Origin of the sequence: Neolewinella agarilytica (genome assembly GCF_900110645.1) — a bacterium.
Classification (GTDB): Bacteria; Bacteroidota; Bacteroidia; order Chitinophagales; family Saprospiraceae; genus Neolewinella; species Neolewinella agarilytica.
This window is the reverse complement of record NZ_FOFB01000035.1, coordinates 1-54560: the sequence shown is the minus strand read 5'-3', so window position 1 is coordinate 54560 and position 54560 is coordinate 1. Positions and strand designations below refer to the sequence as shown.

Below are 54560 nucleotides of genomic sequence, written 5' to 3'. Positions count from 1 at the left end.
CCACTGCTTGGTCATATTCTGTATAGTTTGGCGACTTACAAAATACGACTGACAGCCTTTATATCGAAGAAATCATAATTTTAGACACGCTCTAATTTTAATGCTGCTGTAGGAGATCAGTGGGAATTAGCTCATCCTAATACTAGCGAGGTTATTGTATTAGAAGTGTTGGATGTGTTTGATAAGAGAATAAATGATGTCAATTTGGTCGGGCAACTGTTATCTTATAGTTATTCTGATTCCGGAAGAAGATTTATCGATACGGTGCTAAATTATGTAGGCAATACTTTTGGCTACATTGATCCGTTTGAGTTTATACTTAGTAGCCCTGATTCGAATGAAGGTGGTGATTTACGATGCTTTGATCATCCCAATATCGGGGTAGCCAGCTTTAATGTGGAAAGGGATTTTGCATTTGATTTTGTTTGCGAAGAATTAACTTCGACAAGTACAATAGGAACAGATACAAGGATAGGAAGGCTTGAAATTAAAAGCCTAACCTTAAACGGCTTGTTAGAGTTAGAGTGTTCAACTTGTCAGCAAGAAAAATTTGTCGTTTACGATGTTTTTGGCAGAATAATCAAGAATGGATTTCTGATGAGAGGTTATAACCAAATTTGGCTTGGAGAGAAACCAAGTGGATTCTTTTTACTTCACGTTAATGGTAGGAAGCCTGTTAAGATCGTTTCTTTAAAATAGTTGTCTAGTTTTAGTAAATATTGTTGAGTTAGCGGTGTGTCAAATGTAAGGGTGGTTTTTTTATGGAAATGGCCGTAAAACAGAGTGGAGGACTTGTCAATGACTAAATTTTCAAATAATGCTCATCTGCCCGTTTATGCTACCCAATCCCAAAACTCTGCACCCGCGTCCGCGCCCTGAACCCATTCCCCCATCAACCGTTACTTGTCTAAAACCCGCTCATGCGATTGCTGATTTGTTTTTCTGTCTTAGCTACATTGCTCATTCTGCCGGCTTCCTGCGGTAAAACGGATAACCAGCAGGGGCACAATCTTTATGACCAGCATTGTGCGAGCTGCCATTTTGAAGAGGGGGTAGGGCTACGCCAGCTGATGCCTCCATTGGCGGGTTCTGATTACTTACGGGATAAGCCCCGTGAGGTGGTGCGCGGCATCCGGTACGGAATGAAAGGAGAGATCGTGGTCAACGGTATCACCTACGACGAAGTCATGCCAGGGAACGTGGATTTGTCTGAATTTCAGATTGTCAACATTGTCAATTATATCAATCAGGCCTGGGGGAATGACTATGGCCGCATCACCGTTGAGGAAACCCGAGCCTGGCTGAAGGAATAGCGGCTAACCGACGTTGAAGGGTTTCCTGGCTCCCGAAGCGTTAATGATTATGGTAACACCGCTGGAGAGGACGGATAAATTCGTACTTTGGCACCGTCAATCTTCAGCTTCCTGAAACCTAAACTGCGGTGGCAAATATGAATAACGGACTGCTTACTCTTGCTCTTTGCTTCTTTACCGGAATCTCCAGCCTTCTGGCTGGAGGGCTGAACCCCGAATCAGGGGTAGTGTCCGTCGATCCGCCTACGATCATGATGGGACAGGTGGAAATCCTTAATCCGGATACCATCTACCTCTGTCTTGGAGATACGGTGGAGTTGATGCAAACCAATAATCTCAACGACGCCGGGCTCATCTGGAGCCCCGGAGAAGGATTTATCGACGCCCTTACCGACCCGTCTCCCCGGGTCGTTCCGGTAAACTCCCGTTACTACGTAGTAAGTGTGGGGGCGGCTGACAGCCTCGCCAGCGATAGTGTCTACATCGACGTTGACCGATTCGTAGTGCCGGAGTTAATCAACGATACCCTCATCTGTCAGGGCTACCCACTGCAGTTGATCACCAACGCGATTGATGATACCGGGAATACGGTTTACGACTGGAGCCCCGGTGATTTTCTCGATGATTCAACGGATGTGAACGCTATTTTTGTCTCTGAAGTGGGGCAAGACACTGTCTTTACGCTGGTTTCTACTTCAGAAAACGGTGTCTGCTCGGATACGCAAATGGTCCGCGTAGACCTGATTCGCAGCTCATTGGACATCCTGGCCGAAGACACCATCTTCCGCTGTCTGGGAGACGAACCTCTCGTCATCGAAGCTTCCGTAGATCCCTTTGTGGACAACGATGTTACCTGGTCTCCGCTGACGGGAGCCCTGTCCAATAACCAGGGGCCAAGCTACACGGTAGATCATGACGACAACCTGACCTACTACGTGGAAGGCGTAGTTGGTGGCTGTTTTCAGATTGATTCTGTCTACGTTCGTATTGACTCTCTGCCCGATGATATGAGCCTAACGCTCGATCCGGTTAAAGATCCTTTCTGCCAGGGAGACACCTTTACCCTCCGGTCTCCTACCTATGACGTTGGGGACTACCCCCTCATTACCCATGAGTGGATTGTGGCGCCGGGTATTGCCAGCCCGCAGGATCTGTACAATGCCGTGTTCTTTGCTTCAGACTCAGCTCTTGTGCAGCGTGTCAATGAAAGTGGTGGCTGTGGAGACACGAGCTTTATCCAGATTAACGTCATCCAGCCTCCGATCCTCGTTTTTGACCCGGCAGACCCCGTTGTTTGCCCCGGAGAGCCTTTGCAAATAACCGCTTCTTTTGCTCCGGGCGGACCAACCGGCACGCTGGAATGGGAAGACCCCATGGGGACGCTGAGCTGTGATGACTGCCTGGACCCCATCGCTACGGTAAGCCAAACGACTACCTATATGATTACGGTAACGGCGGATGGTTCAGATTGTACCTCGCCGGCAGAGTATTCCATTCAGGTAGGCACCGACCTGACCCCAGATCTGACCCAGGACCGACTCCTCTGCCTCGGCGAGTCTCGCCGACTGATCGTAGGGGGGACGGTGTTAGGCTATACCTACCGGATTACCGGCGGAGGAATCGATACCAATGACCCGAATGTAGAAGTTACCCCGACGGAAACAACTACCTACACAGTAGAAACGACCGGAGACTGTGGCGTTGTCTCAGAAGACATTACTCTTGAGATCATCAACGATTATACCCTGACGGCTGACGGCCCGGGTACGGTGTGTGGAGATGAGGACATTAGCCTGACGGCTAACCTGAGTAATAACCGGAACGGGCAGTATGTCTGGACCTTACCCGGAGGAACGGAAACCCGCTCTGGCGCTCAAATCACAGTACCTGCCGTTTCGGGAACCTACTCGGTGGTGTTTACGGACGACTTTGGCTGTGGCAGCGCTACTGCATCGACGGACGTAGCGGTGTTGGCCGATGAGCTCAACCCTGAGTTTATCTTTACTGATGTGGACGGAAACCCGATCACGGAGACTTTTCCCGGAAACCGGGTAGTTATGACGGCCCAAAATGTAGATCCGGCGCTCAATCCCGATTATTCCTGGAGCGGTAACGTACTACCACCTACGGGGACGGGGGAAAGCCTGGAAGTTCAGGTGCCTGGGATCAGTGACAATCCTCCTACTTCGGTAGCTTACACGTTGACCGTTTCCATTGATGCTGGTTGCGAAGCAGAAGTATTCAGAACCTTAGCTGTTGGTGAGTCCCGGGTGGTTATTCCGGAGGTGATTACGCCTAACGGTGATGGCACGAACGATAATTTTCGCCTTTTCTATGGTGGAGAAATTACGGATTACACCATGACGATTTTCAACCGCTGGGGACAGAAGGTATTTAGTTCCACTGACGTTGATGAAGGTTGGGATGGTACTAAAAACGGCTCTCCGCAGAATGCTGATGCGTACCTCTACATCACGAAGTTCCGTATTAACGGCGCTGAAGAAACACTCGAAGGGCAGTTCTCTTTGGTGCGGTAGCTAAGTAGGCAATCGAAAGTTTGCCGCTCTGTATTTAAACAAAGAAGCCCGTTCCGGAAATCTCCGGAACGGGCTTTTGTATTTACGTTACCCCAAAAGGTAATCAGCATTGATGATGCTTAGTAAATCGTCTCCAGGGCAACCCGGTCGTAGAAACCGAATTCACCGTCTTCACCAGAGCCAAAACAAGCCAGCATTACGGAGTTGGCATCGTAGCCGGTTGGTGTGCCGGGAATGTGAACAGCTCCGGTTGATCCGGCGGACTCGCCAGACTGACCACAGGACTGGCGGCTAAACCAGTCAGTGTGACGCAGACCCATAGAGTGACCAATCTCGTGCGTCATTACGTGCTCATTGGTGTTAGTGTCATAGTTCTGCATTCCAGCGTAAATCTGAACCCATTTGTAAGGACTGCCACCGGAAGGGAACCCGGCACTGCCGCCGGCTCCACTGTTGTTGAAGTTCCGGTAAACGACAATGTCAGCGTTTGTTGCAGCCCGGAAACTCAGGGTGAAGGTCTTATTTGTGTTCAGTGCATTATAGTTGTTGATGGCCCACTGCAGAGCAGTTCTCATTTTGCTGGTCAAGGCATAGTTGCCACCGGTGTAACCGATAACGGAGATGTTGTTGTCGCTTACCAGATTGTTGGTGCGGTATTGCTTTTCCATAGCCGCGTCGAAGCCCTGGAAGGTGGTCAGTTCGTCCTTAGTCAGTTCAATGTCGCCACCAACGAGGTAGCGGGTTTCCGTCGTGCCGTCAGGACGAGTGATTTGCACTCGCTCGGCGTCAAAGTAGTCTTCGGAGGTGGCTTCGGCGTGCTCTTCTAAAGCGCCGGCAAAGTCAACCTCGGGAAGGCCGGTGTGACCGTCTTCGTCATGGTCATGGATGAAGGCAAAGTCAGTGGTTGGTGCTTCCTCTACAGAGATAGCTTGCTGGTCCTCAGTACAGCTGGTGAATACGAAGAGGCCGCAAATGGCGGCGAGAAATAAAGATGGTTTCATTAGTACATGATAAATGGTGAATATAATAGACTGGCTTATTGGCATAGTAATCCCGTCAGAGCGGTCGTGTCGTCGTCGACGGATGGAAATCCACGGCACGGAAAATACTCGTCAGGTCTCACCACGACAGGTGAGCCAGATTTAGCAGCGATGTTGTTTGTTCGAATGTTGGTTTACCAACTGAATACCTAATTAAGGAGCAGTTGGCAGAAAAAGCGTGTTCAAAAAAACGGTCGTATTGGAATGTAGCTTGTGGACCGTATATAAAATTGTCGGCTGCAAGTTACAATCATAGTTCAAAAATGCAAATATTTTGTCGAAAAAATATTTAGCAAGGAAAATAAACGGATTTAGCTTGTTAGAACACTTAAGCGCTTGCTTGTGCAGCTTTATGCCAAATATTATTTTTACCCCTTTGTCGTGGAGCTGTTTAGCCATCGGATTTAAGGTCCCCGGAATTCACCGGGGTTTGGGATCTCTCAGTCCTGATTTAGAGAATCATTCCACGCTTTACCCACTTCCGGTTTAGTACTTCGGTAAGCTCTGCAGGGGCGCGGCCGCAGGTGCAGAGCATTCTTTGTAAGAGCAATGAAGAAGAAGCTTAGATGCTGAGAGAAGGCCAAAGTCTCTGCTCTGGATAGGAATCTTTGCATCCTGCGTTTGCGCACCCTGCTCCGCTGGCCTCCTCAGATTTTTTTCGCTGCGGGCGATCATCTGCCCCTTTTAACTCGTTCCAGTATAAAATCCCACTCCTTATGCCCATTCTGTCACTTCTCATCGGATACTTTTTTCCCAGATTTATGATTGTTGTCCTCTACCTCTTTACGGGATGGTGGAAGACTGCCTTTGATGGTATTTTATGGCCGATTCTGGGCTTTTTCTTTATGCCGCTAACGGTACTCTGGTATGGCATTTCTGAGCATTACTTTCCGGGGTCTGTTCAGACCGTTGGCTTAGTTATTGCGGTACTGCTTGACCTGGGGCTGATCGGTAATGGTGCCAGAAGAAAAAAATGATCCATCCTGGATGGTACGATAAGCTCTTACTGGTTCCCCTTGGGTATTCAACGGGGTCTTTTCGGGGTAAAACCTATGGACTAAGCCACCGCTCCTTTAACGGAGGCCGTAGCCATAAGCTCTTCGCCGAAGAGCTGGGCGGAGCTGATTTCATTAGTTTGAATCTATACAAAACCCGGGCCGGGCTGCAGTTGAAGCCTTGCGAAATGCCCGAAGAAAAAGTGATTGATTTTCTGGAGGCGCTAGAGCTAACCGGGCGCTAAGCCATCTATTTCCGATCTTCGCCTTACGATGCGTTTGCTGCAAATCCTCTTGCTACTCTGCTTACTGCTACCCTTGCTCTTTTTTGGCCGGGTAGGGGAGAAGCTGTCCAACCACCGGCCGGTGGCCGGGCCGGAGTGGTCATGGGCTGACTGGTGGTCGGGGGACTTCCAGGCCGGCGCTGCGCGCCGGCTCAACGAACAGTTCGGTGCCCGCAACACCCTCGTTCGCTGGAATAACCAAAAGGAGTACAGCATCTTCAACCACCCAACGGCTCGTGATGTGGTGATTGGCAAAAACGATTACCTCTTTGAAGATACCTACCTGGAAGCCGCTACGGGAGGCAATTATCAGGGCGTAAGGCATTTTGATGAGTTGGGCGGAAGACTTAACCGCGTGCGCGACTCCCTGGCTGAGATGAACGTCGACCTGCTGGTAGTGATGGCCGCCGGCAAAGGGACTTACTTTCCGGAGTACCACCCGGAACCCTACGCCAGCCGCCCGCCCGCCCGCACGAATGAAGAAGAACTCCTCCGGGTTCTCCGGGAGCAGAATATTGACTTCCTCGACCTGAACAACTGGTTTCGCCGCCTGAAATCCACCACGCCCTATCCTTTGTTCCCCAAGCTGGGTATTCACTGGAGTAAGTACGGGCAGTATCTGGTCATGGACTCCCTGATCAATTACCTGGAGGCCAGCCGCCAGATCGATATGCCGGACCTGGTGCTGGATTCGCTGGAAATCAGCGCAGAGCAACGGGGTAGCGAAGCGGATATCTACCGGGGAATGAACCTGCCCGGCGAGCCAGTCGGCTACCCTTTGGCGTACCCCCACTGGCGAGTGGAGCATCCGGAAAAAACACAGCCCAAAGTGCTGGTCATCGGGGATAGCTTCTACTGGAACATGTACCTCCACCAGGGCTTTAGCGACAAGTTCTTCCACGGAGGGGACTTCTGGTATTACTTCAACCGGGTTATGCGGGGTGGGCAGGATGCCGGCCCCGCTTCGGAACTCGACCTGAGATATGAGCTGGCGAAGTACGACCTGGTGATCTTGTGGGAAACGGAGTCTCATTATCACCGACTGTCAAACGGCTTCCTGAAAGCGGCCTTGAAGGCCTTCGCTACGCCCGCGGATCCGGCGGTAGCGCAAAGAGAGTTGCTTGAAATCGTGGAAGAGATCCGGGCCAAACCGGAATGGCTGGCTTACATGAAGGAAAAGGCAACAGCAAGGAATCAACCGCTGGATACGGTAATCTGGCGGGAAGCCCGGTATGTGTTGGATCGGCGGGAATAGATACTCAGAACCGGAAATAGATAAAGGGGTTGAAGCCCTGTCCGGTAATCACCGCACAGGCAAAGGCGTAGGTGAACAGACTAATCACCAGGTAGGGGAGGGCGGTGCGCCAATCCGTGAATGCCTTTGGGTATAAGAGGCCTTCTATTTTTCTGCCTGCAGCCGTCAGCACGGCCCCGCTGGCGATCAGGCTAACGCCAAGGGTCCACCAAAACTTGGCGCTGGTGGCCGGCAGGCCCGTCCAGGCTCCCCCAAACATCGCGGAGAGATAATCCGTCGCTTCACTGAAGGTTTCCATCCGAAAAAAGACCCAGCCGATAATAACGATGAAGCAGGTTAGCACGGCTGCTGGGAAACGGCCCATCCGCTCGGTCCATTTAGCGAGGAAGAGTCGGTCCAGGATGAGGAAAGTGCCGTGGAAAGCTCCCCAGATGACAAAGTTCCAGGATGCTCCGTGCCAGAGGCCGGAGAGTAGAAACACAACCCAAAGGTTGAAATAAAGCCGCGCTTTACTGCTCACCCGGTTACCGCCCAGCGGGATGTAGAGATAGTCTCTCATCCAACGGCCGAGGGTAATGTGCCAGCGCCGCCAGAAGTCGGTGATGTTGGTCGCGACGTAAGGGCTGTTGAAATTTTCGGGGAACCGAAAGCCCATCATTCGACCCAGGCCAATGGCCATATCGGAATAGCCGGCAAAGTCAAAGTATATCTGCCCGGCATAGGCGATGGCACCGAGCCAGGCGGTGGCCATGTCGGGGGAGGCGTCCAGGCCGAAAATCCGGTCGGCTTCCGCGCCAAGTACGTTGGCGATGAAGACCTTTTTGGCCAGTCCGAGGGTAAAGCGAACAAAACCGATGAGTTGATCTTCGGGCAGGGTGACCCGTTCCCGTAGTTGAGCCGCCACTTCCTGAAAGCGGACGATCGGGCCGGCAATCATCTGCGGGAAGGAGAGAATGTATACGAGGTAATCGCTTACCTTTTCGAGGGGCTCCATCTCGCGGCGGTAGACATCGATGGAGTACGTCAGGGTCTGAAAAGTGTAAAAGCTGATGCCGATGGGTAGGGCGACGGAGGTCCAGGCGATGGCGTTGATTCCAGCTGCCGTAAGGGCAGCGTTGACATTATCCACAAAGAAGTTGGCGTACTTAAAGTAGGCCAGTAATCCGATATTCATACCCAGGGAAAGGAGTAACCAACTTTTCCGCTTTTGGGGCGCGGACGCAAGGTGCAAGGAACGGACGAGGTAAAAGTCGATGATCGTCGAGGCCACTAAGACGAAAACGAAGACGGGGGCTCCCCAGGCGTAAAACAAGGTTGAAAAAGCAAGGAGTACGGCATTCTTCGCCCTGGCGGGTACCAGTGTGTATACCAGTAGGAAAACGGGTAGAAAGTAAAGCAGGAAGAGGATGGAGGAGAAAACCACGGGGTGAAAATAGGGCTTTGAATCCGGTCATCACGCGCTCCTGCGCGTGAACGGGCTAAGCATGCTCCCGCCATGCGTGCTGATAGTTCGGTTAGCCTCGTCGCGCCGGAGCGAGATGAGTCCGTACACGCGCTGGAGCGCGTGGAAGCCAGGTAAATCTTCTTTGCTCATTAACTCACCCCTGCACCCGCGTTCGCGCCCCAAAACCATCCCATCGCCGGTTTATATCAGCCAGACAGGACATAGTGTCATTTCGCCCTTAACATATCTTAATTTCCTTTAAATTATTGGTAAGCATCCTCGGGCAAATCAGGTCGTATTTTAGTGTAAACAAAGGAGATAACAGGTCTCGCCCCTGCTTCCTTTATCGTGACACACCTTAAATGTATTGATTATGAAAACGCATAGCCCCATTCAAATTTTTGCTTTCCTGGCCATCTTGTTACTGATGATGCCTTCTTGTAAGTCTGTGGACAACCTGATAGAATCCGGTAACTACGAAGAAACCATCGCCCTGGCGCAGCGCCGCCTGACCGGTAAGCAGAAAAAGAACCCTAAGTACGTGGCCGCACTGGAAGATGCTTTCAATCGCCTGACGGCAGAAGACATGGCTAAAGCCCGCCGTATGAGCGAAAGTGGAAACACTGACTGGGCGCGGGTGCATAGTCTTTACAGCACGATGCAGCGCCGTCAGGATGCCCTGCGGCCCCTGCTGCCGCTGGTGGATAAGAACGGGTACCAGGCTGAATTCCGTTTCGTTCGTCTTGAGGGACTAATGACGGAGGCCGCTGAAAAGGCTGCTAACCAGTACTACAGCGAAGCGAGTGAGCTCCTGGCTGCCGGCCGGGCCGGCGACAAAGCCGCTGCCCGCCAGGCTTACAGTACCTTCAATCAAATCAATCGTTTCCGTAGCAACTACCGCAATGCTAACGTATTGGCGCTCGAAGCCGAAGAACTCGGCCGGGTGTACATCGCCGTTAGCATGGCTAATGAATCGGGTGGCTACCTCCCCCGTGGTTTTGAGCAGGAGCTTCTCCGCGTACGTACTTCCGACATGAATGATCGTTGGAGAACGTATGACTTCAACGCCGTAGCGGGAAGAGACTATGACTATAACGCCCGCATCGTTATCCGTAACATCCAGGTGAGCCCCGAGCGCATTTCTGAGCGTTCTTACATCGACGAGCAGGAAATCAATGATGGAACGGAGTACGTACTTGACGCTAACGGCAATGTCGCCAAGGATTCCCTGGGGAACGACATCACCCGTGTACGCCGGATTACCGTTCGTGCTGATATCACGGAAGTCTTGCAGACCAAGTCCGCCATCGTTAGTGGTAGCCTCGTGCTCTACGATAACGTGAACCGCCGCATTGTTGATGAAGAGGAACTGACGGCGGAAGCGATCTTTGAAAACTACGCCAGTACCTTCCGGGGAGACCGCCGGGCGCTTAGCAGCAGTACGCGTCGCCGGATTGGCAACCGCCCGGTACAGTTCCCTTCCAACGAGGCACTGATCCTGGACGCTGCCGAAGTGCTTAAACCACAATTACAGGACCGGTTAGCGAATAGCTATCGGACCATTTGAAACTGATTTTTGAAAGTCATCTTTTATTTGAAACCCGGTCGGCATTATGTCGGCCGGGTTTTTTCTTTTGGTCAGACCGATGGCTTGCTCTTCGAGGAAACAATCGTCTCCACAACGTTAGCTACCAGTTTGCCGGTCATGCCATCCTGATCAAAAACAGGGTTGAATTCTGCAATGTCAATGCTGGCCACTTTCCCGGTTGCCAGGGCCGCCGTCAGTGTCGGAAAGAAAAAAGGAGGAAGGTATCCTATAGGAGATGGGGCACTCACTCCGGGCGCAACGGCAGATGAAAAGCCGTCCATGTCGATGGTGATATAGATATGGTCAAATCTTTCCGTAAAGGTGATTATGCGTTCAATGACGGCTTTACGAAAATCGGTGTTGATGCAGCAATGCAAATTCAACACATAGTCTACCCGGTAAGACTCAGCGGTGTTAAAAAGTGAGGGAGGGTTGGCCGATCGTTGAATGCCAACGGCCAGATAGCCTACCCCTTCGTTTTCTTTCAGAATCTGGTTGAAGGGAGTGCCCGAAGTAGGACCGTCAAGAGGCTCTCGTAAGTCAAAATGAGCATCAAAGTTGATGATGCCAATGCGGCCTTTGGTTGCGGAACGGATACCATTAAAGTGCCCGTAAGCAATGTCATGGCCGCCACCAATGACGATCGGGAATATGCCCGCTTTAATCAATTCTGAAATAGAAAAAGAGAGCGTTTTTTGCGTGGATTCAAGATCGCCGGACGGGCAAATCACATTACCCGCATCCGCTATCCGTTTCCCTCCGAGATGGTTAGCGAGTTTCCCCATTTGTTTGCGGGCCGCCTCCGGACCTTTAGCAGTGCCAGGTCTGCCCTGGTTTCTTCTCACTCCTTCTTCACAGGCATAGCCAAGGAGCGCGATATCCGGTAAGTCGGTTTTTTGAAATGGCTGACGGATATCCAGCATTTCTATGCACTGATACCAATATTCATTCCCCAGGCTGGGGTCGGTTTTTCTTCCTGTCCAGAGATCAGGTATGGGCGGAGAATAATTACTTTTCTGCATACTATGGGTAAAGTTAACACCAAGCGCCGTAACGATTATTGCTCGATCACCTGTTGGATTAACGGTGAGCCAAACCGGTACCCAAAGGAAGAAACGGACACATTTCGTTTAGTCAAGATAAGGTTTGTCCTCTTTCCTACGGTAATGGAGCCTGTTTCGGAGGATAAGCCCATGGCATAGGCTCCATTCAGGGTGGCTGCATTGATGGCTTCTTCCGGGGTGAGTTTCATTTTGTTACAGGCCAGGGCAACCACCAGATTCATGTTTCCTGAAGGCGCAGAGCCCGGGTTGAAATCCGTAGCCAGTGCAAGGGGCAGGCCTGCATCAATTAGCGTTCGCCCGGGGGTGTAAGGAATGCCCAGAAAAAAAGAACAGCCCGGCAGGGCGACGGGCATGGTCTTACTCCCGGCTAATGCCCTTACGTCCACAGGGTCAAGTTCTTCCAGATGATCCACCGATAGGGCCCCATGACGAACGGCAGCGGCAACGCCGCCAAAAGCATTAAACTGGTTTACATGGATTTTGGCCGGCAGGCCATACCTGGCGCCCGCCTCCATCAGCAGTTCTGTATCCTGAATGTCGAAGTAACCTTTTTCACAGAAGACATCGATGTAATCTGCCAATCCGTCGCCAGCGACGCGCGGCAGCATCTCGTCAATGACCAGCTGGAGGTAGGCTGCCTTATCGTCCTTGTATCTGGTGGGCAGAGCATGAGCCGCCAGAAAAGTGGCCCGAATCGGAATCGGCGCTTCTTCCTTTAGCCGGCGGATAACCCGCAGCATCTTAAGTTCTCCCTCCAGGGTAAGTCCATAGCCAGACTTGATCTCCAGCGCACCGGTGCCGAGGCTGATTACTTCCTGCAGCCGGAGCTTGCTCTGTTGGTAGATCTCTTCTTCCGGCGTCTCATTCAGTAGTTGAGCGGAGTTAACGATGCCTCCGCCTCGTGCAGCGACCTGCTCATAGGTTAGCCCGTTCAGCCGGTCCATCCATTCGGATTCCCGGTTGCCGGCGTAGACGAGGTGAGAGTGGCTGTCGCACCAGGCGGGCATCAGTATCCGGTCCGTACAATCCAGGGTCTCCTCGTGATGGCCTTGCGGACATTCACTCATCGGGCCGAAGGCTTTGATCCGGCCGTTTTGAGTTAGTAGCCAGGCATCTTTTAGTTCGGGGAGTACCCGCATGTCGGTACCCGCAACCCATTGCTGGCTGGCGGGGCGAATTTGAAGGAGATGGGCATTTTGGTAGAGCATGGGGGAGTTTTTCCCCGGACTACGCGGACTGCTACGCAGCCCCGCTTCGTCCGGGGTTAAGGATGTTTGACCCCTTCGGGGTCAGTGGAGGAGTGCTTCATCTACAATATTAGCCAAGGTTACCACCAGGCCCGGTGTCCGCTCCATTTCCCGTTCGATGGCGAAGCGGGCTTCGGGGTTGCGGGCCCAGGCACGGCGGGCAATGCCGTTATTGACGTCGAAGAAGAGCATGTTTTTGAGTCGCCGTTCGGCGTCAGCGGAGCCGTCGAGCAATAGGCCAAAGCCGCCGTTGATGACTTCGCCCCAGCCGACGCCGCCGCCATTGTGGATGCTGACCCAGCTGGCTCCGCGGAAGCTATCGCCGATGACGTTGTGGATGGCCATGTCGGCGGTAAATTTACTGCCGTCGTAGATGTTGCTCGTTTCCCGGTAGGGGCTGTCGGTACCGCTTACGTCGTGATGATCGCGACCCAGAATGACGGGGCCGAGGCGGCCTTCAGCGATGGCCTGGTTAAAGGCCAGGGCGATGGCGGCCCGGCCTTCGGCGTCTGCGTAAAGGATGCGGGCCTGGCTGCCAACGACGAGCTGATGACGGCCGGCGTCCCGAATCCAGGTGATGTTGTCTTCCAGTTGCTGGCGAATTTCTTTGGGCGCAGTACGCAGGATGCCTTGCAGGGTTTCCAGCGCAAGGGAATCCGTGAGGGCCAGGTCCTCCGCTTTCCCCGATGCACAAACCCAACGGAACGGTCCAAAGCCGAAATCAAAGCACATGGGCCCAAGGATATCCTGCACGTAAGAAGGGTAGCGGAAAGTGTTTTCTTTCCCTTCGGCCATTACGTGCGCTCCTGCACGGGACGCTTCCAGCAGAAAGGCATTGCCATAATCGAAGAAATAAGTGCCCCGGCCGGTGTGGGCGTTGACCGCCCTGGCATGCAGCCGAAGGGAGGTTTGAACTGCCACCTTGAATGCTTTCGGATCAGAAGACATCAGGCGGTTAGCTTCCTCGAAGCTCATGCCGGCGGGGTAATACCCGCCAGACCAGGGGTTGTGCAGAGAAGTCTGATCAGAGCCGACGTGGATGAAGATGTCTTCGGCGTAGAAGCGTTCCCATACGTCAACAACGTTGCCGAGGTAAGCGATGGACACTGCTTCTTTAGCTTCCATTGCATCCTGCGTGCGCGCCACCAGATCGTCTAAGTTGTCGACCAGCACGTCCACCCAACCCTGCTCATGACGCTTACGGGCTGCTGCCGGGTTAACTTCCGCGCAGACCGTAATGCAACCTGCGATGTTGCCCGCTTTGGGCTGAGCACCACTCATGCCTCCAAGACCGGCCGTCAGGAAAATCTTGCCCGCAGGTGTCTCCCCCTCCGGCAATATCTTGCGGAAAGCATTCATGACCGTAATGGTAGTGCCGTGCACAATCCCCTGCGGACCGATGTACATATACGAGCCGGCGGTCATCTGTCCGTACTGCGTTACCCCCAGTGCATTATACTTTTCCCAGTCGTCGGGCTTCGAGTAATTCGGGATCATCATGCCGTTGGTGATGACTACTCTCGGCGCATCCGGCGAACTTGGGAAGAGCCCCATAGGGTGCCCGGAGTACATATGCAGCGATTGCTCGTCGGTCATCATCGCCAGGTATTTCATGGTCAGCAGATACTGCGCCCAATTCTGAAATACGGCCCCGTTACCCCCGTAGGTAATCAACTCCTCCGGATGTTGTGCTACGGCCGGGTCGAGGTTATTCTGGATCATCAGCATGATGCCGCGAGCCGTCATGGATTCTCCCGGATATTCGTCAATCGGACGGGCATGAATGGGATAATCAGGCTTGAAGCGGTGCATGTAGATACGGCCATAATTTCGTAGCTCGGCGGCGAACTCGGCGGCAAGTTCCGCGTGCCATTCGGCCGGAAAATACCGTAGCGCATTCTTTAACGCCAGCCGCTTTTCCTCATCGCTCAGCATGTCTTTGCGGCGGGGTGCCCGGTTGGCGTTTGCCGGGATGCTGCGGGCGGGCGGGAGGGTGGGGGGGATGCCTTGGGTGATGAGGGCCTGGAAGGTCATGATTAAATCTTTCGGATTAGGATTGCCGTGTGATTGTTTTACCGGCTAAAGCCGGTGCTGTGGCACGAAGCTCTGCGAGCTATGTCGTAAAAAAGGTGCGGTTGGAAACCATCTCCACCATCCCCCAAATATCATCCTTCAGCAATCGGTCGTCATCCAGATGATCGACCTGCTGCCGGATGAGGGCATGGTTTTTTTCCAGAATGTCGGAGAACTTATGCGGCCGTCGGAAGTCCATCGCCTGGGCAGCGTACATTAACTCAATGGCGAGAATCTTCTCCAGGTTTCCGAGGATCTGGTTGAAGCGTCGGCCAGAGATACTACCCATGGACACGTGGTCTTCCTGCCCGAGGGACGTCGGGATGCTGTCGGCAGAAGCGGGGAAGCAGAGCGATTTATTTTCCGTCACCAGGGCAGCGGTAGTGTATTGCGGGATCATAAAACCAGAGTTGAGCCCACCGCTTTTGGTCAGTAAGCGGGGAAGACCATACTTTCCCTCCAGCAAGAGATAGCAACGACGATCAGAGATATTGCCCAGTTCGGCGGTGGCCAGTGAGCAATAGTCGAGGGCCATAGCCAGCGGTTGCCCGTGGAAATTGCCGCCGGAAATAGCCTCCTCGTCGCTTAAGATAACGGGGTTGTCAGTAACGGCATTGAGCTCTACCTCAGTTAATTGTGTAAGGTGAAGGAAGGCATTACGCGAAGCGCCGTGCACCTGAGGCATGCAGCGCAGAGAATAAGGGTCCTGCACCCGGCTACAGGCCGCGTGAGAGGCCATATTTTCTGACCCCGCCAGAAAATGACGGATGCGTCTGGCTACTTCCAAACTGCCGGCATAGGGGCGAAGCTCGTGTAGCTCCGCGCGAAAGGGCGCGGCGGAGCCCTGATAACCTTCCAGGCTCATGGCACCAGCCAAATCTGCCAGGTTGAGGAGGTAAGCCATTTGATCCAGCCCAAGAACGGCATGTGCCAGGATGAACTGGGTGCCATTAATCAGGGCGAGGCCCTCTTTGGCTTGAAGCTCCAGGGGCTCGAGGCCGTGCTCTTGCAACAGCTCTTTGGCCGGGCGGTGAGTGTTACCCTGCCAGAACGAACCCTCCCCAATGAGCGGAAGGAAGAGGTGGGAAAGCGGAGCAAGGTCGCCTGAAGCGCCAACGGAGCCCTGCTCAGGAACTACCGGGAGTAAGTCCTGGTCCAGAAAGAAGAGCAAACGCTCAATGACCTCCACCCGGATACCAGAGTGCCCTCTGGCCAGGGCGTGAATCTTGCAGATCATCATTAGCCTGGACAGCTTAGGATCAATGGCCTTCCCCACGCCAACGGCATGGGTAATCAGCAGGTTTTTCTGCAGTAAGCTGGTCTCCTCCGGCGAAATCTGCGTATCGCAAAGTGGCCCGAAACCAGTATTGATACCGTAAACAGCCCGGTCACCCGCCGCCATTTTTTCAACACTGCGGCGAGAACGGTTGACCTGCCTGTGGGCTGCTTCAGAGAGCACGCCGGTCTCCTCGCCACGTAGCAAGGCCATGGCGGTAGGTACGGTTAGCTGATCAAGACCGAATTGAAACATAGCCAGAAGTATTCCTTGTCAAGGTAAAGCCCAAAGATGCTCTTTCAACTAATGCTCTGCAAGACTATCTTTAGGCTTTATTGATGCTTAATAATTATCAATGGAGTTGCGCCATTTACGCTATTTCGCCACGGTTGCCGAGGAGTTGCATTTTCGCAAAGCGGCGGAGAGACTGTTCATCGCCCAACCAGGTCTTAGCCGACAGATCCGACAGTTGGAGCAGGAGCTCGGGCTGGAGCTGTTTGTTCGCCATAATCGTAAGGTGGAGCTAACGGCCGCCGGCCGTTATTTCCAGCAGCGGGTAAACGAAATATTACGTGACCTGGAAGGAGCCATCACCAACGTTAAACTCATCGCTGATGGTTTGCGTGGCGAGCTGCGGGTTGGTTACATTGGCTCTGCGATGCAGCGAGCTATTCCGGATTTGATGCTGTCCGTCAATCGGGACTACCCCGATATCCGCTTCGTGCTGCGGGAAATGGACAACCCACAGCAGCTGGAGGCTTTGCTTCAGGGAGAGATTGACCTGGGCTTTGTGCGGATGGAACGAGTGCCGCCACCGCTGGCGACAAAGACGCTATTGGAAGACACCTTCTCTCTGGTGCTGCCGGAGCAGCACCCGGTAACGAGTGAGAACTTTAAGGACCTGAAGCAACTAAAAGAAGAGCCGTTTATCCTCTTCGAACCTTCCTACAGCGAGAGTTATTATCAGAACGTAATGCGTTTGTTCGACGCGGCGGGCTTTTCACCGAAGCTGTCTCACAGTACCGTCAATGCCAGTTCGATTTATCGATTAGTCTCGGCAGGCTTTGGCCTGTCCATCGTTCCCACCGTACTGAGTGAAGGCTATGATATGCGGGTGAAGTTCATTGAGCTGACGGCATCAGCGGAACGGACCAGCCTGCGGATGGTATGGAATGAAGAACGGAAAAATCCATTGCTGGAAAAGATTGGGGTTGGGTAGGCCTGACCACCACGCGCAGGAGCGCGTGCTGGCCGGCAAAACACTGCACCTGCGTCCGCGCCACCTTTTTTTGGGCGCTGCCGCAGGTGCAATGGAAGAAGCTTTAAAAGCAGTGGCACTACCTCCGCAGCACAACCTTATGTGTTTCGGTTGCCAGCCCGTCCAGCACCGTCAGCAGGTAAAGGCCTTCAGGTAGGTTAGTGGCATTGATGGTCAGGTTAACCGCTCCCTGACTAAGCGTACTTTCCTGCAGCAAACGCCCGTCGGAAGAAAAGAGCCGGAATTGCAGGTCGTCCGAATAGGCCTGCTCCAGCCGAACGTTGAGCAAGCCTTCGCTGGGGTTGGGGAAGAGGGTGATCTCTGCTCCCAGGAGTGGGATGAACCTCGTGCTAACGATTCCATTCACGTTCTCCGCGTTAAAGGTCGGCGTCATGTCCAGGAAGCCTCCCGTCCCGTTCGCAAAGCGACCGTGGGAAATGTCAGCTGACTGATCAAGGTAGGTTACCGAGTCAATGAGCGCCGTGTCGGCATCTGCCAGGATGACCGTCTCCCCTCCGGCGGAGAGTTTGAAGTCGGCGTGCAGGCCCTCCTGGTCAAGGTCCTCATCCGCCCAGATAATCAGGTAACCGTTAGCCTCGATCGAGCTACCGTCAGGGAAGGCCCATTTGGTGGGGTTTTCTATGTCATCAGACAGGAAGAACCCGTCCAGCGTAATACTTGAATTGGAGTTGTTGTAGAGCTCAATCCAGTCGTCGAAGTCACCATCCTGATCTGAAGCGGTGGCATCATTGGAGGCCATGAACTCATTGACGACCAGCTCTCCGGCCAGTGGGCTGGTGCTGAAGGTCGGGTCAACGGGGTCAGTGGTGCCTTCGGTGTTTTCCGCGTTGAAAGTAGGCGTCATGTCCTGGAAGCTACCCGTGCCGTTGGGGAAGCGACCGTGAGAAATGTCGGTCGACTGGTCAACGTAGGTCACGGTGTCAATGAGCGAGGTGTCAGCATCGAACAAAAGAACCATCTCTCCGCCGGCAGAGAGTTTAAAGTCAGCGTGTAGACCGTCCTGTTCGAGGTCTTCGTCGGCCCAGATGATGAGGTAGCCATTACCGTCAATGGAGCTGCCGGCAGGGAAGGCCCATTTGGTGGGTTCTTCGATGTCATCGGAAAGAAAGAATCCATCAAGGGAAATACTCGAGCTGCTATTGTTGTAAAGTTCGATCCAGTCATCTGCGTCGCCATCCTGATCGACCGCCGTGGTATCGTTGGAGGCCATGAACTCATTGACGACCAGGTCTCCGGCCAGCGGGCTGGTACTGAAGGTTGGGTCATCAGGGTTGGTGGTGCCATCCGTGTTCTCCGCATTGAAGGTAGTGGTCGTCATTTCGCGAAAACTTCCCGTTCCGTTGGGGAAACGACCGTAGGAGACGTCGGTGGTTTGTTCGGGGTAAGTCAGGGAGTCAACGATGGCGCCATTTGCGTCGATGAGCACAACTTCTTCGCCTCCGGAGGAGAGCTTAAAGTCAGCGTGCAGGCCGTCCTGTTCCAGGTCTTCATCGGCCCAGATGATGAGGTAGTCATTAGCGGCAATGGTACTGCCGTCAGGGAAAGCCCATTTAGTGAGGTTGCCAGCATCGTCTGAAAGATGAAAGCCGTCGAGAGAAATGCTGGCGCCGGTATTATTATAGAGTTCGATCCAGTCGTCAAAATCGCCGTCCTGATCCGCCTGGGTCAGGTCGTTGGAGGCCATGAACTCGTTGATGACCAGGTCTCCGATCAGGCTGCTGGTGTTGCTGGCCACGATTTCGTAGAATTCGTGCTCCGCCCGCTGGGGAGAGAATTTTCCGATGCCATCGTTTTCTGCGTAGAGGTAATATTCCGTTTGTATGCTGGCCGGAACGAAGCTGACCCCGAATACACCGTCGCCCGCAGCCCCATCGCCGTGGGCACCGTCGTCAAACATCTCAATGGTCTCAAAGGGAGCACCGCTGACGCTCCGCAGGTTCAGGTAAGCACGCAGGGCATCCGTAATGGTTGCCGTAATGGTCAGCGCTTCACCAACAGCGGGAGAGCTGCCGGACAGTGCAAGGTTGCTGATCGCAGGCTCCGCTTGGGTGAAGTCGCTCAGGCCCAGGAGATAATCAGACCGTGCGTCCATAAGGTTGGTAATGCCCGGTGTGCTGCTGCGGCGTTCAACGATGTCATTGGTCAGGTTACTCACAAAGTTGTTGTAGGTGAAGAACTTGTTGTTATCCGCCTGAACGGCTGCGTCTATTGTCGTTCGCAACATAAGGGCCATGTCTTCGTATGCGCCGTTTGCAAAATTTTCCTCCAGCATCGTTTTAACGTGCGCCAGGTACTTACGCTTGTACTGTGGTACGGAGAGTAACTTGCTGATAAGCGGGAAAGAAGCATCGTTTTCGTGCAGCAGATGGCTCAACTGTGCTTTTTGGGCGGTACTGTTTAAGCGAATACCGCCGCCAGCGTCGCTGAATACGCCCAGGGATTCGTTGAGGTCCCAGACGGTAGGGAGGAAGCGGCCGTTGTCGTCGCGGTAGAGGTAATAGTTTTGGGCATAGGTGCCGATATAACTGTCCAGATTGACCAGCACGTTATCGAAGGCAAGCATCCAGAGCACGCGGTCTACATCCAGAATCTGCTCAATGTCGTTTACGTGATTGTTGAGGGTGTCACAGAGGTCGATGAGCTCCGACCAGCCGAAGTCAGATTTTAGCTCGTAGGCAGCATAGTAGGCGGAGCTGTCTTCGCCACGGTATTGCAGGTCAGGTACAACCGTAGTTCCCTGTCCGGCACCGGCGGGCGGGTTACATTTAATGCGGGCATTTTCTTTCGAGCCGTAGTATTTGTCAACAAACTTTCTCGAAATTGCTTCCGAATTACTGTAAAGGCCCATCAGGTTGCCATTTACGTATACATTGGCGTAGTTCGATAGCGGTGCGTCCATATATTGGCGTAGCACCTGATAGGAGAGTACTTCACGGATGAAGGATGGGTCTTTTGCCACATTACTCAGCTTAATGTCCGTATAGCCATCATAAATATGGTCTTTATAGGTGTCCAGCTCAATGTGAAAGGGGTTCTTTGTCTGGTTGGCATTGTAAGTGCTATTGCCTTTATACTTAACACCAACGCTGTCAAATACCTCACCATTAATCGTCACACTTTGCGCCAGGATGTAATCGCTGGTACTGGCATAGGCCTGATCCAGCAACTGGTCCCAGTTGCTTTCCGCAAAAGTGATTTCTATGGTTTGGATGGTCTCCAGATCGTAGAAACTCTGGGCTTGGATGCTTACCGTCAAAGAGAAGGTAAGAAGAAGTAAAAACTGTTTCATAGTTAGAATGGTGGGTGGATTTTGGGTTGGACGCCGCAGGTCCGTAAAATCCTTCGTGGGCAGACAGATTATTTTCGAAGAGCAAGTCATTGCAGAGAGTAAATAAAAAAGAGGGCAAAAGCCGAGCGGTTGATCGCCTGACTTCTGCCCTCAAAAATAATCCTGCTTCAATTCAATCCCTAGTGGGTGAATTCACAATTACCTGACCGTTATTCCTTGTCTTTTCGCACCGTGACTTCGTCGCTGAAATCCTCATTTAGCTATGGCTAAATTCCGGTTTCAGCGCCTCGCCACGGCACGAAAATCCCACGGACTAAACGGCCAGACAATTATGAACTCACCCACTAGATCCTAGCGGGCGTTCTGCCGCAGCCTCAGGTCATTTACACCGTCGGCTATTTCGTAACCCAGGCGCAGGCCCTCAACACAGTCCATGCGGATATGGACCCCGAGCGGAATACGGGAAAAGGCGTTTTCCTCGGCCAGCTGTTCGAAACTGTCAAATGTTCTGGGGGCTCCCCGGAACTCCTCTCGTCCTTCGTGGGAACGATCGGTAAAATTGGTGCGGTTACCGAAAGTTTCAATGAAAATCCCGCCCGCTGCAGAAGCAAAAGCGGAATGGCCGGAAGGGTAGCCCGGAAAGCCGGGGTTCGGCCAGAAAACAAGGCGAAAGAGGTTAGTCTGGTAGTCCGGGTCAACGAAATCTCTCAGGTATACACTAGGCCGCATAACCATGTGTTGATATTTATACTTCCAGGCGGCAACGGCAGCATCGTTGAGCGAAAATCCAATTCTGGCCATTAGCTCCAGTGATTCCGCTAAACTCAGGTCATATTGGTCAATCAGTTGGTTGGCGATAGAGATCTGACGTACCGGAGGGCTCATCATCAGGTTCTCCACGTCATCACTCCAGAATTCTGCAATCCAAAGCTGTTCACCGTCTTCCTCCCGGGCATCGTTGTTTACTTTGTATACTTCTTCCATCTCATTGCGGTAGTCACTCCCGGGAACCGTACTGTAGGGAATTGGATCCACCGTCGTGGTCTGCTCCGTTGAAACGGCGAAGGTTCGTACTCTTTCCCAGTAGGGAAACAGCGCGCGCTCCGGGTCTGCGGAGTAAGTCCAGAATCCCGGCCCGGTGGGCGGCTCATAGGAGCGGGGCTGTGGTTCCAGAATTTGAGCTTCAGCCTCCGTATCCGTTTGGCTGTAAGCAATAACCTGCTGAGCTACGTAAGCTCCCCAGGCTTCTGCGTCTGCGATTTCCTGTTCAGTCATGTTAAGGATAAGGTCCTCCCGGGTTTCGCTCTCCATTTCGTCAATGGCTACATTATGTTCTACCGGGACATTGTAGAGGAAGTGATCCAGCACATCAGCGAAGCAGGCGTTAAGGGCCAGCTCAACTTCATAGTCACGGTCACTCAGGTCATCATCCAGTGTGAAGCCGTTTAGTCGCTCCGTATTGGATATGTAACCGCGCATGTTCGGGCGGGCAGTCTCGTAGGCTGCCAGATAAATGTAGGCCATCGCACGAGCACTGGCGTTGGGGCGCATCCCTTCGGCGTAGCGCTCAATTTCCAGTAATAAGTCGGTCCATTCGGTCACGATTTCTGCTCCGAGTGCGTTGGCGTCGTCGCCGCCACGGCCATCACCGCCACGTCCGCCTCCGTTACCTCCGCCGGCCCGGAGGGCTTCTTCTTCCGCTGCATCCAGCAGGGGAGTTACGCTTAGATCTTCGTCCTCATTACAACTCACGACCATTATGGATAGGAGTAACAGGAGGAACAAGGTTCCAATTGAATTAATACGCATTTCTACTTGTTTAATGATGAAAAATTCTCAGCCCCAATTCGGAGACCGATCACTGAAAGGTATTATGACAAAGCGGTAGCGCTACCTGACTATCATAAAAAACGAGTAGAAATGGATTCTTATAGTTGGATGGTTTGCAGGCTTAGACGGAGCTAATCCTGAAATCCTTCGCAGGTGGCGTAAATTTTATTGAAAAATAATATTTGCGCTATTTACGTGAATAAATAGTACGATTTCCAGAAGAGCTATCTGGGCCTTTGTTTGCGCTGTAAGCCTGCAACCTAAAGCACCTGCGTAAGCGACGAGGTTTTTTTCGGCGCGTACGCAGGTGCATCATTTGGTTGAGACGCTATGCGTCGATCGCGAACGCAGACTCCCGGAGAGGGGTGGTGCGGTAGCTTTTGCCCGGCCAGGGTGTTACACGGGCAAAGTCGCTTCGCTCCCTTGCCCGGCTCGACGCATAGCGTCTCGACCAGGGACTATTGGCGGATGACGCGAACGGTCTGCGTTTGCTTACCATCCCGGGAAGTGGCACGGAGCAGGTAAACCCCACTCGCCAGCTCCCGCGTTTCCACGCGGGTACCGGAGCTGGTAGCGCTCGTCTGCAGCTGGATCAAACGCCCGGTCAGGTCATAGAGACTCAGGTCAACGTCCTCGCCGAAGGAGGTGGGAACGGTGACCGTAAACGCATCCGTCATCGGGTTTGGCCGCACGGAGATGCGGGCCAGGTCGCCGAGGAAGGTGACGACCCGTACGGGAGAGTAGGTGACCGTGCCGTCAAAATCCGTTTGGCGGATGCGGTAGTAGTTCTCGCCCGTCAGCGGGGCTTCATCGATTCGGAGGTAGCGGTTGCTTTCCAGCGGGGCCTGCTGGGCGATCACGGCCCAGGCGTTGCCGTCGGGCGAGCGTTCGATGTGGAAGCCGGCGTTGTCCGGCTCGGTGGTGGTTTCCCACTGCAAATCAACCGTCTTTGCACCTGCGTCCGCGCTGAAAGACAGCCATTCTACGGGTAAGGCGGCACTGATGGTTACTTCCGCAGGAGCCGTAGACGTATTGCCAAAGTTATCGCGGGCCGTAAGGGTTACCGGATAGACACCTGCTTCGGTGAAGGTGTTCGGGCTTACAGACACGGGTACTACCGGAGGACCTGCAGCGCGGCCAATTTCCGGGCAGTTGTCCGAGCTATTAGCCGCATCAAAAACTTCCTCGGGAAGAATGGTTACCGTGCCATTAGCATCGAGCATTCTTTCAATATTAATCGCTGCCACAACGGGAGCTGTTGTTTCGTGTAGCAGGGTAGTGCTCACACACTCGCCGTCGCCACAGCCATCGGGGCCCTGCACGATACAAACAATGGAAATGTCTTCGTCTGCATCGGGGAACTGGAGGTTGATGGAACTACCGGTACCCAGGAAGACAGGACTGCCGGCACCCGTGAAAAGGCTCTGGTCAGCACAAGTGCCCATATACCAGTAAATTTCCTCAGAATCGTTCAATTCGGCCAGGGCCGTTAGCGTGAAATCCTCCAGGGCACAGTAGCCGTCAGCAGCAGGCATAGGGACTTCCGAAAAAGTGCCAGGCGTGCAGGCGGCATCAATGGTTATGGCGGATTCGCAAACTGCAGAGTAGGTGCCGAAATTGTCGACGGCATAGATTTCAGCTACGGAAACACCGGCGGGGACCTCCATTTCGGTTGGACCGATGAAGTCAATCTCAAACACCAGGTCACCGAAGGTGCAACAACCGCTGGAAAGGTCGTAGTCAAAAATAAAATCTCCGCCGGGGTAAGCATCAGGGGTGACAGAATAATACGGGTGGGTTAAGCCTTCAAAGACAAAACTGTACTGCTGGCCTTGCACTACGGGGAAAGGAGTGTCCAGGAGAATCTCGGTGAGGCTGCCAGTAGGGCTGGCAAATAATTCAATGCCAGATTGGACAAGGGCTGGGAAACCGAAGCTGCCCGCTGTACCGCTTCCCGTTCCTGAATTATATAGGAACATAATCGCATTACTCTTTGCCGCTGCGAAGCGGACTTTGATGGCCTGGATATGGCCCGTTTGCGGAGCCGTGAAGGACTGACCGTGACCAATGGAATTAAAGTTGCCATTTGCATTATCCCGCTGACCGATCGTCGTCTGCTCGTTGCCAAATACAACGGCGTATACGCCCTGGTCATCCGAAGCACTTGCCGTGAGATCTGCCGTTGACAGGCTGTAAGTAGTCTCTCCTTCCGGGATGTAGTCCCGGAAGTCGTTACAAGTGAGGGTGGGCGGCGTAGCGCAAACTCCAAGCGGGTCGTTAATCTGAATGAGAACATTGCATCTGCCTTCCTGGCTGGTTGGGCCAAAGGGACGATCACGATAGAACATACTTTCGGAATTGATGCCGAGGTCGTTACAGCCGAAAGTGTTTTGGGTCACTCCTTCATTTACCGAGCTTGCGGCACAGTTGTCCGAGAAGGAGGTAAGGATGTCTTGAATAACGGAATTACGGAAGAGGAGAAAGCTGGCGTTGGCATCCAGGTCATAGGCTACGTTTTGGCAAGTTACCTCCGGGGCGATATTGTCTTCTACCGTCACCATGGAGGTACAAGTGGCAGACTGTCCTACGTTGTCCGTAACGATGAGCGTAACCATCTGAGCGGGCATGTCCACATCATCACAATCAAGTATATCCCCATCGATGCTGAAGAGAAGATCTTCGGGAAGCGTGTTGTCATCACTGGAACCGTCATCAATACTACTGAGGTCGGCGTTACCATCGGCGTCAATCTGGACGACGGCTGTGGCGGCACACTGGGCGGTGGGGGCGTCGTCACAAGCCAGAGAGGGGTCGAGGACCGTAATGGTTGCAGTACAGGTAGCCTCCTGCCCGTTCCCATCAAAGGCTCCGAAGAAGTAGGTGAAGGTTCCGTTAGTAATGTTAGCACAGGTGATGGTACGATTACCGCTGCCAAGGTTAGTCGGGGCCGGGGCACAGTTGTCGTCCCAGTTTTGGATCATTCGATCAAAGATATCGCTGTTGCTGATGAAGTATTCTCCGGTTGCGTCCAGGGATACGGTGATGTCAGTACAGTCGAAGGTGGGGGCGATGTTATCAGAAACCGTTACTGAACTGGAGCAACTGCCCTGACCTCCTGCAGCATCCTCCACGGTTAGTGTTACGGATATGGCCGTGGTGGAAACATCGTCACAGGTGAAATCAGTCACGCTGAGGCTCCTATTGGTGATGCCACAGTTGTCCGTGGAGCCGGCATCCAGGTCGGCTGGCGTGAGCGTCGCCATGCCGTTTTCGTCAATCAGGACTTCGACGTCCTGCAGGCAGATGGCGGTCGGTGGTGCTATGTCGGCATTGTTGAGGGTAATGCGACAGGTGTCTGAGGCATTGCCTTCCAGGTCCGTTGCTACCAGCTTGATCTCGAAAGTTCCGCTACCGAGTAAGGTGCCCGCTGCGGGGATTTGCAGTAGCGTGGGGGTTGAGGTAGTACAGTTGTCACTAACCGTGATGAGTGAGGTGTAATCCGGAGTTTCGAACATACAGCTGCCGTTATCTACGCCGTCCTGTTCGTCGCTGGGGCAACCCGTGAGGGTAGGCGCTTCCTCATCCGGACCACTGTTACAGTTACAGTTGTCGTCTAGTGTGTCGGTGGTGCAGGGGTCGCCGTCGTCACAGACGGCTGCACAGCGGGCATCCTGGGTGCCATTACCGCCCACGGTTGGGGAGTCGCTACAGCCGCCCGCAGGCTCGCTTTCCCAGGCCATGGCCAGGGTAGAGGGTGGGTTAGGGATACTGGCCAGGGTGTTGAAATAAATCACGGCCCCTCCGGCGCCAGAGCCCCGCATTTCCCAGCGACCGTTAGTTACATCGAATTCGATTTCCAGGCCCTGAGCGGTATTAGAGTAGGTGTTCCGCGTTCCGTCGTTACCCGTTAAGGTAAAGGCAATTACACCGCCAAGGCAGGGGCTGTCAAAAGATACCCCGTCAAAAGTTCCCGGGTTGGGATCAATACAATCAGGAATGTTGTCTCCGTCGTCATCAAGAGTGTCATCCTGTCCGGGGCAGACGTCGTTGTCGTTACAAATACCATCCATATCATCATCCCCAATACCTTCGCAGGGAGTCCCGGCGGTAGATTGGGTGCCGCTGCCGCTTACAGTAGCGGAGCCGGAGCAACCCGATGCAGTGGCCGGATAAGGTTCCGTAGCAGAATCCGGCGGGTTGGGGCTAAAGGTATTGGGGCCGGTGGCGTAAAGGATATCAGAGGCACTACCCGTACCAAAAAGTCCGGCCAGCCATGTTCCGCTGGCCTGATCCCAGAAAACACTGAAGACGGGGTTGCCTGGCCCATTGAAGCTTTCATCTCCATACATATGGCGCCCGGTTGCATCTGTACCTGTATAGGTGAGTATAAGCGATCCGGTGCAGGGGCTGTCAAAATTAATGGTCATTCCCGCTTGTCCGGAGATAACAGCGGTAAATAACAGGAAGCTGGAAATAAGAGCGGTACGGAATTTCATAGGTAATGGGTTGAAATTATGTCGAATAAATAGTAAGAATGACTTTAGCTCAGGCGCTTATCGCAGGTGCAGTGTTCTGGCTACTTAAGGGAGCAATGTCCCCCGTTGCCGGGTCGATAAATTTCTCAATGGGTGTCTTTCCAGGGAGGTGCTGGTGTTGACCGCCAGGAATCCTGAAAGCTTATCCCCAAGCCCTCTCCGGTGGCTCTTGTCTGAGACCAATAGGAGAGGAGCCTGGGGAAATACTGATGCGTTTTGGCTACTCAGGTTCCGAAACGATACTATTAGTTGCGGCTCGGGAAAACGCCCTGCAGGGCGATGATCATCGTTACCGAAGTGTAGGGGGATTGGTTGGAAAAGGGAGCATGCTGTCCTCCGATGTTTCCGGTTGATCCGGAGTTCAGGGTCGCGCTACTAGGTGGCGTGTCCGTGAAAATTGTTTCGCCCAGAGCGTTGAAGGCCAGGTAGCGGTCGGATCCAATGGACTGGTTGCCAACGGCTCCTCCTAATCGGATAGCGGGGCCTGGAATTGAAGGAAGGTTAGCTTGTGTCAGCGTGGTGGTCTCATTTCCACCACGTTCGCCTAACCTTACATTGCTCAGGCCTGGGCCGGTGCCCGGGCCTACCATGCTTCTGCCCCGGAGGTCAGGAAGGCCGAAAGTTGTCCGGCCATCACCACCGTAGGTAGTACCGAGAATGGAGAATAGCGCCTGGTTTTGGTTGATGGCTAATAGCTGGCCTTCACATTTAGCCCAGCCGCGAGGGGCGAAGTTACCGCCGAAGGCGACGATTTGTCCGAGAAATGGTTGCATAATGAATACGAATTTTGATGATTTAAAAGATGGGAGGTGGGAATGGAGATTAGTGTAGTCTGGCAACTAAGCGCCCCTTTTTCTTTCTTAAAGAAATCCGGTTGCCATTGTCATCTTCGAAGTCCAGAACTTCGCCGGAGGCGTAGTTGATTTTTCGAATAACACAGAGGCTGGCAGTTACCTCACCACTGTATGGATAGCTGTTTAGTAGTTGATGGAATTCATTTACCATTCGTACTTCTTCGGCCTTCAGAGACGGAGTACTTTTGGCCAGTACGAGTGCTGGAATGCTCAAGCCAAGCGTGAGCGTAGCGCCTTTTGTTATAAATTTTCGTCTGTTCATAAAGGCTAATTGAAGTAGTGTTGGTTGCTGATGATAAATCTACTCTGCTGCCTTTCTTACTCTGCTTTACAAGAGGAGAAACAGGTATAAACACCTGTGTAATCAGGGGGAATTACCTTAGGAGAAAGAGGAAACTAAGCCTGCAAAGAGGGCGCGTAAGGCGAATAGTGAAGTATAAATTAAGTCAGTGCTGCCTGATTAGAAAGCCCTGAAGCAAATAAGGAGTCGTTTTCTTGTGACTTAAGGTAGTCTGACATCTCCGCGCTTCGGCTATAATGGCAATAGAGAAATGGTTTATATCCATGAAAACAGGTATAAATACCTGCTGATCAGGTCTTAAAATACAGGAAGGGGGGGGCTTTTACGACGAAAAGTATGCCGGAAAAAAGTAGCCAGCAGGGGACTTGTCAGGAAGTATGACCGTCGAATGTCAGGAAAGGTAACCCATTGGGAGGACGGCAAATAAAGAAGCGTTGCGCTACCACTTGCGGTATCGTGAGATAGGTTCCCATTCCTTCATCCCAAATTCAATGAATTATGAAACGCTTATTCTTCCTTTGCCTGTTCACCTTTGCCTGCACCTGCGTGCGCGCCCAATCCCCCTTGCCCTTTACGGAGGATGAACTGAAGACGGGCTTCGCCGTCTCCGAGAGAAATGTTGAGCCGCCCGAAGATCATGCCCGCAAAATTTTCACCTTTCAAATGGAAGATGAACTCAGGCTGCCCTATCTTATTCAACGCTTAAATGAGTTGTTGATGGATCTGCCCTATGAGCAGGGCAAACTGTATGAACTGACGGTTACGGAAAAGAAGATCGATTAGCAAGGTGAATCAGGGTTGATTGGTGACAGTCTGGCCCTGATCCACCCTTATGCTTTATACACTAAGTTGAGCCAGGATGGTGTCTTATGGCTTCTTATACCCAATAAACATAAACCACCTCCAGGCACCGAAATAGGCTTTGGCTATCTGTTGCTCATGCTGCCTGAATTTTTTGGGCAGTACGTTTAACAGGTGGCCATCCATTCTTACGTGATGGCCCGCCATATGGTGTTCAAAACCAGAAACCGCCGTATCGTGAAAATCGACTACCGCCATCACGCCACCTGTTTTCAGGGTGCTTTTTGCCTGGTCAATGAGCCGGTCCCAGCCGGGGTTGACCATCGTCAGGCAATAGCTGAAAACGATCAGATCAAAATTTTCCCGAAAGGTTACTTCTCCGAAGGCCCCCTTAATCGTTGATATCCGGCCCTGATATGGCGTAATTTTCTTTCGGCAAATCTGGAGCATCTCTTCCGAAAGATCGATGCCCGTAATTTCAGCATGGGGGTATTTCTTAGCTAATTGAATCAGGTTCTTACCCGTTCCGCAGCCGATCTCCAGAATTGAGATGCTCTTTTTTTTGGGGATGGGTAGCGTCCTGATTAATTGCCGGCGGCCAAAGAGGAAGCTCCATCGCGTCATATCATATATTCTGGATTGAAACTGATAATATTTGCTGAGTGGATGGTTCTCTGTGTTGTTGATGGGAGCTATGTTTCTGGTCATGAGGGCTTATTTGATAACTTCCAGAAGAAAAGTGCCGGCGTAGGTTCCCACCCGGTCGAGTTTGGCCTGTACGTTGCTCAGGTCGTTTCTAAAGCGGGTGCGTTGCCGTACGAAATCAGGTACGGTCTCCGGGCGGGAAGTGGCCGAGCGAAGCAGAATACGGGTGCCCGGCCGGCTGTTGGCCAGAATGAGCCGCCATTCTTCTGCCAGTGCGGCGGGGGCATTGGCCGCCAGCCAGTCTTGATGATCAAGCAAAACAAAATGAGAGTAGGCTTTGGGGTTTTTCTTCAGGAAATCCGCCACGGTTGTGGTGTGCGGACGAATACATTTTGTTCTTGATTTCAACAGTTCAAAGTTCTCCTCTTTGAGATAGCCCGGGCAACAGTCTTTGCTGTAGCGGCCTTTCAGATACAGCCGGTAAAAATAATTTTCGTGGATGGGAAGCTCGAGAAAAATGTGACGGAAAGCATCCCGCACGTAATTCCTCAGGCCTCCGGACTCTTCCTCGATAAACTGCCGTTGAGAAAGTGGCACGCCAACCATGCTCAGGCTTACTTTTTGGCGGCTGCGGCTGCCCAGCAGGCGGGAGAGCAGGCGGGGCTCAAGCCTGCGATAGCGTATTTGCTGTTCTTCCATAGTTCTGGATTCCAGCAGGTCGTCGATGTCTTTTCGGAGTTGTCCGTCAAGCGCCATAAACCGCCCGGCCAACCAGGCAAAAAGGCCGCTGCTGCCATGGAAGTAAAGGCCCTCACGCTTTCGCCCGGGTTGGAAGTAATGTTGCTGGCGGTCCCAGTATTGTTGGCTGGCTGTTTGCAGGCGCGGCCGCAGGTGCAAGGTGTAGACAGCGGCAAAGTCTGGCAGGCAGCCTTCCCCGAATATTTTGAAAAAGACGGGCCAGCTCAGTGATGTATAGGCCGCCAGTTTTAAATCTAATAAGGCGTTTTGCCGAGGATTTACGTCTATACAGTGGACTGATTCCGGCTGGTCGAGCAGGTAATCCAGTGCATTGTCTCCTGCGCTGGTGATCATCACAATCTCGCTGTCCTTGTCGATGGAAAGCATTGCTCTGTCGCAGCGGGGGTCTTCCCAACAAGTATTATAAACAAGCTTATTCCCGTGAATTTTTTCAAATAGCCAATCTTTAAGGATTTCACTTTTTCGACGGGGAGGGTAAGCCGTGGGAGGAAAGAGAAGAGAGGGATCGTTACTGAAGGTGGTTGACTGGGACATATGGTATCTGGTAAGTTTTTAAAGATTTTTCCCGACGGGTCGCATACCGGATACTTTCGCTGTAATGAAACCGGGCGATAGCCTCGTTCGCCCCTAGCTCCAGGGAGAGATACCCGTGGTCTTTTATGTTCGTATAGTGCAGGTGCTCGTTGTCCCGGTAAAGGCGGTATCGGGCAATAGCAAGTGTGTCCCAACCACCAATGAGCTCATCATAGTTGGCGCTGCTTACACTGGGAGTGGCCAGTTCATGGGCAATTCTCTGCCCGTCGGTATCTTCAATGTCGAAATACCAACTGCAGTGAGTGTCTCCGGTCAGGAAGATGGTGTTGAAGTCGCCATAAGCCCGAAGGCTGTCTTTTAACCTGCCCTGTTCGTAGGCGTAACCGTCCCAGGCATCCAGATTGACGGCATATTCCGGGAGAATATCTTTAAGGTCGAGGCGGGCAAAGAGGACCTGGTTACCGATTAGCTGCCAGCGCGTTTGACTTTCCCGTAAACCCCGACACAACCACTGGAGCTGGTCCTCGCCCAGCATCCGACGGCTGCTGTCCGCCAGTTCATGAGGGGCGAAGCTGTCAGCGGGGGGCTTGCGCCCGGCCAGGCGTTCGTCCAGCATGTGTAAATCGACAAGTTCTCCGAAGCGGAACCTCCGATATATGGCTCCGGAAGCTTGCTCCCGGATGGGCATCCAGTTGTAGTAGACACGTTTAGCGGCGGTCATCCGGGTGAGGTAGTCCCCTTCTTCCGCCGAATTATGGTTTTCCGCGCCATAAAGATGACTGTCGTTGGCAACTTCATGATCGTCCCATACACATATGAAAGGATGGGCTTCATGCGCGGCCCGTAGCTGAGGCTCCCGCCGGTATTGGGCGTAGCGGATGTGGTAGTCTTCCGCCGTTACCACTTCATGACGGGGCTCGTGAAACCGGCCCAGACTCGTGTCTCCGTAAACACCGGAAGCGTATTCGTAAATGTAGTCTCCCAGGTGCACCACTGCCGTCAGGTCCTTCCTTTCCGCAATTTTTCCGAATGCGTTCATGTAGCCCCATTCCAGTGCGTTGCAGCTGACGACGGCTAGTGTGATCGCTTCCAATTGTTGGTCAGGGGCAGGCGCTGTCCGGGTTCGCCCCGTAGAAGACCAACCCAGGTGGTGCTTAAAGCGGTAGTAGTAGCTGGTGTTTTCCTGTAGTCCTCTGACGTCTACTTTAATGGAATATCGCCGGTCGGCTTTGGTGGTTACGGTACCCGATGAATGGATGTGAGCAAAGTCGGCCTCCTCGCTGATCTGCCATTTCACCAGGCTGTCTTGCCGTGCGGCAGCCGTGTCGAGCATAGACCATAAGATAACCGCATCGGGCAGCGGGTCTCCGCTGGCCACCCCGTAAGGGAATGGAGAAGGACGGAGATCATCAGGCGTGGTTCGCTGGCCGGCCAGTGGAAGAAGGCTGGCCCGTGATATTTGTCGGACCTGAGGCCTTTCGGGGCTTGGGCAACCGCCGAAAAGCATAAAAAGAATCGGGAAGAGCCACCACCGGATCATAGCTTTGCTTTGCAGTGGCAAAGTTGTGGGGATGGTCTTAAATACCTGAGAAGGCTGCCTTAAGGAATTGGCAATTATCGACACTTCAGGTTAAGCTCAGGTTGGCAAACGTTCGCTGGTATAACCTTTTCGTTAAGCGTCGATACGGGCTTGGTGATATCGGGAATTTCCACCAAATTTAACGTTGGTCTGTGCCAAAAGAGCCTGAAAAAAGCAGCAAAGTCTTCGCTCGCAGGGGAGGTTGTCCCCCCGGAAATAGCTCCCTTTTTTTGCGATCTTTAAAATTCGAACAAAGTCCCTACGGTACCCGGTGGGGTAGCACCAATGTGGAGATAAGCTTTCTCTGTTGCCTGCCGCCCGCGCGGGGTCCGCTGCAGGTAGCCTTCCATAATCAGGAAAGGCTCATGAACCTCTTCGATGGTTCCGGCGTCTTCGCCAACGGCGGTGGCAATGGTCGTCAGGCCAACGGGCCCACCCTTAAATTTATTGATGATGGCATCAAGGATCTTATTGTCCATTTCGTCAAGGCCGCCTTCGTCTACGTTGAGCGCGGAAAGGCCATAGTCAGCGATTTTCTTGTCGATGATGCCGTCGCCCTTGATTTGGGCAAAATCGCGGATGCGGCGCAGCAGGGCGTTAGCAATTCTTGGGGTGCCGCGGCTTCGCCGCGCAATCTCGCTGGCTCCGTCGTCCGTGACGGGAACTCCCATAATGTCGCAACTGCGCTTAATGATCTTTACCAGCGTAGGAACATCGTAATAATCCAGCAGGCAGTTGATTCCGAAACGCGCCCGCATCGGGGCTGTAAGTAAGCCCATCCGGGTGGTTGCCCCAACGAGGGTAAAAGGCTCCAGGCTGATTTGTACGGAGCGGGCGTTCGGCCCGCTGTCAATCATGATGTCAATCCGGTAATCTTCCATCGCGGAATAGAGATACTCCTCCACCACATTGTTGAGGCGGTGGATCTCATCGATGAACAGTACGTCGCCTGCGTTGAGATTAGTGAGCAGACCGGCCAGGTCACCGGCTTTTTCCAGCACGGGGCCCGAGCTCATCTTCATCTCTGCACCCAGTTCATTAGCGATAATGTGACTCAGGGTCGTTTTGCCCAGGCCCGGAGGGCCATGCAGCAGGACGTGATCCAGGCTGTCTCCGCGCTGCACGGCAGCCTGTATGAATACTTTGAGGTTCTCTACAATCTTGGGCTGCCCGCTAAAGTCGTCCAGAGAATCCGGGCGTAAGGCCCTTTCCATGGCATTGTCCTCCGGTTGGAGGTTATCGGCAGTTGGATCAAGATTGACGTTCATACCCGGCAAATTTACTGAATTAAGTGGCAAATTCGCTTGAACGGGGTGAAAATGTTTGAAAGGGGGAGGGTGAGCCAGTTCCCGGGCGCTTAAAAAACCTCCCCCTGCATCCTGCGTCCGCGCCTTATCCGGTAAAGCACTTAACTATATTTATTCCACCAGGGATACTTTGCCGGAAGCCACGTCATACATGGCACCTACCACCATAAGTTCACCGGCGTCCACCATGTCTCGCAGCACGCTGCTGCGCTCCGTAATGGCGGCAACAGTATGGCGGACATTTACTTCAGCTACTTCATTGACGAAAGCGGCATTCTTGCTGCTGCGATCTGTCCCTTCCGGTGTTTTTACGGCGTTTACGGCTGGCATAATCTTATCGAGCATCTGTGTCAGCAGACCTAGCTCAGCGTGGTCGCAAGCACCCTTAACGGCACCACAAGAGGTGTGTCCAAGTACCATGATTACTCTCGCACCCGCCAGCTTGGAGGCAAACTCCATACTGCCCAGGATGTCATCGTTGACAAAGTTACCCGCAATGCGAGCCGTGAAAATATCGCCGACCCCCTGATCAAATACGATCTCAACGGGGATGCGCGAATCAATACAACAGAGCACGGTGGCAATGGGGAATTGCCCCTGGGCGGTCTGTTCGACCTGCTCGATTAATGAGCGCTCTGCTGGTGATTGTTTCAGGAAACGGGCGTTTCCATCCATCAGCTCCTGTAGAGCGGAAGCTGGGGTAACCTGTGCCTGGGTTTCTTTGGTGTATGCTGGCTTTGCCATGGTGATATTAGTTTTTTCAGAAATTGATAGTACAGTTGAAATTGCTTTGCCGAAGTATTAATGAGCGCTTGCGGCGGGAGCCAGTTCAAAAAATTCCAGATAGCTGGGCGGGTTTTCAACTGTGCCACGCTCAGAAATCAGTTTGATGTTGATGTTACGCTCTTTGGCCTTGTAGGCGAAATCTTCCAGAATCTCTACAACGTCGTAATCCAGGTAGCGCGTCTTACGTACGTCGAGTTCCAGGTAAGTGTTTTCTGGAAGAGAATCGAGTTCCCGCAGGATACTGGCTTTGTTAAAGAAGGTCACCTCTTCGGCCAGCGTCATCTTAATTCTGTTTACTCCGTTGCTCTTATCCTCAATGTTGAGGAAGTGAGAGTTCTGGTAGCTCTTGATCAGAATGATAACAATGCCTACCGCAAGGCCGATACCGATGCCCGTCAATAAATCCGTAAACACGATACCCAAAACGGTTACGATAAACGGTATGAACTGCTTTGGTCCGGCAGCATACATCGCCTTGAAGGTGGAAGGCTTGGCCAGTTTGTACCCGACAATCAACAGAACGGCTGCCAGTACGGAAAGCGGTATTTTATTGAGCAGAGTAGGGATGAGAATCACCGAAATCAATAGCAGGAAACCGTGAAAGATGGCGGAAAATTTAGTGCGACCACCAGACTGAATGTTAGCCGAACTACGAACAATTACCTGGGTAATGGGCAATCCGCCAATCAGGCCCGATACCACGTTACCTGCTCCCTGAGCCAACAATTCGCGGTTGGTAGGGGTAATCCGCTTTGCGGGGTCAAGCTTGTCCGTGGCTTCCACACAAAGGAGTGTTTCCAGACTGGCGACCAGGGCGATCGTAAAGGCGGTAACCCAGATGGCTGGTTGGGTGATGGCACCGAAATTCGGGAAGGTGAACTGGCCCAGGAAAGAATCAAAGGAATCCGGTACGGGAACCTGTACGAGGTGCTCACTGGAAATAGCGAGCGCTTCGTTGTCTTTGGTGAGTATGTAGAAAATGATGCCGGCAGCTACGGCTACCAACGGACCCTGGATGAGGGTGAAAATTTTACCTTTTTTACTGAGCACTATGCTCCACAACAGCAAAATAGCTAAGGCAATAACCGCAATAATCGTTGCGCCGGGGCTGATGTGTTCTCCAAGATTCATGATCTCCGTGAAGGTGTTCTCCCCGTCGACCTGATTAAAGGCTACATCGCCTTCCGGATCAGCATCCCACCCAAAGAAGTGGGGAATCTGTTTCAGAATGATGATGAGGCCAATGCCGGTAAGCATTCCCTTAATCACCGCCGAAGGAAAGTAATAACCGATGACGCCTGCTTTGAGCACGCCAAATCCAATCTGGATGAAACCGCCTAAAACCACGGCCACCAGGAAGTTCTCGAATCCACCCAGTGTACCAATGGAAGTAAGTACGATGGCGGCCAATCCAGCGGCCGGGCCGCTGACCCCAATCTGAGAACCAGATAAGGCACCAACCAAAATACCCCCTACAATGCCCGCAATTAAACCGGAAAATAAGGGCGCACCACTGGCCAGGGCAATACCGAGGCAAAGCGGTAAGGCAACAAAAAAGACAACGATACTGGCTGGCAGGTCACTGCGCCAATTACCGGAAATGCCTGTTGTGGAAGTCTGACTCATAAAAAGTGAATTTGGCTGATGAAGTGTGTAACTACTGATATAGAAAGTTCTGCGCTCAATAAAAACTACCGCAAAATGGTTTCGCTGTATGTACTTATGGCGCAGCGGAATTATTCGATTTGTCGGTCAACGACGTTTTGGCTTTGGGGGACTTCAAGCGATAATCCCAACAACCTGGTGACCCAGAACCACAGCATCTCATCGAGCTCTTCGCTGAGGTGCTTGCTTTTCTTTAAATCCGTTAAGCGGGGAAGATGTTCTGCGAAGTAGGGATGATTATGGGCCATCTCGAAAAGAGAGGAGGCCAGGCTGTGCGGGTAAGAGAAATCGGGGTTGATCTCCAATAGCATGTTGCTGATCTCGGCGGTGAGGCTTTTGTAACCAAGAAAGAGGCCCTTGTTGTTTTCCTGGTCTACCATCTTGGTATGATAGGCTTTAGAGCCTTCATTGATGACGAGCTGATGCAGCAGGTGTTCATCGATGTACGGGACGCCGGGGTTGGAAATAAAGGGACGGGTAAGCGCACTCACGGCTGCCCGCAGTCGCGCAATGGGGCTTGGTTCTCCGGCGATGGCCTGATTGACGAGGTGATGGACCCAGTCCCAGTACCAACTCACCAGGTAAAGCAACAGCTGATGCTTACTGCTGAAATAGCGGTACACACTGGCTTCCGCTGAGCTCAGTTCCTTGGCTAGTTTTTTAAAGGTGAAAGCCTCCAGTCCCAACTCGTCCATGAGCCGGATGCTGGTAGATAAAATTCGACGCCCCAACTCCGTATCCTGAGGGTCACGTAAATAAAGGTCGGGGGCCGGGAGAATTCTTACCTGGATTGCCATAGCTGGGCAAACAGCTATTTTTTTAAAAAGTTGATAGTAATGCTATCTTTTTTATTGGTGGGGCTTTTCATCATGATAGTTTAGCGCTACCGCAGGTGCAGAGAAAGGGTGGAAGCAGCCGCGTCTGGTCACTTCACGTAGCAGTATTTGTGATAACTAACTAAAAAGTTAGATTAGTCTAACTTTTTAGTTAGTCAAGTGTATATTTGTGGGAGTTTCTACCACGGATTATAACCTCAAACTCAGCCATGTCCCTGTTTTTTCGACTTCTTTTGCTCGTCCACTTGCTCAGCTTCTGCCTCTCAGCACAACAGTCCTCAATCTCCGGATTGGTAACGGACGCTGAGGGAGCGGGCATCCCGATGGCGACGATTGCCCTGCAAGCAAATGACGGGGGTGTAGTAGCGGATGTAGACGGTAACTTCAAAATCTCCGGACTCAGTGCCGGTCAGTATACCTTAAGCATCAGTGCGCTGGGCTATACGAAGCAAGGGATAAAGGTCTCATTGAAAGGAGGCGAGACTAAAATACTGGAGATACAGCTGGAGGAAAGTTCCGCTATGCTCGATCAAGTCGTCGTCACCGGCACCATGAAGGCCGTCAGCCGGGCCAACAGCCCGGTCCCCGTTGAGGTCTACACTGCAGAGTTCTTCCGCGCCAACCCGGCCCCGAGCGTTTTTGAAAGCCTACAGAACGTCAACGGTGTTCGCCCGCAGTTGAACTGCGCGGTCTGTAATACCGGAGACATCCACATCAACGGACTGGAAGGACCCTACACCATGGTACTCATTGACGGAATGCCAATCGTGAGCGGTTTGTCTACCGTCTACGGCCTGACCGGTATTCCCCAAAGTATGATTGCCCGTACGGAAGTCGTCAAGGGCCCCGCTTCCACGCTCTACGGCTCCGAAGCGGTGGGTGGCGTGATCAACGTCATCACCCTCGACCCCGAGGAGGCTCCCGTGGTGGCAGCCGACGTCATGGTCTCCGGCTGGGGCGAAGTCAATACTGATCTGGGCCTGCGGGCCAGGGTGGGGGAGCGCGCCCACTCGCTCCTGGGCATCAACTACTTTAATTACCAGCAACCCAAGGATAATAACGGAGACGGCTTCACGGACGTCACCCTGCAGGATCGAATTTCCGTTTTCAATAAATGGTCCTTCGACCGCAAAAACGGCAAGCTCTTTACCCTCGCTGGTCGCTACGTCTACGAAGATCGCTTCGGCGGAGAGCTGAACTGGGACAAAGGCCTGCACCGGGGCGGCAACGAGGTCTACGGTGAAAGCATCTATACCAATCGTTGGGAAACCTTCGGTACCTACCAACTGCCTACCCGAGAAAACCTCACCTTTCAGTTCTCGGCCAACGGCCATGATCAGAACTCCGTCTACGGCGAAACGGTCTACATCGCTCAGCAATACGTCGGCTTCGGGCAGCTGACCTGGAATAAGACCCTGGGCAGCCATAACCTCTTGATGGGCAGCTCCTACCGCTACACCTGGTATGATGATAACACGCCCGTTACGGCGGGTTTTGGCGACGATGCGAACGTCAACCAACCTTCCCGCATCCACCTGCCGGGTGCCTTTCTCCAGGATGAATGGCGGCTCAATGATCACCACACTTTACTGATGGGGCTGCGCTATGACCATAACTCCCTTCACGGAAATATCCTGACGCCCCGGCTGAACTATAAATGGAATTCAAAGCACAATATTGATGTATTTCGCCTGAGCCTGGGCAATGGTTACCGGGTGGCGAATGTGTTTACCGAAGATCACGCCGCCCTCTCCGGCGCCCGGGAGGTCATCTTTGCCGAAGAGCTGTTGCCCGAGCGTTCGTGGAACGCTAACCTCAACTACGTCCGCAAGTTCTACACCCAGTCGAAGAGCGTCATCGGCCTCGACGCCACGGCCTTCTACACCTTCTTCAATAACCGGATTTTGCCGGACTACGAGACGGACGTCAACGCCATTATTTACGCTAATCTGGAGGGCTCGGCCGTTAGCCGGGGAGTCAGCCTGAGCCTGGACTGGAGCACGGCGGGCGGCACAAATGTCAACCTGGGCGCTACGCTGCAGGACGTGTTTACTGAGGAGGATGGCGTTCGCGACCGGCAGCTGCTGACGGAGACCTTCTCGGCCGTCTGGCGCATCAGCGTGCCCTGGCTCACGCGGCACCTGAAGTTCGATTACACGGGTAACGTCTACGGCCCGATGGATCTTCCGCTGTTGGGCGAGTTGGATCAGCGCCTGGCCCAGTCGCCCTGGTTTTCTATCCAGAACCTCCAGGCGACCAAAACCTTTGCTAACGGCATGGAGATCTACGGCGGTATTAAAAATCTGCTCAACTACACCCCTCCGGCCAACAGCATTGCCCGCTCCTTTGATCCCTTCGATCGCGACGTTGATTTTGCCGAAGACGGCAGCGTTATTCCCACTGCGAATAACCCCCAGGCGCTGGCTTTTGACCCGACTTACGTGTATGCCTCCAATCAGGGGCGGCGCTGGTTTTGGGGGTGGCGGTGGGCGTTGCGGTAGATAAATGGGGGCGCGGACGCAGGTGCAAAGGGAGCTAGAGAAGCAGTGGCCCGGTCACCACGCGCTCCCGCGCGTGTACGGGCCCGGGAAGAACTAAAGCTCCGTTGCTCACAGCGCGGTGGCCCGATAACGGAGAGGCTGGATAAGTTGAAAACAGGAGTCATCCCAAGTTTTTTGGTCCAACCGTCTCCGCCCCGACTTTCGATTTCAAGTGGAGGCGGTCGGAACGATCATTTTGGGAGTGGGAATCGAGCGAAGCGATGATTTACGCGCCTACAATGTCGGTCCGCACGCTCGGAACGGGTCAAAATTAGCTGCGCTGTACTTCGTACTCGGGATGGCCCATGTTTAACGTAGTCGGGATGCCAGGATGGTTCCTTCGTCACGTGCTTCGCGCTTGAAGCTGTTTGGCCTTTAGGTTGGCCGGGATGCCAGGATTACGCCCTCCGCTACGCTCCGGGCGTGATCCTGTTTGAGGGGGAGGCCTCAAGCTCAGAAAAGTCAACTCCATGAAGAGTTTGGCCTTTTTGCTTGTGTATTCTTTACGGAAACTCGCTGCGCTCGCTTCCGACAGAATACACAAGCAAAAAGGCCAGCCCGCTATCGCGAACTGACCTTTCTGAGCTTGGTCGGGATGACAGGATTCGAACCTGCGGCCCCACGCCCCCCAGGCGTGTGCGCTACCGGGCTGCGCCACATCCCGAGTGGATGTAAAAGTGATTGCTCCGAAGAACAAACGGGGGTAAATCGGGGGTGGTCGATACTGGGCTCGAACCAGTGACCTCTGCAATGTCAATGCAACGCTCTAAACCAACTGAGCTAATCGACCCTTTTGCTTATTTTCTTCTCCGAAACAAGCGTGCATTCACGAAAAGTTGCGGAGATGGATGGGGTTGTAATAACCCTCATTCCCAAAGCGGCTGCAAATATACATCCATTGCCGGATTAGGGAAATAGTTGAGGGTGTTTTTTACTTTGCTTCTTCAACATCCTCTGCATCCTGCGTTTGCGCCGTATCAGCAGCTGAAGACCAGGAGCCAGGAATTAGAAAACTAGCTTCTAACTCCCAGCTTCTATCCCTCCCTAAGCCTGCGCCGTAGGCGTAAAGCTCATGGGCGGGAAGTTCGGGCCATTATTGCCACCAGTAGGTTCGCCAATGGGGCCGAACTGCTTCTCGAACTTCTGTACGTTATCGGCCAGCGCAGACAGCAGCCGCTTGGCGTGCTGCGGGGTAAGGATGATACGGCTCTTCACCTTGGCTTTGGGGGCATTGGGGACGATGCGTACGAAGTCTACCACAAACTCGCTATTGCTGTGGGCAATGATGGCGAGGTTGCTGTAAATGCCTTCGGCAATGTCTTCGGGCAGCTCGATGTTAAGCTGATTCTGTTTGGGGGCTTTTTTTTCGTCAGCCATGGGGGGAGTATTGTAGTAATATAGTAATGTAGTAGTGTAGTGTTGCCGTTCGGCAGGAGAGGAAGTATTGTGATACTGTAACGCCTCCAACGACGGCCTACATTACTACAATACTACCGGCTACAATACTACTTCTTCTTCGCCGGAGCCTTCTTTTTCTTAGGCGCAGCTTTCTTTTTCTTCTTCACCTTAAAGGCGTCGGGCATTTCGAGCTCGATGAATTTCTTCACCTTCTCGATGGAAAGCTCGGCGGCTTCTTCGCGCGTCATGCGTTCGCCCTTCTTATTCTTCGGAATCTTGATGGACTTCTTTTTGAAGCGGATGAACGGACCCCAACGGCCCTGCTCGACGTCGATCTTTTCCTCCGGGAAGCGTTGGATGTAGCGGTTAGCCTCCTTCTCTTCCTTGGCCTGCAGGAGTTCGATCATGGCATCCTGGGTCAATAATTCCGGATCACCGTAGCGCTTGGGAATATTGATGAACATACCGTTCCACTTCAGGAAAGGGCCGAAGCGACCGGCACCACGGGTAACGTCCAACCCTTTGTAGGTCATCACGGGAGCATCGGCCTTTTTCTTGGCGGCAATCAGCTCCTTGGCGCGGGCCATGTCGACGGAGTGGGGGTCTTCCCCTTTGTCGAGACTGATGAATTTGTCTCCCCAGCGAACGTAAGGGCCAAAGCGGCCAATGCCTACGGCAGCTTCCTGACCGTCTACCTCCCCCAGCACTTTGGGCAAAGAGAAGAGGGGCATGGCAATGTCCATGTCTACCTCCTCCATGCTCATGCCCGGAGGGAGGTTAGCGTATTTTGGTTTCTCGTCGGGGAGCAGTTCGTCCGGTGCACCGAGTTGGATAACGGGACCATTGCGGCTCAGGCGAACCAATACGGTTCGGCCGGTATCCGGGTCTGTTCCGATTTTTCGCTCGGCGCTTACGCGTTCCGCATTTTCGGTCGTGTCTTCTACCTTTTCGTGGAAAGGATGGTAGAAATCCTCCAGCATTTGCGTCCAGGTAACCTGACCTTCAGCGATGTTATCAAACTTATCTTCGATGTCTGCCGTGAATCGGTAATCCATCACTTCATCGAAGTGCTCTCCTAAGAAGTCAGAGACGGCCATGCCGATATCGCTGGCGAAGAGGCGGTTTTTCGTCGCGCCGGTCATTTCCGTCTTGGTTTCACTGCTGACGGAGTTGTCCTTCAGCGTGAGTACGTCATATTGACGTTCTTTCCCTTCACGGGTTTCGCTGGTCACGTAGCCGCGCTTCGGGTCCATAATTTTGGAGACCGTAGGGGCGTAGGTAGACGGGCGGCCAATGCCGAGTTCTTCGAGTTTCTTAACCAGACTGGCCTGTGTGTAGCGGCCCGGAGGACGGGTGAATCGCTGGGTTGCCGTCATTTCTCCCAGTGGCAGCACCTGCCCCTTGCTGAGGGGTGGGAGGATGCCGTCGTCCTGGGCATCATCGTCATCATCATCGTCCTTGCTCTCCAGGTAAACCTTAAGGAAGCCATCGAACTTGAGCACTTCGCCCTGCGCGCGCAGCCGCGCATCGGGGACGGTCGAGATACCGATGTTTACCGTGGTTTTCTCCAGCTGAGCGTCGGCCATCTGGCTGGCGATAGTCCGCTTCCAGATCAGCTCGTAGAGGCGTTGCTCGTCGCGATCACCAATGTTCGTGCTGTGGCGGTCGATGTAGGTCGGGCGAATGGCCTCGTGCGCCTCCTGGGCGTCTTTTTTCTTGCTTTTGAAGCGGCGCACCTGGCTGTAATTGTCGCCAAAGGCCGACTTGACCTCTTTCTCGATGGCCGCAAGAGCGGTTTCAGACAGATTCACACTGTCGGTACGCATGTAGGTGATGAGACCGGCTTCGTAGAGTCGCTGGGCGACGCGCATCGTCCGCTCCACGTTCATGTAGAGTTTCCGGCTGGCTTCCTGCTGCAGCGTAGAGGTCGTGAAGGGCGCCGCGGGCTTACGCTTGGCGGGTTTTACTTCAATGTCGTTGATCTTGAACTCTGCACCGACACATTTTTTCAGGAAGCCTTCAGCGCCTGCTTTATCGTCAAAGCGATCGGGGCTTTCTGCTTTCAGCAGCACGGTTCTTCCCTGTTCATTACGAACGGTAAAGATGGCATTTACCCGAAAGAATGGCTTGGCTTCGAAGGCCATGATCTCCCGTTCCCGCTCAACGACGAGCTTTACGGTGACGGATTGTACGCGCCCGGCACTGAGGCCGAACTTTACTTTTTTCCACAGCACGTTACTCAACTCAAAACCCACCAGACGGTCGAGTACGCGGCGTGCTTGCTGGGCGTTGACGAGGTTAACGTCAACGAGGCGTGGACTCTGGATGGCCGAGGTGATGGCCGGAGCGGTAATCTCCCGGAAAACAATGCGTTTCGTGGTTTCAACGGGGAGTTTGAGTACTTCGCAAAGGTGCCAGCTGATGGCTTCTCCTTCGCGGTCTTCATCCGTTGCGAGCCAGACTTCGTCGGCTTTTCCCATGGCCGTTTTAAGCTCTTTAACTACCCGGCGCTTTTCGGGAGAGACGACGTAGCGAGGCTTAAAGTCGTTGGCGACATCAACGGCGCCATCACCTTTATCCAAATCGCGAACGTGGCCAAAGGAGGACTTCACGGTGAAGTCTTTCCCCAGAATTTTTTCAATGGTTTTCGCTTTGGCCGGCGACTCGACAATCAATAAATTTTTAGCCATGGGAGGTATCGTGTGGGATTACTTGTATATAAGGTTACGGTTGCGAGCGGCAATAAGTTGTTCAGCGCTGGACCTTAGGGACGTAAGAGTGGCCTCGTCGGTCACTTTTCCGTCTTCGTTCAGGAGGGCTTCAACGCCGCTGAGGGGTAATTTGTTGGGCAAGACCCATCCGCCCATGTGGGCGATGGTGTCGGCCAGGTGGTCAATACCCCGAAGATTTCCGGCGCGGCCGGAGGCAACACCTATCAGGGCAAAGGCCTTGTTTTTAAAGTTCGACGGGTACTCGTTTACGGATATAGCGTCAATGAAGAGCTTCATCATCCCGGGGTAACTGCCGTTGTATTCCGGAACGATGATGACAAAAGCATCGACGTTGAGAACGAATCGTTTCTGTATGTCCAAAAGTTCCGGCGTAATATCTGCTGGAGTATACATGCCGGTATGGAGCCATTGCGGAGCAATGGTGGCCAGGTCGAGCAGTTGTACGTCTTCGTCCATTTCGCTCAGCAACTCCAGAGAAGCTGTGGCAAATTGCAGCGTTTTGCTGCCGGGGCGGTTGGTGCCTGAAATAATGGTGATCATAAACAGTTGGTTCTAAAACCGGGGTGCAAACCTACGATAATTCACGGGTTAGTTTATTAGCCGGGGCAGCGAAGGACGTTTTAGCGGCAGAAGATGAGCCGGTTTTCCCTTTGCTCTTCTACCTTTTTTTGGACCTGCGCTTAGGCGCCGCAATAGCTTTTCGGGTATATCTGTACTTATACCCGAAACCGGGTGAAAAGGTTGCCGAAACTGCCGGAACCAGCATTTTCGGGTACATCTGTACTTGTACCCGAAAAGATGCGGGCGACGGCGCGCAGGTGCAAAGAATTGGTTAACGGAGCGGGGGAACGACGGTGGCTGTGTACCTTAGCCTCCATGAGCCATAAATTTTTCCTGCCCCTTCTTTTTATCCTCACTTCTTTGTCCCTGATGGCACAGCGTACGCCCATCGATACGAGCCTGCACATTGATTTTGAAAGTTACGATCCGCCCAGTTCTCTGGTCGTACCGGAGCACCACCCGATGTCGGCCAGCTTCCCCTTCGTCGATGTACACAGCCACCATTGGCGGATGGAAAAACAAGACCTCCATAAACTCATTCGCGAGATGGACAGCCTCAATATGCAGGTAGTCGTTAACCTGAGCGGTAGGGGAGGGAAGGCCCTCAAGGGAATGATGGATAACATTAATAAGTCCGGCTATCAGGACCGAATCGTCTGCTTTACTAATATCAATATTCGAAGCATTGACGATCCCGACTTTCTGGAGGCTACCCTGGCACAACTCGACTATGACGCCTCCATTGGCGCTCGCGGGCTCAAGATCTATAAGTCTCAGGGGATGACCAATACCGATAAAGCCGGTAATCGCATCCGGATCAATGATCCGCGCCTCGACCCCATCTGGGCTAAAGCCGGCGAACTCGGTTTTCCCGTCCTGATCCATTCGGCGGACCCTCCCGCCTTCTGGCAACCCCACGATGCGAACAACGAACGCTGGCTCGAGCTCAAGCTCCGCCCCGGCCGCAAGCGCGGGCCGGACAACCCCGCCAGCTGGGAAACCATCATCGGTGAAGCGCACGACATCTTCCGCCGCCACAAAAACACCACCTTCATTGCCGCTCACATGGCCTGGTACCCCAATAACCTGGAAAAACTCGGGGAGCTGCTGGACGATATTCCCAACCTCTACGTAGAAATCGGAGCCGTCATCGCTGAACTAGGCCGCCAACCCAGGGCCGCTAACCGTTTCTTCGCCAAATACCAGGATCGGGTGCTCTTTGGCAAAGACAGCTACAAGCCGGAGGAATACCCCACTTACTTCCGCGTCCTGGAAACTGACGATGAATACTTTCCCTACTACAAACGCTACCACGCGTTCTGGAAAATGTACGGCCTCGACCTGCCCGACGAAGTACTCGAAAAGCTATACTACAAAAACGCCCTGAAGATCATCCCCGGGCTGGATGCGGGGATGTGGGAAGGAAAATAGACGGTAGTATGGTAGACGGTAGACTGTAATCGGTAGTGTGGTAGACGGTAGTGTGGTAGACGGTAGCGCAAAAATCTTCCAACCACTAACCTACAGGCTACCGTCTACCATACTACCGATTACCGTCTACCTCTTCCCTTCCCCAATCGCCCGCAGGGCCACCGTTGTCAATCGGCTGATTCGCTGTGCGGGTCGCTGGCTGGCGTAATCAGGTGCGGGATAAAACCAGCGCCGGAAAACGACGGTTGAAAACAGGCGGAAGTAGGTGAATTCAGCATCATATTCCGCCGCAGCCCAGAGTCCGATGGCGCTTTCGTGTCTGTTGCAATCGATCGGAGCGGCCCCCAGATTACAGAAGCGGGTTTCCTGGCCCTTGCGCATGTTGGAGCGCACGCTCATAGAGAAAGGGCTTAAACTACTGCGCTTGAAGTAGTGCAGCCATTCCCGCCAGGGAATGTCATTTTCAACCAGATCAGGAGCTGCTGCAGCCCGGTAAGCAATGTAAAGGCCGGTGGCGGAGGCACTGGGTTCCAGGTGGCAGCGGTTGGTCGCGTTGAAGGCAGAACAAGGGATACGAGCCTCGGCGTAATAGAGTTCATCTTCTACGTACCCGGACCAGTCTTCGAAGGTGGGGGCAAGAAATTGGGTGCCGTAAAGTTGGTCGTAAAGGGAGAGGGTGTAGAGGGCAGCGGCGTTGTCCGCCGGGCGGAAGAAGTCCTCACCCCTCCGGCTGAAGAGGTGTTTGTAGCGACCGCGTTGCATCCGTTTACCCAGATGATTCCCGATGGCGCGAAAAGCTTCCCCGAAGGAAGCCTCATCGTTAGTGGCCAGTTGATAATGGCCGGCGATGGCACCGGCGTGGGCGAGGAAGAATATCTCCCGGTCCCAGTCAATTCCCCGGCCCCACTGCCTGAGGTTCCCTTTCCGGGTAGCCCATTCTGCCAAAACATACAGGGTGGAATCAATGGCACCCTTACGTTCCGGAGCGTAGGGGATGGCCCGGTAGAGGGCCTGACTGGCGGTAGACGCGAGGAACAGCTGCTCTTCGCTATCGGCCAGGTCGCTGTCTGACCAGAGGTCGGGCTGTCTTAGTTCCTGAAGTAGCACCTCAATGTCATGTCCGGCCTGAAGGTGGTTTACGTCCTGAATCTTAATGGAAATAGTTAAAATGAGCAGAAGCACGCAAATACCGAGTGGAATGGCCGCCCAGGCCCGACGGTCACGCTGCCACAGCCACCAGGCCGGGAGAATAAAAAAGAGGCTGAATAGTAGAGCTGGAAGGATAGTGATAGGAGTTGAGGGAGAAGAAAAGCGAGGGAATTACCCTGGCCAAAGCAAACATAAGCGATTTTTGGCGCTACCGCAGGTGCAAATAAAAGGACTAAGGAGCAATGATTGCTTTTGTAGCCTAAACTAAGCAACCTGTACTTCCTCACAAGCGTTACCTTTGCACACTGATTGGAAAACCGGTACTACGGAAGACAAAAGTACCAGCAAACCAACAGACCACATTTTGGCGAGGCCCTTGAACCTCTGCGAAAAATAATAATTATGAGTAAGCACGGACGTGTACTCGTGGCGATGAGCGGCGGGATTGATAGCACCGTAACGGCCATGATGCTGCATGAGCAGGGTTATGAAGTCGTAGGAATCACGATGAAAACCTGGGATTACGCCAACAGCGGCGGGTCAAAGAAAGAGACGGGCTGCTGTAGCCTGGACTCCATTAACGACGCCCGTTCGGTGGCCGTTAATATGGGTTTTCCTCACTTTATTATCGATATACGGGAGGAGTTTGGTGACCATGTCATCGACAACTTTGTGGATGAATACATGGCTGGCCGGACGCCCAATCCCTGTGTACTTTGCAATACCCACATCAAGTGGAGTGCGTTGCTAAAGCGGGCCGATGCCATGGACTGTGAGTTCATCGCTACGGGGCACTACGCTCAGTTGAATCAGACGGATGCCGGTCGCTGGCACGTACGCAAGAGTGCGGATGCGCATAAAGACCAAAGCTACGTGCTCTGGGGCCTGAGTCAGGAATGTATGTCCCGCAGCCGCTTTCCGCTGGGGCATATGACTAAGCCGGAGGTACGTCAACTGGCCTATGATTGGGGCTATGAAGAATTGAGTAAAAAGGCGGAGAGCTTTGAAATTTGTTTCGTGCCGGACAATGATTACCGGGGCTTCTTAAAGCGACGGTTGCCGGAGCTGGAAACCCAGGTAGCAGGCGGGCAATTTGTTGGTGTTGACGGCAAAGTGTTGGGTACTCACGATGGCTACCCGTTTTATACGATCGGTCAGCGAAAAGGACTGGGCATCGCCTTCGGCGAACCTATGTACGTAACGAAGATTGATGCCGCTACTAATCAAGTGACTCTTGGGCGGGTGGATGATCTTATCCGGAACGGTATGATGGTGGGCGGCGCTACCCTGCAGAAGTATGCTGAACTGCCAGCAAACGGGCTGGAACTGGTGACGAAAGTCCGTTACAAAGACGCAGGAACCATGAGCAAAATCGAACAGATCTCGCCGGACCGTTTTGCCGTAGATTTCTACGCGGATGTGCGGGGTGTTGCTCCGGGCCAGAGCGCTGTTTTCTACGAGGGAGATGATGTTGTTGGGGGAGGGTTGATCCAAACAAGCCGTTGATTTACCTTAGGAGTAGGTATTTATACCTGTTTTGTGGGGTAAGAGGGGGGAAACAGTGGATTAAGGCCTGATTTGTGCTTCTGAGTATGGTATATTTATTGCTTAATCAGGTGCCTGGTTTTGAGTTATTTAGTACTCAGCAGGTATGCGTTTAAGCATAATCTACATGGACAGACGAAAATTTGTGGCGCAAGCCTCGGTTCTTACCCTTGGTTTAGGTACCTCCGCTTTTGCGTTGGCAAACGGAGTGAGCTCTATCAGCCTGAAGGTTGAAGAGCAGGAAATGTTAAGCGAGTTTCATCAACTGCTGGCGGAGTATCCCTATTCAGCGGAAGTTGCCGGTATGCTTACCAAGGTTCAAAAAATCAACCATTCTGCAGCGGGGGTTCTGGACTTCACGGACGCTACGGGTAACCGTATTTCATTGAGTAAAACCAAGGGGCGTTTGGTGGCCAGACTACATTAGTCGCCACTTGTTAAGCTTCCCCGCCTAAGCACACATTTACCAGAAACACATACACTCAAATTATGACACCATTTATCGGACAAATTATAGCTTTTGGCGGCAACTTTGCCCCCCGCGGCTGGGCTAAATGTGAAGGCCAGTTATTAGCTATTGCTCAAAACACTGCACTTTTCTCCATTCTCGGAACTACTTATGGCGGTGATGGCCGGACAACTTTCGGGCTTCCAGATCTCCGGGGCAGAAGTATGGTCGGGCCAGGTTCTGGGCCAGGCCTTCCCTCTGTAAGTTTGGGACAAAAAGGTGGAAACTCGTCCACCACGCTTACTACCGCTAACCTGCCTCAAATTCCAGGCCCTACTATCCAATTAGGAGGAGCCGTTGGCAACCAATCCATTGGAACGGACCGATACCTGGCCTTCAACGCCCTTGGAGAAACAATTTTCACGGATACAGCCCCCAATGGTGCTACCCTGAATACAGGGACCAGTGGAAATATCGGTGGCGGGAGCCTTGCCTTTTCAAACCAATCCCCTTTCTTGTCGGTGACGATGATTATCGCCCTGGTGGGGGTTTTTCCCAGCCGTAACTAATCCTGAACCGATTTGAGCAGTAGTACCGCCAGAACAATGTCGAAGGAATTGCTTTGTGCCCGCCAATGGTGGGCCGGGCTGGAAGAGCAATGGCAGTTGGCCTTTAACGAAGCCACTTTTGGTAAAGGCCCAACGACGGAGATGTTGGGTGACGATGACTTGCTGTCACTACGTTATCAGCTGGAAAACCTACGGTTTGCCGGGCCGGGTGCGCAGAGTGCTAACCTGAGCATCCGGCTGACGAACCTTTCAGGGGTGGCTGTATTAGACCATGTCAGTTTTCTTTCGGTAACGAATTGTGCCATTGAAGGAGTAGAAGAATTATCCGGGCTCAAGGCCTTAAAGCATCTGTATCTGTACGATAATGCCATTAGTTCGCTGAAAGGCATTGATGAGTTGACCGAAATGGAAGAACTCTATGTACAGCAGAACAAGCTTACTGACCTGAAGCCGCTACGAAAGCTGATTAATCTGAAAACACTTTGTGCCTCCAGAAATAAATTGACCTCGCTGGAGGGCTTGCACGAAGGGCACAGCGACCAATTGAAGAGATGTTTCCTGCTGCCGAACGAACAACTCTCCCAACGGGAGATCATCCGCCTCCAGAATGAGGCCTTTATTATGGTGAAGACGGGATGACCGGCTTCGCCATTGCTTATTTAATCCTTTCTCTGCACCTGCGTTCAGCGCCCAAATGCAAGAAGGAGCAAAATACCGAGGCTTAGCGCCTCCTTTTGCGTTTTACGACCTTTTTATAATCTCAGCATATGAAAATTTTTACGACACTTTTTATCTTTTGCTTGTTGTTTACTACTGGTCTTTTCGGACAGGCGGGGATGACGGTAGAAATCGATAACCCTTGTTTAGGTCCAGCATTTTCCATGACTTTCATGGGGACGGACGCTACTGGCAGGAATATCTACGGAAATGAATCAATTAACGGAATTGGTAATCCGATTCTAAGTATTTTTTATGATCAAACCAGTGGGAACTGGGTCATAGGTTTACCCGGTAGCCCCAATCCTGGCGACAGGCTGTTTGAGACCGGTCCAAATACTTTTAGTCCTAATCCGCCAGACTCTGCCACAGAGCCTTATAATGAAACCGCAGCGCTCGCTGGCTGTGGGATGGCTACCGTAAGCGGCACCGGCACCCAAAACATGGGCGGCGGAGATCCTTGTGCTGCTCTGGGTGGAGATACCGATATGGACGGTGTCTGTGATGATAATGACATATGTCCGGGTTTTGATGATAACGCTGACATGGACATGGACGGCATGCCCGATGGCTGTGACAGCGACCCGATGACCTTTAATGGGGTAACTTTTGACAGCCCCTGTATTGGTGGTATGCTGGGCTTTATACCAACGGGTAATGACGGTACGCGCAATACTTTCTCTAATGCCGCCCAGGGGTTGGAGATCGTTTTCAACGACACCGAAAATCGTTGGGAAATGCGCGGTGCCAATGCTGGTGGTGCGGTGATCTTTTTCAATACGTTGGCTAGTTTGCCTAATCCTCCATCTTCCACGGCCTCGGCCTGGGAGGCGGATGCTGCTGGCGGCTGTACTGGCGAAACGCCTACGGTGAGTGGAACGGGTACGCAGGCGAACGAGCCTCCAGTTGTTACCTGTACGGAGTTTACCACCACCATACAAACGGACCCTAATACGACTATGCCTAATGTTCCGTCTGGTGGTTGGGGCCCAATTCCTGGTAGTGGCATCATTGGTGTTGGTTTAGGCTTGCCAACAAGTATCTATAATCTTGACTTAAACAGCTGCGTAACGGACGACTGGAGCGAGCTGGGTGAAATGGAGCTTTCATTGGTCAGCTCTGGTTTTGAAAACATCACTGCTGATTCGAGAGATTTGGTAAATGTTTATAATATTCGGGATGGGCAGGAAAATGTAGCTGGTGTGCAAGTGGTTGTTCGGGCAACCCTTGTTATGAACACTCCTCCTGATGCGGTTTGCCAAGCCGTAACCGTCGATGCTGGCGCTGACTGTATGGCGACCGTCTCCGCTGAAGACTTCGACGGTGGCTCCACCGATGCGGATATGGATATGTTGACCTTTAGTGTTGACCCAGCGGGCCCTTATGGGGTGGGGATGACGAATGTAACCCTTTCCGTTAGTGATGGTATCGCCACAAGTACGTGCACGACGACGGTGACGGTGGAGGATAATACGCTGCCGGTGGTTACCTGCACAGAGTTTGCTGAAACCTTCTCCGGTGAAGACCAATGTGCTGATTTTATTTCTGCGAATAGCCCGGACGGAATTTTTCGTCCAATCGGAAACCTCAGCAGTTTTAGCGCTGCTGCGGGTGCTTCCCGTATCATTACGGCCGACCTGACTGGCTGTGTGACCGACAACTGCTCCGATGAAGGCTTCCAGGCTGCCTTCGTTGACTCCTACGAAGAGAACCGCGTTTTGGGTTGTTCGGTAGACATTATAAATGTTCTCGTCATCCGCGATGCGGCGGGCAACGAAGCGGAAGACTCGATTTTCTTCCGGCATACCATTATGTATGATGGCCCCGCACCGGAAATCACCTGCCCGGCAGATGAATTAATTGCCTGTTTCGATGATATTATGGTGAATGCAGCCAACGCAACGGCCACCAGCGGTTGTGGTACACCCACCGTTGAAGTAACGGGACCAGTCATTGTGGGGGCGGAAAATTGTACAGGGACAACCTATACTTATACTTACACGGCAACGGACGGTTGTGGCCAAACGAGTTCCTGTGAGCAGGTGTTTACCATTAATTCTTCTTCTCTTGGTATTTCCCTGATTGATGGTCTTTTGGCGGACAGTACGGTTACCTGTGCTGACGATATTCCTGCTCAGGCAGAGGATTTTGTAGTGGTTACTACCAATTGTAACATCACTCCCGAGGTAACGGTCACCGGGCCAGTCATTAGCCATGTAATGGCCCCGGATTGTCCTGGCACAATGTACACTTATACCTTTAGCGCCACTTCCCCTTGTTTTATTTCTCCCGTATCAGTTAACCGCACTTTTACCATCATGAACGATGGGCCAACGATTGTTTGTCCGACAGATTCACTGATTGATTGTGGAGTGTTCCCGGCGATTTCAACGGACGGTATAGTGGCAACAGCTAGTTGTGGTATGACACCCGCCATTTCCTTTTCGGAAGACCCCATCATCGTTGGTGACCCTGACATGCCAGGTACTACCTACACTTATATGGTTACGGCGACGGATGATTGCGGCCGAACGACTACCTGTGAACGGGTCTTTATGGTGCAGGATACCACCGCTCCCGTCATTATCTCTTGTGTAACCGATACCACGATCTACCTGGACGAAAACGGCTTTGCGTCCATTGCGCCGGGAGAACTACTGGTAACGGAAGACAATTGCGCGCCCGCAGATGTGATGCTTGGCGACCCGCTGGTGGCTTTTGACTGTGATGCTGCCGGGGAAACCTTCACTTATAATGAAACCGATACCGATGCAGAGGGTAACGTGAGTGATGTTTGTACGGTGAATGTGACGGTATTGGACACCCTCGCTCCTGTGATTATCTCCTGCGTAACTGATACAACCATTTATCTGGATGAGAATGGCTTCGCTTCCATCGCGCCCGGTGAATTGTTGGTTACGGAGGACAATTGCCCGCCAGCAGATATGATGCTCGGAGACCCACTGGTAGCCTTTGACTGTGATGCTGCGGGGGAAACCTTCACTTACTATGAAACCGATATTGATGCATCGGGTAACGTGAGTGATGTTTGTACGGTGAATGTGACGGTATTGGATACTATCCCGCCATCAATTACCTGTGCCGCAATTGCACCATTTGTTTCGGTGGGGGATGATTGCCTTTTCCAGGAAACACCCGGCACATTTTTAACTAGTGATAACTGTGGAGACCCCGTTACTTTCCGGGAGCGCTACACTGATGCGGACGGCAATGTCATTGATGACTTTACCTTCGATTTCATTGTTGGAGATTTTATGATTGGAGATCAGCGCAATCTTCCATTGGGCGTAAATACGATTGAATTGTTCATTACGGATCGTAGCGGACTGGAAAGCTCTTGTTCTTTCACTTTAGACGTTCGTGACACCAGCCCTCCGGAAGTAGTTTGTCAGGATGCAACAGTGTACTTAGATGAGAATGGTGAAGGATTGGCTAACATAAATTTTGCGTTGGAAAGCGTGTTGGTTTCTTTTACGGATAACTGTGCTGCAGGCCCTACTGCTGTAGGTGGACCTGCAGGTGAACTTACCTGTGACGATATTGGTACCCGGCCATTTTTCTTTGGCTTTTTTGATGGTAACGGGCAAGAGGCAATTTGCAACTTCACATTAACCATTGCGGATACAGTAGCTCCCGTTGTCACCACTATCGACCAAATGCTCACCCTCACCGACGGTGAGCCCACGATGACGCTGACGACCGGTGATCTGGCGACCGCCACGGACAACTGTGGTGAGCCGATTACCATTGAGTTTGACCGCTCGCTGACCTTTACCGGTGCTGACATCGGCACGAATGAGCTGACCGTTACGGCAACAGATGCTAACGGTAACGTGACCGTTACGACGGTAACGGTCGTTGTTGGCTTCGAACAGCCGAACCTGGCTTGTATCTCCGAGATCAACCTGACGCTTAATGATGAGTGCCAGGCACTGCTCATTCCCCGGATGTTCCTGACCGGCAATACAGCGCTGCTGGACGCCTTCCAGTTTGATATCACGGTGGATGACAACGACCCCAGCAACGGCCCGATCGTGGATGGTTGTGGACGCTTCCGGTACTCTATCTCTCCGGCGAGTTTGGGCGATGAGCCAACGATTGGATTTACGGGCGACTTCGCCCCGGAGAACTGGACAGAAATTCTGTTTTCTTTCCTTGGCGGAGTTCAGAGCCCCCCTTCCGACGAGCAACTGATAACGGTTGACTTTACGGCCGATGCAATGGTATTGTCTACGGAGGCAACCGTCTTCAATACCGGCTCTGAGTTTGGAGCCCAGCAAGGGATTATGTTCAGTGAGAGTGGTGTTGTGGCCTTCGACTATAACTTTAATGG

Annotated in this window: 39 protein-coding genes and 2 tRNA genes; 16 read left to right on the top strand and 25 right to left on the bottom strand. The window is 52.8% G+C overall.

What is annotated here, in order from left to right; genetic code table 11:
* Positions 1 to 174: 174 nt before the first annotated feature.
* From BM123_RS21810 to BM123_RS21800, 3 genes are all read left to right on the top strand, one after another.
* The gene (locus BM123_RS21810; RefSeq protein WP_139212034.1) at positions 175 to 699 is read left to right on the top strand and encodes a hypothetical protein; all 525 of its coding nucleotides are present in this window, start codon (positions 175 to 177) and stop codon (positions 697 to 699) included.
* A 221-nt stretch (positions 700 to 920) separates the two neighbouring features.
* A complete protein-coding gene (locus BM123_RS21805; RefSeq protein WP_090172906.1) occupies positions 921 to 1313 on the top strand; it encodes a c-type cytochrome in 393 nt (130 codons plus the stop codon).
* A 137-nt stretch (positions 1314 to 1450) separates the two neighbouring features.
* A complete protein-coding gene (locus BM123_RS21800; RefSeq protein WP_090172904.1) occupies positions 1451 to 3850 on the top strand; it encodes a gliding motility-associated C-terminal domain-containing protein in 2400 nt (799 codons plus the stop codon).
* Between the two features lie 119 nt (positions 3851 to 3969).
* Here BM123_RS21800 and BM123_RS21795 read toward each other — a convergent pair whose 3' ends face one another.
* A complete protein-coding gene (locus tag BM123_RS21795) occupies positions 3970 to 4851 on the bottom strand; it encodes a M57 family metalloprotease (RefSeq protein ID WP_090172902.1) in 882 nt (293 codons plus the stop codon).
* A gap of 755 nt (positions 4852 to 5606) precedes the next feature.
* On the opposite strand from BM123_RS21795, the gene BM123_RS21780 reads away from it, so the two are divergent.
* The 3 genes from BM123_RS21780 to BM123_RS21770 are packed head-to-tail and all read left to right on the top strand — an operon-like array spanning position 5607 to position 7424.
* Complete coding sequence (locus BM123_RS21780; RefSeq protein WP_090172896.1) at positions 5607 to 5867, top strand: hypothetical protein; 261 nt, start codon at positions 5607 to 5609, stop codon at positions 5865 to 5867.
* Entirely contained in the window at positions 5864 to 6130 is a 267-nt protein-coding gene (locus tag BM123_RS21775; protein ID WP_090172894.1) for a peptide methionine sulfoxide reductase, read from the top strand. The genes BM123_RS21780 and BM123_RS21775 overlap by 4 nt, the downstream gene beginning before the upstream one ends.
* Positions 6131 to 6158: 28 nt before the next feature.
* Positions 6159 to 7424 carry an alginate O-acetyltransferase AlgX-related protein gene (locus BM123_RS21770; protein WP_090172892.1) on the top strand — a complete coding sequence of 422 codons (1266 nt, stop codon included), beginning with the start codon at positions 6159 to 6161 and terminating at the stop codon, positions 7422 to 7424.
* Between the two features lie 4 nt (positions 7425 to 7428).
* On the opposite strand, the gene BM123_RS21765 is transcribed toward BM123_RS21770, so the two are convergent.
* The gene (locus tag BM123_RS21765) at positions 7429 to 8847 is read right to left on the bottom strand and encodes an MBOAT family O-acyltransferase (protein ID WP_090172890.1); all 1419 of its coding nucleotides are present in this window, start codon (positions 8845 to 8847) and stop codon (positions 7429 to 7431) included.
* Positions 8848 to 9241: 394 nt separating this feature from the next.
* Here BM123_RS21765 and BM123_RS21760 point away from each other — a divergent pair, with 394 nt between their 5' ends.
* Positions 9242 to 10435, top strand: coding sequence for a hypothetical protein (locus BM123_RS21760; RefSeq protein ID WP_090172889.1), 1194 nt, complete (start codon positions 9242 to 9244; stop codon positions 10433 to 10435).
* Positions 10436 to 10506: 71 nt separating this feature from the next.
* Here the strand turns inward: BM123_RS21760 and hutG are convergent, their stop codons facing one another.
* The 4 genes from hutG to hutH form a co-directional block, all read right to left on the bottom strand.
* On the bottom strand, positions 10507 to 11478 hold the full coding sequence (hutG, locus tag BM123_RS21755) for a formimidoylglutamase (protein ID WP_090172887.1): 972 nt from the start codon (positions 11476 to 11478) through the stop codon (positions 10507 to 10509).
* A 35-nt stretch (positions 11479 to 11513) separates the two neighbouring features.
* Positions 11514 to 12728, bottom strand: a complete 1215-nt coding sequence (gene hutI, locus BM123_RS21750; RefSeq protein ID WP_090172884.1) for an imidazolonepropionase — start codon at positions 12726 to 12728, stop codon at positions 11514 to 11516.
* Positions 12729 to 12809: 81 nt separating this feature from the next.
* Complete coding sequence (locus BM123_RS21745; protein ID WP_090172882.1) at positions 12810 to 14801, bottom strand: urocanate hydratase; 1992 nt, start codon at positions 14799 to 14801, stop codon at positions 12810 to 12812.
* Positions 14802 to 14880: 79 nt separating this feature from the next.
* Positions 14881 to 16371, bottom strand: a complete 1491-nt coding sequence (gene hutH / locus BM123_RS21740; protein ID WP_090172880.1) for a histidine ammonia-lyase — start codon at positions 16369 to 16371, stop codon at positions 14881 to 14883.
* 100 nt (positions 16372 to 16471) lie between these two features.
* On the opposite strand from hutH, the gene BM123_RS21735 reads away from it, so the two are divergent.
* A complete protein-coding gene (locus BM123_RS21735; RefSeq protein WP_090172877.1) occupies positions 16472 to 17335 on the top strand; it encodes a LysR family transcriptional regulator in 864 nt (287 codons plus the stop codon).
* 118 nt (positions 17336 to 17453) lie between these two features.
* On the opposite strand, the gene BM123_RS24465 is transcribed toward BM123_RS21735, so the two are convergent.
* From BM123_RS24465 to BM123_RS21705, 5 genes are all read right to left on the bottom strand, one after another.
* The gene (locus BM123_RS24465; protein ID WP_217642203.1) at positions 17454 to 20684 is read right to left on the bottom strand and encodes a lamin tail domain-containing protein; all 3231 of its coding nucleotides are present in this window, start codon (positions 20682 to 20684) and stop codon (positions 17454 to 17456) included.
* 351 nt (positions 20685 to 21035) lie between these two features.
* Positions 21036 to 22493 carry a vanadium-dependent haloperoxidase gene (locus tag BM123_RS21720; RefSeq protein ID WP_090172876.1) on the bottom strand — a complete coding sequence of 486 codons (1458 nt, stop codon included), beginning with the start codon at positions 22491 to 22493 and terminating at the stop codon, positions 21036 to 21038.
* Between the two features lie 479 nt (positions 22494 to 22972).
* Positions 22973 to 27010, bottom strand: coding sequence for a T9SS type A sorting domain-containing protein (locus BM123_RS21715; RefSeq protein WP_090172874.1), 4038 nt, complete (start codon positions 27008 to 27010; stop codon positions 22973 to 22975).
* A gap of 284 nt (positions 27011 to 27294) precedes the next feature.
* A complete protein-coding gene (locus BM123_RS21710; protein ID WP_090172871.1) occupies positions 27295 to 27822 on the bottom strand; it encodes a phage tail protein in 528 nt (175 codons plus the stop codon).
* A 49-nt stretch (positions 27823 to 27871) separates the two neighbouring features.
* Entirely contained in the window at positions 27872 to 28165 is a 294-nt protein-coding gene (locus BM123_RS21705; RefSeq protein WP_090172869.1) for a hypothetical protein, read from the bottom strand.
* Positions 28166 to 28702: 537 nt separating this feature from the next.
* Between BM123_RS21705 and BM123_RS21700 the strand changes: the two genes are divergently transcribed.
* The gene (locus tag BM123_RS21700; RefSeq protein ID WP_090172867.1) at positions 28703 to 28987 is read left to right on the top strand and encodes a hypothetical protein; all 285 of its coding nucleotides are present in this window, start codon (positions 28703 to 28705) and stop codon (positions 28985 to 28987) included.
* 84 nt (positions 28988 to 29071) lie between these two features.
* Here BM123_RS21700 and BM123_RS21695 read toward each other — a convergent pair whose 3' ends face one another.
* The 7 genes from BM123_RS21695 to BM123_RS21665 form a co-directional block, all read right to left on the bottom strand.
* Complete coding sequence (locus BM123_RS21695) at positions 29072 to 29713, bottom strand: class I SAM-dependent methyltransferase (RefSeq protein WP_090172865.1); 642 nt, start codon at positions 29711 to 29713, stop codon at positions 29072 to 29074.
* A gap of 6 nt (positions 29714 to 29719) precedes the next feature.
* Positions 29720 to 30943, bottom strand: a complete 1224-nt coding sequence (locus BM123_RS21690; protein ID WP_090172863.1) for a BtaA family protein — start codon at positions 30941 to 30943, stop codon at positions 29720 to 29722.
* Positions 30918 to 32483, bottom strand: coding sequence for an alkaline phosphatase D family protein (locus BM123_RS21685; protein WP_090172861.1), 1566 nt, complete (start codon positions 32481 to 32483; stop codon positions 30918 to 30920). Before BM123_RS21685 ends, BM123_RS21690 begins: the two co-directional genes overlap by 26 nt.
* 278 nt (positions 32484 to 32761) lie before the next feature.
* A complete protein-coding gene (ruvB, locus tag BM123_RS21680; RefSeq protein ID WP_090172859.1) occupies positions 32762 to 33790 on the bottom strand; it encodes a Holliday junction branch migration DNA helicase RuvB in 1029 nt (342 codons plus the stop codon).
* Between the two features lie 150 nt (positions 33791 to 33940).
* On the bottom strand, positions 33941 to 34573 hold the full coding sequence (locus tag BM123_RS21675) for a carbonic anhydrase family protein (protein WP_090172857.1): 633 nt from the start codon (positions 34571 to 34573) through the stop codon (positions 33941 to 33943).
* A gap of 57 nt (positions 34574 to 34630) precedes the next feature.
* Positions 34631 to 36241 (bottom strand): SulP family inorganic anion transporter, encoded by a 1611-nt coding sequence (locus BM123_RS21670; protein ID WP_175489508.1) that lies wholly within the window; start codon positions 36239 to 36241, stop codon positions 34631 to 34633.
* Between the two features lie 110 nt (positions 36242 to 36351).
* Entirely contained in the window at positions 36352 to 37077 is a 726-nt protein-coding gene (locus tag BM123_RS21665; protein ID WP_090172855.1) for a TetR/AcrR family transcriptional regulator, read from the bottom strand.
* Positions 37078 to 37325: 248 nt separating this feature from the next.
* Here BM123_RS21665 and BM123_RS21660 point away from each other — a divergent pair, with 248 nt between their 5' ends.
* Entirely contained in the window at positions 37326 to 39617 is a 2292-nt protein-coding gene (locus tag BM123_RS21660) for a TonB-dependent receptor (protein WP_090172853.1), read from the top strand.
* Positions 39618 to 40243: 626 nt separating this feature from the next.
* On the opposite strand, the gene BM123_RS21655 is transcribed toward BM123_RS21660, so the two are convergent.
* The 6 genes from BM123_RS21655 to BM123_RS24315 all read right to left on the bottom strand — a co-directional run bounded on the left by BM123_RS21655 (position 40244) and on the right by BM123_RS24315 (position 44664).
* Positions 40244 to 40320 (bottom strand) — tRNA-Pro (locus BM123_RS21655).
* 51 nt (positions 40321 to 40371) lie between these two features.
* A tRNA-Val gene (locus BM123_RS21650) sits at positions 40372 to 40446 on the bottom strand.
* Between the two features lie 254 nt (positions 40447 to 40700).
* Positions 40701 to 41033: a DUF3467 domain-containing protein gene (locus tag BM123_RS21645; RefSeq protein WP_090172851.1), complete on the bottom strand. Its 333-nt coding sequence runs from the start codon at positions 41031 to 41033 to the stop codon at positions 40701 to 40703.
* 128 nt (positions 41034 to 41161) lie between these two features.
* A complete protein-coding gene (topA, locus tag BM123_RS21640) occupies positions 41162 to 43744 on the bottom strand; it encodes a type I DNA topoisomerase (RefSeq protein ID WP_090172849.1) in 2583 nt (860 codons plus the stop codon).
* 18 nt (positions 43745 to 43762) lie between these two features.
* On the bottom strand, positions 43763 to 44326 hold the full coding sequence (locus BM123_RS21635) for an NADPH-dependent FMN reductase (protein ID WP_090172847.1): 564 nt from the start codon (positions 44324 to 44326) through the stop codon (positions 43763 to 43765).
* Positions 44327 to 44502: 176 nt separating this feature from the next.
* The gene (locus tag BM123_RS24315; protein WP_175489507.1) at positions 44503 to 44664 is read right to left on the bottom strand and encodes a hypothetical protein; all 162 of its coding nucleotides are present in this window, start codon (positions 44662 to 44664) and stop codon (positions 44503 to 44505) included.
* On the opposite strand from BM123_RS24315, the gene BM123_RS21625 reads away from it, so the two are divergent.
* Positions 44663 to 45778 carry an amidohydrolase family protein gene (locus BM123_RS21625; RefSeq protein ID WP_090172910.1) on the top strand — a complete coding sequence of 372 codons (1116 nt, stop codon included), beginning with the start codon at positions 44663 to 44665 and terminating at the stop codon, positions 45776 to 45778. The two genes, BM123_RS24315 and BM123_RS21625, sit on opposite strands and share 2 nt — an antisense overlap.
* A 126-nt stretch (positions 45779 to 45904) precedes the next feature.
* Here the strand turns inward: BM123_RS21625 and BM123_RS21620 are convergent, their stop codons facing one another.
* Positions 45905 to 46960 (bottom strand): hypothetical protein, encoded by a 1056-nt coding sequence (locus tag BM123_RS21620; RefSeq protein ID WP_090172844.1) that lies wholly within the window; start codon positions 46958 to 46960, stop codon positions 45905 to 45907.
* Positions 46961 to 47329: 369 nt separating this feature from the next.
* On the opposite strand from BM123_RS21620, the gene mnmA reads away from it, so the two are divergent.
* The 5 genes from mnmA to BM123_RS21595 form a co-directional block, all read left to right on the top strand.
* Positions 47330 to 48433, top strand: coding sequence for a tRNA 2-thiouridine(34) synthase MnmA (gene mnmA, locus BM123_RS21615; protein WP_090172842.1), 1104 nt, complete (start codon positions 47330 to 47332; stop codon positions 48431 to 48433).
* 166 nt (positions 48434 to 48599) lie between these two features.
* Entirely contained in the window at positions 48600 to 48899 is a 300-nt protein-coding gene (locus tag BM123_RS21610; RefSeq protein WP_090172840.1) for a hypothetical protein, read from the top strand.
* 62 nt (positions 48900 to 48961) lie between these two features.
* Positions 48962 to 49489: a phage tail protein gene (locus BM123_RS21605; protein WP_175489506.1), complete on the top strand. Its 528-nt coding sequence runs from the start codon at positions 48962 to 48964 to the stop codon at positions 49487 to 49489.
* 12 nt (positions 49490 to 49501) lie between these two features.
* Positions 49502 to 50128 carry a leucine-rich repeat domain-containing protein gene (locus BM123_RS21600; protein ID WP_139212032.1) on the top strand — a complete coding sequence of 209 codons (627 nt, stop codon included), beginning with the start codon at positions 49502 to 49504 and terminating at the stop codon, positions 50126 to 50128.
* Between the two features lie 128 nt (positions 50129 to 50256).
* Positions 50257 to 54560: hypothetical protein (locus BM123_RS21595; protein ID WP_139212030.1), on the top strand; the 4304-nt coding region annotated here is incomplete at its 3' end.

What these genes read in the sequence shown, in the direction of transcription:
- BM123_RS21805 (WP_090172906.1), top strand. Translation starts at nt 921, where the DNA reads ATGCGATTGCTGATTTGTTTTTCTGTCTTAGCTACATTGCTCATTCTG.
- BM123_RS21800 (WP_090172904.1), top strand. Translation starts at nt 1,451, where the DNA reads ATGAATAACGGACTGCTTACTCTTGCTCTTTGCTTCTTTACCGGAATC.
- BM123_RS21795 (WP_090172902.1), bottom strand. Translation starts at nt 4,851, where the DNA reads ATGAAACCATCTTTATTTCTCGCCGCCATTTGCGGCCTCTTCGTATTC.
- BM123_RS21780 (WP_090172896.1), top strand. Translation starts at nt 5,607, where the DNA reads ATGCCCATTCTGTCACTTCTCATCGGATACTTTTTTCCCAGATTTATG.
- BM123_RS21775 (WP_090172894.1), top strand. Translation starts at nt 5,864, where the DNA reads ATGATCCATCCTGGATGGTACGATAAGCTCTTACTGGTTCCCCTTGGG.
- BM123_RS21770 (WP_090172892.1), top strand. Translation starts at nt 6,159, where the DNA reads ATGCGTTTGCTGCAAATCCTCTTGCTACTCTGCTTACTGCTACCCTTG.
- BM123_RS21760 (WP_090172889.1), top strand. Translation starts at nt 9,242, where the DNA reads ATGAAAACGCATAGCCCCATTCAAATTTTTGCTTTCCTGGCCATCTTG.
- hutG (WP_090172887.1), bottom strand. Translation starts at nt 11,478, where the DNA reads ATGCAGAAAAGTAATTATTCTCCGCCCATACCTGATCTCTGGACAGGA.
- hutI (WP_090172884.1), bottom strand. Translation starts at nt 12,728, where the DNA reads ATGCTCTACCAAAATGCCCATCTCCTTCAAATTCGCCCCGCCAGCCAG.
- BM123_RS21745 (WP_090172882.1), bottom strand. Translation starts at nt 14,801, where the DNA reads ATGACCTTCCAGGCCCTCATCACCCAAGGCATCCCCCCCACCCTCCCG.
- hutH (WP_090172880.1), bottom strand. Translation starts at nt 16,371, where the DNA reads ATGTTTCAATTCGGTCTTGATCAGCTAACCGTACCTACCGCCATGGCC.
- BM123_RS21735 (WP_090172877.1), top strand. Translation starts at nt 16,472, where the DNA reads ATGGAGTTGCGCCATTTACGCTATTTCGCCACGGTTGCCGAGGAGTTG.
- BM123_RS24465 (WP_217642203.1), bottom strand. Translation starts at nt 20,684, where the DNA reads ATGAAACAGTTTTTACTTCTTCTTACCTTCTCTTTGACGGTAAGCATC.
- BM123_RS21720 (WP_090172876.1), bottom strand. Translation starts at nt 22,493, where the DNA reads ATGCGTATTAATTCAATTGGAACCTTGTTCCTCCTGTTACTCCTATCC.
- BM123_RS21715 (WP_090172874.1), bottom strand. Translation starts at nt 27,010, where the DNA reads ATGAAATTCCGTACCGCTCTTATTTCCAGCTTCCTGTTATTTACCGCT.
- BM123_RS21710 (WP_090172871.1), bottom strand. Translation starts at nt 27,822, where the DNA reads ATGCAACCATTTCTCGGACAAATCGTCGCCTTCGGCGGTAACTTCGCC.
- BM123_RS21705 (WP_090172869.1), bottom strand. Translation starts at nt 28,165, where the DNA reads ATGAACAGACGAAAATTTATAACAAAAGGCGCTACGCTCACGCTTGGC.
- BM123_RS21700 (WP_090172867.1), top strand. Translation starts at nt 28,703, where the DNA reads ATGAAACGCTTATTCTTCCTTTGCCTGTTCACCTTTGCCTGCACCTGC.
- BM123_RS21695 (WP_090172865.1), bottom strand. Translation starts at nt 29,713, where the DNA reads ATGACCAGAAACATAGCTCCCATCAACAACACAGAGAACCATCCACTC.
- BM123_RS21690 (WP_090172863.1), bottom strand. Translation starts at nt 30,943, where the DNA reads ATGTCCCAGTCAACCACCTTCAGTAACGATCCCTCTCTTCTCTTTCCT.
- BM123_RS21685 (WP_090172861.1), bottom strand. Translation starts at nt 32,483, where the DNA reads ATGATCCGGTGGTGGCTCTTCCCGATTCTTTTTATGCTTTTCGGCGGT.
- ruvB (WP_090172859.1), bottom strand. Translation starts at nt 33,790, where the DNA reads ATGAACGTCAATCTTGATCCAACTGCCGATAACCTCCAACCGGAGGAC.
- BM123_RS21675 (WP_090172857.1), bottom strand. Translation starts at nt 34,573, where the DNA reads ATGGCAAAGCCAGCATACACCAAAGAAACCCAGGCACAGGTTACCCCA.
- BM123_RS21670 (WP_175489508.1), bottom strand. Translation starts at nt 36,241, where the DNA reads ATGAGTCAGACTTCCACAACAGGCATTTCCGGTAATTGGCGCAGTGAC.
- BM123_RS21665 (WP_090172855.1), bottom strand. Translation starts at nt 37,077, where the DNA reads ATGGCAATCCAGGTAAGAATTCTCCCGGCCCCCGACCTTTATTTACGT.
- BM123_RS21660 (WP_090172853.1), top strand. Translation starts at nt 37,326, where the DNA reads ATGTCCCTGTTTTTTCGACTTCTTTTGCTCGTCCACTTGCTCAGCTTC.
- BM123_RS21645 (WP_090172851.1), bottom strand. Translation starts at nt 41,033, where the DNA reads ATGGCTGACGAAAAAAAAGCCCCCAAACAGAATCAGCTTAACATCGAG.
- topA (WP_090172849.1), bottom strand. Translation starts at nt 43,744, where the DNA reads ATGGCTAAAAATTTATTGATTGTCGAGTCGCCGGCCAAAGCGAAAACC.
- BM123_RS21635 (WP_090172847.1), bottom strand. Translation starts at nt 44,326, where the DNA reads ATGATCACCATTATTTCAGGCACCAACCGCCCCGGCAGCAAAACGCTG.
- BM123_RS21625 (WP_090172910.1), top strand. Translation starts at nt 44,663, where the DNA reads ATGAGCCATAAATTTTTCCTGCCCCTTCTTTTTATCCTCACTTCTTTG.
- BM123_RS24315 (WP_175489507.1), bottom strand. Translation starts at nt 44,664, where the DNA reads ATGGAGGCTAAGGTACACAGCCACCGTCGTTCCCCCGCTCCGTTAACC.
- mnmA (WP_090172842.1), top strand. Translation starts at nt 47,330, where the DNA reads ATGAGTAAGCACGGACGTGTACTCGTGGCGATGAGCGGCGGGATTGAT.
- BM123_RS21610 (WP_090172840.1), top strand. Translation starts at nt 48,600, where the DNA reads ATGGACAGACGAAAATTTGTGGCGCAAGCCTCGGTTCTTACCCTTGGT.
- BM123_RS21605 (WP_175489506.1), top strand. Translation starts at nt 48,962, where the DNA reads ATGACACCATTTATCGGACAAATTATAGCTTTTGGCGGCAACTTTGCC.